Raw genomic sequence first — 57,671 nt, forward strand, 5'->3', positions numbered from 1 at the left:
GGAGACGTATAGACTTTCAGATGCCATTAAAAATTGGCAGCCCCCTGTAGTATTAAAGCCTGGTGATGATTCGCCAACCTCGGGAGGATATGGCGTTACCATTTGTCATAATAAAGATGAATTGACGGAAGGTTTACGACAATTTCGCATGACAGGAACTGAAAGTATAATTATTGAGGAGCTTTTACAGACAAAGGACAACTATAGCTGTCAATTTGTTTACTCAGAGGAGCTAGGGATTCAATACTTAGGAGCTTCCCAGCAAATTACGGATGATAACGGCATTTACGAAGGGAATATCATTGTAGATAAAGTACCCGAAAAAGTAATTGAAGTAGGAAAGCATATTATGGAACGTGGCGTTGAGGAAGGCTTTGTAGGTGTGGCAGGCTTTGATTTAATTGTCACGGAAGCTGGTGATGTTCAAGCAATAGACTTAAATTTCCGCCAAAATGGTTCAACCTCAATGCTGATGTTTCATGATGCTTTAGGAAAGCCCATCAATAAATTTAGCTCCTATTCAGCACAAAGCCCACAACAGAATGATCATTTCTATCAAACAATTAAGAAATATATAGAAAAGGGTATGTTATTTCCTTTATCTTTCTATGATGGTGATTATTTTGAGGAGTCCGTCCCTTCAAGATTTGTCGGTGTATGGTATGCAGATACGTTAGAGGAAATTGAAAAACGGGAGAAGGAATTATTACCTGAAGAAAAGAATGGTCTTTAATCGACCATTCTTTTTTTATAGATAATTGCTGCGAAAATCCAAGAAAGAAGAGACCATACAATTATCGTAATCATAGGAATAAGAACATCTGCCATAGAATACTTACCTTCTAACGCCTCTGCTAAAAGTAATAACTGTGAGCTTGGTAGCCATTCAGCTAATTTTAAGATTGGGTATGCCGAAGATAGAGCTAAGGCCAGAGGACCAAATGAGAAGATAACCATTACAGGCAACACAATAATAGATGCTTCCATAATAGATTTAGCAAATAAACCACATATTGTACCTAGAGCAATATAAAACACAGCAGAAAGCAATAATGCAATTGCTAAGATAAAAAGGTTTGCAGGTTCGTAGCCAACTAGAAAAATAGCCATTGTTACAGATACAATTGTAACAATTAGAACAAACAGGCTTTTACCAATTAAAATATCTCCAAGTGAGGCAGGGGAGAGCATAAGACTGCGAAGAGTGTTTTTTTCCTTTTCTTCTGCAATTAAACTACATTGTACGTAAGTAGTCACTATGGAAAATGTCATGTTAATTGGTAGAAAATACATGCTAATAGTATTTGCACCTAATTGATTATATAAAAACGCCATTATAAGTGGTAGTAATACCATAGTTGATACGGCATAGTTACGTGAGAATTCCTTATAATCCTTCATCAATATAGCTTGAATACGTGTCATTGAAATATTCATACTAAATCACTCCCTGTTATTTGCATAAAAATGTCACCTAGTGTTGGCTCGTTTGTATAGATACGTGTAACTTGATCGGATTGCATCCATTGAAATAACTTCTCTGCATCTTGAGAACCATTTTCTATAATTTCCTGTTCACCATTTTTAAGCTCTACTGTAATAGTGTCAGAGCCAAATTCTTTTTTTAGATCTTTTGGAGCGCCGATTGCTCGGATTTTCCCTTTATGCAGGAAAGCAACACGATCACAAAGTATTTCTGCTTCGCTCATATTGTGTGTTGTTAAAAAAATTGTTGTACCCATAGCATTTAATTTTCGTAAGCCATTATATATATGTTGTGTATTTACTGGGTCCAAAGCAGAAGTAGGCTCATCTAAAAATAATAATTCGGGCTTGTGCATAATTGCACGAGCAAGTGTAACACGTTGAATCATTCCTTTGGAAAGCTGACTGATCTTTTTCTTACGTTCTGCATATAAATTGACAAAGTCCAAAGCTTCTTTTACAGCAGATTGAGATAGCTGATATAAATTACTATAAAGTATTAAATTTTCTTCAATTGATAGTCTCGTATACAAGCCACTATTATCTGTTAAAATACCAAAACGTTTACGATTTTGACTTTGCTTCATTTCAGATGCATGTTGCCCAAATAATAGAACATTACCTGCCGATTTATCTGTTTGTGCGGTTAATATTTTAATTGTAGTAGTTTTACCAGAACCACTTGGGCCAAGAAAGCCGAATATTTCCCCTTTTTTAATGGTAAAGGAAACATCCTGTAATGCTGTTTCATTATTAAAAATTTTTTTCAAATGTTGCACATCAATCACTGCGTTCATGTGTAACCTCCTGTTTGTTGTTGATGTCTACACTATAAACAACAAGGGTAAGGCTCACAGTAAAAATCATGTGAAAGGCAGAAAAAGAACCTTCAATGGAATTTTATTAAAGGTGACAGGAGTCGATTATTTCCTGGGAAATCTACTAAATTCCGAGTATTTCCTTTAAAGTTGCCAATTTATTTTTCGACAGTGGAACAACTGTCTTTTCTGTACTGTTGAGTGCTAAGCTATAGCTATTGCGTGTCCAAGTAATAATCTCTCGAACCTTTTGTAGGTTCACAATATAAGAACGATGGCTTCTAAAAAAGCCGAATGGTGTCAATTTTTGCTCTAACTCATTTAGCGATAGAGTACATGGATAAGCTTCACCTGCTACATAAATAGATACTTCTCCTTCAACACTTTCAATATAATCAATTTCGGGTGGATTAAATAAAATAATCTTTTCATTTTTCTTTGTTGGGATTTTATCTAGTCGAATTGGTGCATCTTCAAGAGGCTTTGGAGCTTGCTCAAGACTACCCTCTTTTACGTCTAAAGTATGTAAGTCTGCCCCATCTAATCGATGTATAGTTGTACTTGCAATCATTAAGTCTTCTAGATTATTTGATAACAAAATGATAATTTTATGCTCTTTTGCAAGATTTTTTAATAACTGTTGGATAGTTTGCTTTGAAAATTCATCTATATTTTGAAAGGGTTCTTCTAAAATTTGAATAGATGCCGGATGTAGGTACATATTCAATAGTTTTAATCGCTGTTTTTCACTATTAGAAAGCTTACTAATTCTATTGTTTTTTTGTTCAGTAAGTTTAAAAAGCTTCAATATGTTCTCTGTTTCATTAGTTGGGCGGTTAAAAAGCTTTAAAATGAACTGGATATACTCGCGCGCTGTGAGTCGCTCATATAACGAGCTTTCACGAAAAGAAGTATACGTATCATCTCGTTTCATAAACCATTGCATTAATGTATGTATTTTGGAAACATCTGTATAGATGCCTATAATCGTGCCAGGTTGTAGAGAAAGATGGAAGCTTGGATAAATAACATTGCCTGCTTCAATATATGGATCAACCTGAATATCAATATTTTGTTCCACGTTTATTCCTCCTATAGCTTGCTAGCTTGTAAAAAGTATTGAATGTCGTTGAGTGCTTGCGAGTTGCTCAACTGACAGTAGTTTGAGTTAGAGGCATCCATAAAGCCATGTAAGCCTTGAAATTGTTTGATTTGAACATTCGGTATGCTTACAAGAGTATCCTTCAATGATTGAATATCAAAACTATCTTCATGGCTAGGTAAAACAACCAAAGTTGGACAAGATGGAATGTTATCAAGGTATTGGCGGATCCGTGAGCCATATACACAAATGACACGGTGTAGGGGGAGTGTAGTTAATCTCCAGGCTAAAGTTGCACCTACACTATATCCAATTAATATTACCTCGTTGTAGTTTTCACAAGCCTCCAATATTTTTGGTGAAAGCAACTCAAGAGGAGCATCAAAGCCAACTGTCTGTAAGAAAAAGTCATAGGCTTGTTTTTCCTGGTCATATGGAAATGAAAGCCCTCTTGGATAAAGTGAAATAAGGGAAACGGCAGTGTCCTCATCACTGTATATTTGTATTTGTTCTTCAATAAAAGGATTAACTCCATAGATTTCATGTAATATAAAAATTTTTCTTTTCATTGTGCCCTCGATCTTTTTTCCAATAGTGTATCAAAAAGTAAGTAAAACGTATAATCTGCTTTTAGAATGAATAGTGCAAAAGCATAATGATGAAAATTTTTATGGACAAATACATAAATTTAATATCATGATTTGTTATAATTTTATTTGATAATGATTATCATTATCGTATAATGGGATTAAGGAGGATTTTCCAAAGCAATATTTACATTTAGACATTTACGATTGAGCTGTATGCAGTTGAGCTAGTCCAATTGTTGAGATAGTAATGACCAAATGAAAGGTGTGTTAGGAATTGTTAGAACAAGAATTGTATGATGTAACCATTATTGGTGGTGGGCCAGCGGGTTTATATTCAAGCTTTTATTGTGGTTTACGTGAAATGAAAACCAAGCTAATTGAATCACAACCACAGCTAGGCGGTAAAATTCATGTTTATCCAGAGAAAATGATTTGGGATGTGGGAGGTGTAACGCCTATATCAGGGGGGCTACTTATTAAACAATTAGTTGAGCAAGCCTTAACCTTTAATCCTTCTATTTATACAAATGAAAAAGTGCTGACCATTGCTAAAAATGAAGATGGTATATTTGTCATCGCAGCAGAGTCAGGGAACATTCATTATTCCAAAACAGTTATCGTTGCTATTGGTGGTGGCATCCTAAATCCTCAAAAAATTGAAATTGAGGGGGCTGAACGCTTTGAAGTATCTAATTTAAATTACACAATTAAATCCTATGAAAAATTTAAAGATAAGGCAGTTATTATTTCTGGTGGTGGTAACACAGCGGTAGACTGGGCATTAGAATTAACGGAGGTAGCATCCAAGGTCTATTTAACTTATCGAAAAGATACATTGTCTGCACATGAGGCTCAAATTACAGAGCTTGCAAATAGTTCGATCGAATGCCATTTCAATTCTGAAATTACTAGGCTGATTGCAGACGATCAAGCAGGAATGATTAAAGCTATTGCTTTAACAAATCATGAAACTGGGACTGTAACAGAAATTCCTATTGATGAAGTTGTTATTAGTCATGGGTATGTGCGTGATAAAGAATTGTTAGATAATAGTCCATTAGCCATTGAGCGCAAAAATGATTATTTTATCGCTGGTACGATTAATAGTGAATCATCGATCCCAGGCCTTTATGCTGCGGGTGATATTTTGAGCCATGATGGTAAAATTCATTTAATTGCAGCAGCCTTTCATGATGCACTTCATGCAGTGAATAGTGCGAAGAAGTATATTCAACCTGATGCTTCTGAGGGAGGTATTGTTTCCTCACATAATGACATTTTCAAACATCGTAATCGTAAGCTATTACAGGAAAGTTTAAAATAATCGACTTTAGGAGCACTAATATATCGTTGGTGTTCCTTTCTTTTTGTCTTGATGTATATTTTAGAGGAAATACTTCTGATGGACTATCAATATAACGCTGATTATAGAGTATATTTAAGAAAACTATACAAAGAATATGATTGTCATGGATATCGCGAAACATTTTAATAAAGAACCTATCTATTTGAGAAAAAAATGAGTGTTCGACAAATACTTATCTCGCGGATGTGTTGTATTTAAAAATCTAAAATGTACCTGACAAACTTTCATTTATCATTAAAGAATTTGCTGAAAAATCTCCAAGACAATTCTGTAAATAGATGAATTAACAAATACCTAATGAAAAAATAACTTTCATTAGGTGTTTTTCATCTAGAAAGAACATAGCTTTTCCTTTTTGGGACACCCTAAACTAGAAAAAATGACATGGGGTGATGATCATGAAAATAGAAAGGTCGTCCGAGTGGGAAGAGGGCTTTATCGATCGATTAAATCATCTTGAAAAATGGGATAGCTGGACATTGTACAAGATGAACTATGATATTGTGAAAATGAAACTAATTCCTGATTTTACAGGATTGCAGGCTACAAAGTATTTACCTAATTTACAACCTTTGAAACACCAATTAGAAGCAGCCGAAACAGTGATTGAACGTATGAATGGGAAAGCTATTTTAGCTGATGAGGTGGGGCTAGGTAAAACAATTGAAGCGGGCTTAATCTTAAAGGAATACCTTATTCGAGGGCTTGTGAAAAGAGCTTTAATTTTAGCACCTGCTTCTTTAATTAATCAGTGGATTGAAGAGTTAAATATAAAATTTCATATTCCTGCCTTCGCATATAAAAAAAATTGCCCGATAGAGCGCTATGATGTCCTCATTATGAGTATGGATACGGCAAAAAAGAGTCCACATAGAGAGCGCATTTATGAGCAGGATTATGACATGATAATTATTGATGAGGCACATAAATTAAAAAATAATAAAACACAAATTTACGAGTTTGTACAAGGCTTAAAGAAAAAATTCTGCTTATTATTAACTGCCACACCTATTCAAAATGATATCTTTGAATTGTATTATTTAATCTCCTTATTAAAGCCTGGGCATCTTGGTAACTATGATGCCTTCCAATCGGCTTTCTCTGCTAGCAAGCATGATTTAGAACATGATGATTATTTAAAAGAGTTGGTTAATCAGGTAATGGTAAGAAATCGTAGGGAAGATACGGGGATTGATTGGACAAATCGTCGTGTTCAAATTGTACCGATTACATTTACGGACGAAGAAAGAGAAGTTTACGAAATGCTTGGCAACCTTCAAAACACAGGGTCATTTTCATTAATTACCTTGCAAAAAGAAATGTGTAGTAGCAAGGAAGCTACGGCATTAACATTAACGAATATGCTAGATGATCATGTACAACCACAAGAAATTGAAGCGATTATTACTAAATTAATGACCTTGGAAGTGAATTCAAAGGCGGAAAAGACATTGGAAATTGTTAAACAAGCAAATGACAAGGTTATTATTTTTACAGAATATCGTGCTACGCAAATTTATTTGCAATGGTACTTACATTCTAATGGCATATCAAGTGTGTTGTTTAATGGTAAATTTAATAAAAGTAAACGAGATTATATGAAGCACCTATTTAAAGAAAGAGCCCAGGTGCTCATCGCTACTGAGGCAGGAGGAGAGGGGATAAACCTTCAATTTTGTCATCATGTGATCAACTATGATCTACCTTGGAATCCAATGAAGCTAGAGCAACGTATTGGTCGTGTCCATCGTTTGGGGCAGGAGCATGATGTCCATATTTATAATCTCGCCATTGAACATACAATTGAAGAGAAAATCTTGGAATTGCTTCATACAAAAATTGATGTGTTTGAGAAGGTGGTTGGCGATTTAGATGCCATATTAACAAACTTTAAAGAATCTGTATAAGGTAGGGAGGTGCAGCTATGTATCCACAGCAAGTTCACCACTATTTAAAGGAATTTTTTATGGAGAATAACTGTGCAATTATAGGAGAAGAGAATCATTATCTAACCGTTCAATTAACGATAGACATCGATAAAAGAATTATGAATAGGCCATTTTATTGGCAATATGTTGAAGCAACGAATAGTGAACCAAACCCAGCGCAAGTAACCTTTATTACAAATCAAACAGCAATGGCTGGTAATTTATTTGGAGAAGCTATTCATTACGGCTCTCCACGTTTAAATCAGATATTTTTAGCTACAAGGGAACTAGGAGCTTATGTTCAGTTGTTTGAAAAAGTGGATCGTGAGATGGGGCAGGTTATTTTAACGCCCTGGTTAGGTGTTAACTTTAAAGTTTCGTATTGCTGTGATCGTACAAAAGAAATGCTTTACTCATTTGGCATTAATTTATTGACGGGCGTCATCAAGGAGGGTTTTCATGAAAGGATTTGTTCTTCGGACTTTAACATAGAACCTGAAGAAAATGTATTTCATGTGCAATATATTATTAAGCCTGCCAGAGCACTGGAAAGATTGAAAGCTACAATTGAGTCAATTATTGAGCAGGATGACCATTCCTGGGCAACGGAAGCACAAAAACGATGGCAACGTGATCAACGTGTATTAGATTATTTTTATGAGGATATAGATGATAAACCAGAGTGTTATGAAATTGAAAGAAAAGCATTAGAGGAGCAATATGAAGCAAAAATTAAAATAGAAGTCATTAATGGGGGATTATTTTATCTCTTTTAAATGAGGAGCTGTCTGACAAAAAGACAGCTCTTTTTCTGCTTTAATGATCTTCAACCATGCTTTGAAGCTGAGCCAATTTATTATCCCAAAATAAATGAAAGTATTGGAGCCAATCTTCAATCTCCTTTAAACGCTCACTATGCAAGGTATAGATTTTTTCACGACCTTTTTTTTGAGCAGAGATTAGCTCCGCCTGTTCCAATATTTTTAAATGCTTTACGACAGCCGTTCGACTAATCGTAAAATGCTCAGTAATATTGGAAATAGGTCTGTCGCTTGCTGCAAGGAGCTGTAAAACACTTCTTCTTGTGGGATCAGCGATTGCTTGAAAAATATCATACTTTACGGCTGCTTCAGTCATTAGAATTCAGCAGCCTCTTTTAATTTATGATTAATAATCATTGTCCATCCGTTATCCATATTAGTACGTACGGCTTCAGTAGCAGTGTTTGCTTTCGGAATAATATGTGAAGCTTCCTTCCAGCCACCATGTGTTAAAGTAAATTCAGTATGCTCGCCTACTTCTTTTAACTCAAAAGTTACGAACCAGCCATCTTGATCCCAAGCAAATCGTAGAAAGTGCGGTGCATCTACACGTTCTACTTTACAGGGTGATGGGCCGAACGGTGATTGAATAGTGAATTCGTATCCTTCGATAGGTTGAAAATCATTTGGCATAAACCAAGAAGCTATTTTGTCAGCTGTTGCCACAGTCTCCCAAACTTTTTCGATAGGGGCATTTAATGTAATTGTTTTGACAATATCCTGTAATTTTTCAGTCATGTTCTATTACTCCTTTTTCAACGTTATTAAGTCCACTAGCAGAGGAATCTGTATAAAATATAACCATAAGGTGTTATGAATATATAACACCCTACGGTTATATGTCAACGGAAAAATTTTGTATCTTTCTGTTGGTCTTGGCGTATGTTACAATTACTTTTATAATTTTCTGACAGAAAGGGTGGGCGTAATATGGTCAATATATCTGTATTCTTAGTTATGTGCATTTTACTTATTATTTTACCTGGCCCTGATACAGCGATTGCAACAAAAAACACACTGACTGTAAGTAGAAAGGGTGGTTTACAAACAATCATAGGTTCTTGTTGCGGTTTATTAATTCATACTTGTGCGGCTGTTATAGGACTTTCGGCGATTATTGTAAAATCTGCCTATATATTTGCTGTTTTAAAATATGTTGGTGCGGTTTATTTATGTTATTTAGGAATCAAGACCTTGTGGACACTTCGAACAATTCGAACACAATCTCCAGTTGTAGACGATGAAGGAAGTATAGAACACAAATATTCTCACCAATCTTGCTTTAAACAAGGGTTTCTCACGAATGTGACAAATCCAAAGGTCGCCGTATTTTTCCTAACATTTCTCCCTCAATTTGTAGATGGAAATAGTGGAACATTTTTTCCTTTTTTAATAATGGGTCTAATTTACACAGCATTAACAATGCTATGGTTTATCTTCTACGTGTACCTTTTAGATCGAATTAGTGCATTTATGAAAAAGCCATCAACTAAGGCAGTAATTGAAGGATTAACAGGTGCAATATTAATTGCATTTGGTATTAAATTAGCATTAGAAAAAGCACACTAAAAAATACACCACCTTATTAGATTATTTTTTACTATAGGGTGGTGTATTTTTTGTTGGCACTTATTAAGATAGAGTCATTCCTCACAGTTCTTTAATTCATAAACATGTTGCTTAATGTAAGACCTAAATAATGCCTATTAACTATTCGATTTTCAAGCAATTGCTTCAACATCTGTTACATCTCCAATCTTTGATAAATTATGACAATATTTATAAATGATTGTAGGTCATATCACTCTTAAAAAACTCTCCAAAAGTCGAAAAGACACGTATAATGGCAGGGGTGAAAATATCTAAAATTTATAGTTCAACACATTGCAAAGGATTAAAAAGAAAGGATGGAGAATTTATTGCTAAAGGGCAGTAATTGAAGATGCTTTTATAATAAATACGAATAAATGGAGAAGATAGTGATGGAATTAAGAGATTTAAAAGCCTTTATGGCTGTTGTTGAGCATAGGAGTTTTACTAAGGCTGCACATGATTCCTTTGTATCTCAGCCTTCATTAAGCAAAAGTATCAAAAAATTAGAAGCATCATTACAAGTTGAATTGTTGAACAGATCAACGCGTAATGTAGAACTTACTGATGCAGGTAGTATTGTTTATCATCAAGGACAAAAAATAATGCAGGCTGTCCAAGAACTACATATTTTGCTAGACGATTTATTAAATATTAAGACAGGTGCTATCAAATTAGGGATTCCACCTTTAATTGGAACTTTATTTTTCCCTGAAATCGCTAGGAGATTTCATCAACTATATCCTGAAGTGCATTTAGCGCTTATCGAACGTGGTGCAAAAATGGTAGAAATGCTAGTTGAAAATGGTGATGTTGATATGGGCATCGTTGTATTACCAGTAGACGAAAGGAAGTTTGCTGTTCAACCCTTTATAGAAGACCAGTTTTATGTCTTTATGAATGAATCTCACCCCTATGCACACCAGGAATCCATAGCTTTAAAAGATTTAGAAAATGAAACGTTCATTATCTTTGCAGAGGAGTTCACGCTTCACGACTATATAATTAAATCCTGTGAAAGTGTTGGTTTTACACCTACAATCGGCTATAAAAGTTCACAGTGGGACTTGATTGTAGAGTTAGTATCCTCCAATTTAGGGGTTACATTGTTACCCCATTCCATTGCAGCTAAGCAAACAAATACCAATGTGAAAATAATTCCATTAGATGATTTTGAAATGCCGTGGCGTTTAGGGATTATTACGAAGAAAAATGCCTACCAATCTTATGCATTAAAACAGTTACTTGAAATGATAGGTAAGAATGGGGAAAATAGATTTATTCCATATAGGAATAAATAGTATTCTAATTAATTCCTTTACTTGTAAAATAGCAATGATGTAGAATTTTTCTTAATAAACGAGCAATTCAGGGAGGTTTCGAGATGGGTAATGGGAAGGTATGGAGTTCGTTTGAAGAGGTGATTGCGGATATTAAGGATGGAGATACATTAGCTGTAGGTGGCTTTGGGCTATGTGGTATACCCGAAAAATCAATCGCAGCATTAGTGCAAAAGGGAACAAAGGATTTAACGGTTGTCAGTAATAACTGTGGTGTAGATGACTGGGGATTGGGTTTACTATTAGCAAACAAGCAAATAAAAAAAATGGTTGCTTCATATGTAGGAGAAAATAAGATTTTTGAACAACAATTTTTAAGTGGTGAGCTAGAAGTAGAGTTGACACCGCAAGGAACTCTTGCAGAACGTTTGCGTGCAGGTGGAGCGGGTATTCCTGGTTTTTACACAGCTACAGGGGTTGGAACGCCAATTGCTGAAGGAAAAGAAGTGAAGGTTTTTGATGGCAAAGAATATATTTTGGAAGAAGGTATTGTTGCTGACTTTGCGCTGGTCAAAGCATGGAAAGCCGATAAGCTAGGAAATTTAGTTTACAGAAAAACATCACGCAATTTTAATCCATTAGCTGCTATGTCAGGGAAAATTACAATAGCTGAAGTGGAGGAAATTGTAGAAGTAGGTGAGCTAGATCCTGATCATATTCATACACCAGGGGTTTTTGTACAACGTGTAGTATTAGGTGAAAATTATGAGAAGCGTATTGAGCGTTTAACGGTGAAGAAGGGGGAAGCATAATGGATACAAGACAAAAAATTGTTAACCGAGCAGTAAAAGAAATAGCCAACGGTATGAATGTCAATTTAGGCATAGGTATTCCAACACTTGTTGCGAACGCAATCCCAATCGATTATGACGTACTCTTACAATCCGAAAACGGACTTCTCGGTATTGGTCCTTATCCAGTAGAAGATGCAGTAGATCCGGATTTAATCAATGCAGGTAAAGAAACAGTTACGGCAGTTCCGGGGGCATCCTTCTTTGACAGTGCAGAATCATTTGCGATGATTCGAGGTGGACATATTGACCTTGCCATCTTAGGAGGGATGGAGGTATCTGAAACAGGAGACCTTGCTAACTGGATGATTCCGGGGAAAATGGTAAAGGGCATGGGTGGCGCAATGGACCTCGTCGTTGGTGCAAAGAGAGTGATTGTCGTCATGGAGCATGTGAATAAAAATGGTGAATCTAAAATTAAAAAACAATGTGAACTGCCACTAACGGGTAAAGGTGTCGTACATCGATTAATTACAGATTTGGCTGTATTTGATTTTACAAAAGATGGTATGCAACTAATAGAATTAGCAGATGGTGTTTCTTTAGAGGAAGTAAAAGAGAAAACAGCTGCTTCTTTTAGCGTTGCTCTTATACAATAACTTCAGACCTAGGACTGTTTCCAGCGTTATGGTCTCATTTTACAATAGTCTAAAAGGGGATTTCATAACAATGGAACAGCAATGGACAAATGAATTAGCAGTCGCACAGGTGCGTGTGGCAAGACCAACCGATCAGCTAAAGGAAGTAGAACGATTTTACTGTGAAGGTGTCGGATTAAAGAAAATTGGTTCGTTTACAGAACATCGTGGCTACAATGGTTTAATGATTGGTCTTCCAGATGTAGGTTATCACTTAGAATTTACTGAGCATAGTGACGGTAGCCCTTGTCCAGCACCAAGTAAGGACAATCTTCTCGTACTTTATATCCCAAACAGAGATACGATTCGTCATATTGCCGAACGTCTTGCGCTCATGGGATATCCCGAAGTTGAGCCTGAAAATCCATATTGGGCTGAGAAAGGGGTAACCATTGCAGACCCTGATGGCTGGCGTCTAGTATTCATGAATACGGAAGGCATTTAAATAGAAAATTTTAAGCACGAGCACGTAAGTAGTCTCGTGTTTTTTTGTAACCTAAAATACCCCTTGTAGTATATAATCTATTTAGGGGGTTACTAAATGCAACGAATAAAGACATTAAACAAATGGTGCGAGGTTTTAGAGCAATCGAAGTTCAAACCTTGTCTTGTGTTAAAAATTAGCATGACATGTATAAGTAGTATTTCAGCATTAAAGGAATATAAAGAATTACAAACGGAATTGCCTAAATATCTTGTCATTGTACAAATGGATCGGGTAATTTCAAATGCTATTGCCTGTGATCTTCAAGTGAAACACGAATCTCCTCAACTAATAATCCTGCAGGGTGGGAAAGGAATTTGGCAAGCAACTCACTACAAAATAAAGCACGCTCTTTTAGAAAACGCTATAGAACAATATGTAAAAAAAGATACGCCACAATAGGCTGTGGGGTATCTTTATGTGATTAATCTTCTAAAGCCTCATCTTCATGATAATTTGTAGCGCTAGACTCAATATCGACCTGTAGATAATTGGCCCAGTCTATTTTGTGAAAATCCTCTTCACTAAAATAAATATTCAAAACCTCGGTCATTGTTTTGTCCCCATCAGGTTCAGTGAGAGGAGCATACCAAGTAATAGCTGGTGTCTTCACATTTTTTAATTTGGACAAATCAGCGAAAATTTTAGTAGAATCCTTTAGCATCTGGCTTTTCGATCCTTCTGTTACATCTGTATCTTGAATGGAAATTGTGACAACACCGTCTTTTGATTCATCCACAGAGAATTCATTTTTCACAATCGCGCCTACAATATCTTCAACATTCGTATTTTGATCGACTGCTACTTCCTTTGGCTCGGCGTTCTTTCCACAAGCTACTAATAGTAGTGAAGTAAAAACCAATAGATAAATTAATTTCTTCAATGTCATAACCTCCCTTGTTACTCCATCTATGTGCAAAATGGGAGGAAATTATACAAAATACAAGAAGGTTGTCCTTACTTTTTATGAATGGTTAGGAAGTGATTGAATAAGGAGAAGAGGAGAATAAGTTGAATATAAAAAGCACCTTAACCTAAATAGCTAAGGTGCTGTATCAATCATGTATAAAAAGCCGCGTATGCCGTAGTTATTATAGAAAGTTTTAAACCACCACTCCTCAAAGTGGGTGTTCGCAGAAGTTTTCCTGCTTATCCTCATGCACCGTAGTGTGAGGCCCGTCATTCCAACTCCAATAATAAAACTCCCTTTTACAGCTTAAAGGTTAAAACTTAATATTATACGAACAATGCAGCCTTTATGGATATAATAAAGCATGATCGATAAACATGCAAGTAAGATGATAATGGCAAATTAGTCAATGGGCAAGTGTTCCAAATAGCGTTATAAACATCTTGCACTACCTTCAAAAAGATGCTGATGTTTCATATTTTTTTCACAAATGCGAACGAAAAATACGAACAACCTTTGCTAATTAAGGTTGACTATGTAAAGATAGGAGCATAAAGAGGATTTTCCTAGTAAAAATGTAAAAGGAGGAAGCAGAAATGGCAGCTTATCCAAATTGTCCAAAATGTCATTCAGAATATACATACGAGGATGGAGCAAACTATGTATGTCCAGAATGTGCGCATGAATGGAGCATGGACGCAACTGAACAGGAATCAGATGCACTTATTGTAAAAGATGCAAATGGTAATCTGTTAGCTGACGGCGATTCAGTTACTGTTATTAAGGATTTAAAGGTGAAGGGCAGTTCTTCCACTTTAAAAATTGGTACAAAGGTTAAAAGTATAAGACTAGTGGAAGGCGATCATAACATCGACTGTAAAATTGATGGCTTTGGTGCCATGAAATTAAAATCAGAATTTGTCAAAAAGGCCTAACAAACAAAAAAAGCACCTCAACTTTGGTAAAAAAGTTCAAGGTGCTTTTTTGTTTATTGAAAAATCCTACGTAATAGAATGGCAAAAGCTGCGCCAATTAAGGCGAAAATGGTATGTAAAAGTGCGATGTAGCCAGCTCCAATCGCAAGCGTTCCTATTTCTGTTAAAGAAAAGGTTGTAATATAGAGCTCATTATTAAGATTATTAATGATAGCCCAAACGAATACAGGCACAGAGCTTATGATAAAAACAATCCAGATGTTTTTATAGAAAAGGTAAGAAAGACAGCCGAAAAGAGCATATGAGATGACAAAGCCCTTTTGATTGCCGAGTAAGGACGAGTTAATAGCAAACATAAAGGATAATACAATAAATATGATATGAAAAAAGGATACTGTTCTTTTCATGGGTAAGTATGCGTTCTGAGTCGATGAATAGGCTACAAGCTGCTGACATTGCTGACAAGTTGTTAGATGCCGTTCGACAAATTCTATTGTTGATGGTTGAAGCAGTTGTTTTTTAAAAAGAGGTATTAAATCTTCTATAATAGAGCATTCCTGTGACAATACTTTCCCTCCATTCAATCTCTCCTTATTATACGACTTTTTGTGGAAAATAAAAAAAGCCTTCCGTGAATTTTTCAATCGGAAAACTTGTACATGCACCCTATTAGTTTGATGTTAATACTTCATTTGTTAATGCTTGAATATCGATATGTGTTTTTTCCTTTACTGCATCCTTTAAAATTTCTGTGCGGAAATATTGGACGGTCGCTTCAAGCGGAATAGCCAAGAGTTTTGAAAGGGCTGATTGGTACATATAGACAAATTCTTTGTCAGTATTACCACGCTTTAATTCTGCGAAAGCCTCATAAAACTGATCGAGTTTATCCGCAAATTCAAGTAGCCGACCCTCTAAAGTATGATCCTTACCTTCTTTCATCCGTTCAAAGAAAGTAGCCTGAAATTCTTGTGGAATTTCATTGATAATAAATTTTTCCATCATCTTTTCTTCCACGTGTGCTAGCATTTGCTTTAACTCTGGGCTAGCATGTTTTACTGGTGTCTTAATGTCACCAATAAACACTTCCGCAAAGTCATGATTGATTGTCTTTTCATATAAAGACTTCCAATCAACTGTCGCACCGTGCATTTCTTCTAACGTTGCGAAAAACATGGCATATTGTGACACTTTCCAAGAATGGGCTGCCACATTGTGCTCTTCAAATTTGAAGCGACCAGGGCAACGAATAATACGCTCTAAATCATTAAGGCTTGTGAAAAATTGATGAATTCCTATAAAAATCACTCCTTTTTGTTCTATAAGTGCATGTTACTATAAACAATACCCTCTTTATACGGTTTTCAAACAATTTAACAATGATTCAAGCTATGTTTACAAAGGATTCACAATTGCTGATAAAGTCAATTCAGCTTGAATGCTATAATGAAGGGGACTGATGAAAAGGGGAGTACAGAGCATGTTTTCCATTTATACACTTCTTCTTTATATACATATTTTAAGTGCTATTCTTTCGATTGGGCCTTTGTTCGTTGTGCTAACCATTGTAAAAAAAATGCACACAGCTTCAATGGATGACATGCCACCATATATAGAAGCCTTTAAGGGGGCCATTACGCTCGTCAAACATTCAGGGCATGTACTAGTAGCTTCGGGTATTTTGTTAATGTGGCATGCGGGCTATCAATGGAATACCTCATGGATTGTATTAACTTTCCTCGTGATGTTTGCATCAATCGTATTTCTCGCAAGAGCGTTTAAACCGACGTTGCGTACTTTTAATACACCAGCATTTAATCAGCAACAATTTGTTTCACTTTTGCATCGTAAAACATGGATGTATATAGTATTATTGCTTATTATGCTATGGCTGATGGTAGCAAAGCCCGTTCTTTGGTAAAAAAGATAATGTCATCCGCAGAAAAAGGCTTTTTCACAAGGCGAGAGATTGGTTCCGCCAGTGTCCTTTCCAGAGGGCGTCCAATAAGCCGCTAAATCCCCTAGGAGTGACGCTGGCTCCTCTCAAAATCAACCATTCTGCAGAAGTGTCTTTTCCTTATCAGCAGTAACGATCAAATAATCCATTATTTGAATTGGGCGTTTATTTTCAATGTGGAGAAGTGATGGTTGATGACACTCCTCACTAAAATGAGTAGTTAACACCTTCACTTTATTTGGGAAACTTTGCTAAAAGGAAACATTTTCACCTTTCATATGTTTCAACACTATGAAAAAATCGCACCCCTTAAGGAGTGCGATTTTTTTAGCTTACTAAGCGTTTAAAATAACTTTTTCGAATTAATACATAGCTAATGAGGAAAAGCACAAAGAAACAACAAGAGCTAGCTATGGAAACTTGTAAAAATGCTGTAGAAACCATTGTTCGCATAGCTAAAAGTGTAATTAGCAAGAGTGTAATAGCTATGGTGAACGGTACAAAAATAAGAATTGCCAATTCTTTAGTGATAATGGTAGCTAATTCATTTCTAGAAAGTCCTAGCTTACGGATACCAATATACTTTTCCTTCTCTTGTTGTAAAGTTGTTTGTAAATAGAAGTACAATATACTCATGGCTGCACTTAAGAAAATGAGACTTAGCATGGAGCCGATAAAGAACATCACGCTCTTAACAAACATCTCTGTGTTATATAAATCAATTTTGGATGTTACATAACGTTCTCCAGGTAAAGAGGGTAAGTTACTTGTAATAGCTTTTGCCAAATCTGTATGGGCTGTCCAATCTTCCAGTTCATAAATATATGTTTTATAAACAGGGTAGTTAATAGTTTTGTAAATGTCATCAGGTACAATGAAATAACTTTGCTGGAAGCCAGTAGATAGCAGATTTTGCTCATGGGTGCTGGCTAGTTTGAAAGACTTTATATACAAATCGCTGGCATTATTTGTTGTAGGTGCTACATCACGACTGCCAGCGACGGCAATAAATTCATCTTTACTTAGCTTGTTGTCCTGATGCTGGATCAGGTTATAATCCGATAAAGACATATAGCCAATGCGTTGATCTTCATTTGATTTAAATTCAATAAAATACTTGTGAGCTTGAACCGTTGATAAAGTATTTTCAAGATAATCAAGATCAGTCTTTACCATATTGTCATCAGCTTTTGGATCAGCAATATATTGAAAGCTATATGGATAATTTTCTTCACTAGCCTTTTTTACATTGTAATAAGAGCTAAATAAAATACTTGTACATAGAAAGACACCGCTTAATAGGATAGTAATTAGAAACAGCATATTTGCATGTGATTTCATTTTTACATTTAAATTGGATGCCAAAAGCATATTGGTTTTTTGAAGATAGGCAGGAGACTTTTCATATATTTTCAAAAACAAACGAAATCCTTGTGTAATAACTAAATAAATCGTACTAAGAATGCTAATAAAAAATAACAGATAATAAAGAACACTTAAAGTGTCTACAATGGAATGCTCGATTTTTAGTAAGTAAGATAAAGTGGCTGATATCAAAATACTTAGTATTAATAAGACATAATGAGGCTTAATAGATTTCTCGATAACTGTATCACTTTTTAAGAGTTGGATAGACGCTTCTTTATTAATGAACCTCGTAACGACTGTAGATATCACAACAAATAAAATCAGAAATAATCCTATGGTTATGCTGATTGCTTGAAGAGGTAGGTACATGCCAAATGTTTCTGCCTCTAAAATAACTCTTGCACCCATTAAGAAAAGAGGTGTAATAACAAGTCCGAGAACGATAGCTGCCAGAATAGCTAAAACGCCAATCAACAGATTTTCTCGGAAGACCAGCTTACGAATTTGCTTCATGGAAGCCCCAGTAATCATAAATATTCCTAAGGTCTTGGTCTTTTTACGTAAAAATGCTGTGATTGAATAGGTAATGTAGATAAAAGAGAATAAATAAACGAGCATACTAGCTAACATTAAAGAAATTCCAAGTGTAGAGTCTGGATCTAGGCTTTTCAGATTTGGATGAAAGACGATAACAGAAAAGAGAAAGAAAATTATAATAGAAAACATACTACTCAAGAAGTAAGAAACATACGTCCATTTGTCACGTAAGATATTTTGGATCACAATATGATTAAAGCTCATGCTGTCCACCACCTAGAAAAGCAAGCGTGTCCATAATTTCCTGATAAAATTGCTTGCGGTTGTTGCCTCGATGTATTTCGTTATATAATTTCCCATCTTTAATAAAAATAATGCGATTGGCAAAGCTTGCTACATAAGGATCATGTGTCACCATGAGAATAGCTGTATTAAGCTTTTGATTAATCGAGGAAAATAAGTTCATGACATCATTGACAGCCTTGGAATCCAAGTTTCCTGTAGGCTCGTCTGCTAACAATAAACTTGGCGCATGAATAACGGCACGAGCGATGGCTACTCGTTGTTTTTGTCCTCCTGAAATTTCATAAATACGTTTAGGCAACAGTTCCTCGATACCAAGAAATTGAGCGACATCCTTTAAACGCTGAAGCATTTTTGAAGCAGGTATGCTATCTAATGTTAATGGCAATAAAATATTTTCTTTCACTGTTAATGTATGCACAAGATTAAAATCCTGAAATACAAAGCCTAGTTCAGAGCGTCTAAATTTGGCGAGCTCCTCATCATTTAATGCGTAAGGATTATGATTGTTTATGAGGATATCGCCAGCGGTAGGACGATCAATCGTGGATACACTATTTAAAAATGTTGTTTTCCCACTACCTGAAGGTCCCATGACAGCTACAAATTCCTGTTGCTGTAGCTGAAAATCGATACCGTTTAACGCTTTATAGGTGATCTCACCGATGTATTCCTTGTGCAAATTGGTTACTTGTAGTATTGCGTTACCCAAATTAAAACAACTCCTTTATGCTCATTAGATAACTTTAGTATAGAAAAGGAGCGGCACATAACCTATTTCTCTTGATGACGTGAAGATGACAACTTTGTCATCTTCATTTTTTAAGACTGTTTGAAAAATTAATGGAAAAAGTAGTGACATGCTCAGAAGATTGTAAAGTGAAGGGGTGCTCTAGTGTAGTTAAAATCTTTTTCACTAAATATAAGCCTATACCTGTTGCTTCACCACTCGTTCGCCCCTTCAAACCTGTATAAAATAAATCAAAGACTCGTGCTATTTCATTAGAAGGGATCGTCTCACCAAGATTTTTTATGTGCAAAGCCGTGTTGTCATAATGGATATGAATGGTGCTTGCCATTTCACTATATTTAATGGCGTTATTTAATACTTGATAAAGTACAATTTTTAACCACTTTCGATCTGAATAAATGATTTGGTCTTCAGCGAACGTCAGCTTTGGAAAAACTTCTCTTATGATAAAGAAATCCTTCAAATCATTGATGACTTCTTGCACGAGTCCTTTTAAAATAATAGGTTCAATTTTTAAATCAGCTACTAAATGAGATGTGCGCTCATACGTTAATAACTGATTGAGGGTAAATGTCAATTTATTGCACTCTTTATTGATGGTATACCATTGCTGCAATTCATCAGTGGTCTTGTTGGGTGTAGCTTGAACGATTAATTGAATAACAGATAAAGGTGTCTTCATTTGATGTGCAAAATGTGATAGAACTAGTTGCTTCTCATGTGCTTGTTCTTCCAATCTTTGCTGTTGGGTTAAAAATAAATACTGTATTTGCCTTAGTTTTTCACTATAGTATTGCTCAATAGCTGCATGTGGTTCAAATAAATGAAGATCATCCTGCGTTTTGATATTTTTTTGTAAATGATGATAAAACTTTCTTCTTCGATAATAACGACCAAGTAGCCACAGAATAAATAGAAAGCTGACAAGAAAAATAAAGTAGGCATAGTGTGAGGATAGGTCATCTAATACATGAATTATCCAAGGTAATAGGAGGAAGCTTATGCTATAGAGAATAATGATACTAAGATGATCTCGAAAAAATAGCTTCATTCACTTTCCTCCACCAATTGATATCCAAGACCACGGATCGTTTTAATCTCAAGTTTAGAGTGTACGGCTTCCAATTTTCTACGTAATCGACCAATATTCACAGACAAAGTATTTTCCTCAACAAAGGTTTCATCATCCCAAATAGCACTTAAAAGCTTTTGACGCGGCACTACATTAGGGTAAGCTTCGAATAATAACTTACTAAGCTGCATTTCTTTTAGCGTTAACAGGCTCTCTTTGGCTTTTGTTTGAAGACGAACTGTATCTGGATTTAATGTAGTATTGGCTATAGTTATGGTTGTTGTCTCGGCTAAAGCATATTCACCATAGGTACGCCGAAGTAGTCCATTTACTTTTGCCATGAGGACATCCAATGAAAAGGGCTTTGTGATAAAATCATCGGCACCATTTTCAATTCCATATACTTGATCAATATCATTTACTCTGGCAGAGACAATGATGATGGGACATGTTGAGAGTTGACGGATTTTCCGTGACCAAAAATAGCCATCGTAAGTCGGGAGATTGATATCCATAATGACCAGGTGTGGTTGTATAGTATTAAATTCTTCAATAATGTGTGGAAATTGTTGTACAGTAAAGCATTCAAACTGATATTTAGCTAAATGCTCGACAATCAGTGAAGCTATATTTGCATCGTCTTCTATTATGTATATTTTGTACATACCTATCGATCCTTCCTTTATTCTATATGTATACTGTACCCTCATTTCGAAAAATCTATATGTAATTGGAAACTTGAGAAAAGAGTCACTACAAAAATGGCGTTGTAATGACTCCGGTTTTTAATCTTTAGGTATATGGAAAGTAACATTTGTACCTTGGTTTATAGTACTTTGAATTTGTAATTGTTGGCCATAAATTCTTTTAAGTCGTAGATTTGTATTTCTTATCCCTATACCAGAGCTTGTCCCTTTGTAATCTTCTTGCAATTCCTTTAATAGAGTGGGGCTAATTCCCACACCATCATCTATTACGCTAATGGATACATAAGTTGTGAAATCTTTAATACGAATACAAACAGTACCGCCTTCTTCTTTCTTTAATATACCGTGCCGAATGGCATTTTCAACTAACGTTTGTAAAGAAATTGGAGGAATTTCAATTTGTATCGTTTCATCAATATCCCATTCAATCTGAATTAATTCTCCAAATCGCTGCTGTTTAATGTAAAGATACGAACGAACTAAATCGAGCTCATGCTGTAGTGGTACTACTCTTTGAAGATTTCTGACATCGAAGCTGGCATGTAAATATTCACCAAAGTAATGCATTAAATCGATCATTCTATCTGTATCAATAGTACTAAGTGAGGCAATGGTATTAAGTGTATTAAATAAGAAGTGTGGTTGGATTTGAGATTGCAGCCAAGCACTTTCTAAATGTAGACGTTGTTGAATACTATATTTTAAATCAATTAAAGCTCGACTTCTTACTTTTAGCTCTAATGCATTAATAGGTTTTGTTACATAATCATTAGCACCATAGGCAAAGCCTGTATAAACATCTTCAGGGTGCTTTCTTATCGTCAATAATAAGATAGGTAATTCCAGCAATGAGTATTGTTTTCGTATTTTTTGAATTACAGCATAGCCTGAAATATACGGAAGCATTGCATCAACAATTACTAAATCCCATGATTCTTGCTGAATCAGAGCTAGAGCTTTCTCACTGGTTGTAACAGTAGTAATTTCGTATTCAGAGATCGAAAATATACTTTTCATCGTTGCTAAATTCATAGGGTCATCATCAATCATTAAGATCCTGAAATGCTTATCTGACACCATGGATAACTCTTGTTCATTTGTGGATAGCTGAGTTTTAGCTTGTGCATTAAAGGTTGCGTATTCCTTATTTTGTCTACCTTCATCTGCAAGAGGTAATGTAAAATAAACATTCGATCCTTTGTTAGGAATAGATTGTATATTTAATGTACCTCCATGTAATTCAATCAGTTTTTTTGAAATAAGTAGGCCAATACCAATGCCTTCATCATATTCTTGGCCCTGTTCATAGGGCGAATACAAAAGACTTTGTACAAAATTGTCCATGCCTTGTCCAGTATCACGAATGTGGATAATAGCCATATGCTGTTCTTCACGAGCAATAATTTCTATAGAGCCTTCACCTGTATACTTTAGGGCATTATGCAAAATGTTAAATAGGATTTGAATAAGGCGATTTTCGTCGGCTAATACATTTGGGAAACTTGGAGGTACTAAAGATACCATATGTATTTGTTTACCATTTGCAATAAAGCGGAGGATATCGAAAACTCCATAAACAGCACCTTGAAGATTTACACTTTGTGTATGGAGATGTAAATCTCCTTCTTTTAAACGAGTAAAATCCAGTATGTTGTTTAACGTAAAGGACATACTTCTACCTATATCGATAAGGTGTTTAAGATTTTTTTCATCTTCAGTAACAAGTTTGTTATGTGGGTTGTCATAAATGGATTGACCTAGGGTAATCATCCTATTCATTGGACTCCAAAGTTTTTCTGCATTACTTGTAAGGAATTCATCTTTTAAAGCATCCTCGTGTTGTAGTTTAGTCACTAATTTTTGAATTTGCTGAGAGTTCTCATGAAAACGTTTGAACCAATAGCTAGAAAAACCAAGCATGATAAATAAATAATCGAATGGATAAACGGGAATATCGAATACGTAAACAGATTTAATGAAACCCCATATAATACCATTTGTGGTGCCGATAGCTGTTAGTGCAATAAAAGCAGAGCTCCTTTTTTGGTTTTCTAAATACTCTCTAAGAGCCAGTACCACTACGTAAAGAAAGGATACTAGATAAAGTACGAAGAAAATATTCTTCGTAGGTATCAGCCATGTCATTGGTAAAACAATCGTGAGTATTGCATTTAAAACATAGCAAGCAAAAATCCATTGAAAGGTTTTAGTGTTGTGATATTTGACTAAGAGGACTCTCATAAACTGAACAAAGAAAAAGGAGGCTCCTAGAAAAATAATAGAAGAAAGCTTATAGGACCATACATAATTCAGATGCAACCAATCTAGTAGGGAGCGATCAAACGTAATTAATTCATCTGCTAAAGGCAAAAGAAAGCCAAATGTGAAAAGTAAAACAATAGATTTTCGATAGATGAACAAATATACAAGTATGCTAAAAAGAGAGAATATGATTAGCATAACTACAATAGTTGAAAGAGATAGCCCTACAATTAATTGATGATGCGTCATCGCTGACGCAGTGCCAAATAAAATCCTTTTATTAATAATAGGACTTGTGAGTGTATCAAAATTAGATACATGAAGTATGAGATTAATTTCAGACTGTGTATTAGTAAAATAAACAGTATAAGGTGCAGCTTGACCTTCATGGTCTTCTGCATTATCTGCTACTTTGCCTGATTTTCCTACTAGCTTTCCATTTATATATAAGGTTGATGCAGTTGAAATAGCAGGTATACGAATGGCATATCGATCATTATCTAAAGTGTTTGGTAGCAGAATTTTTAACTGATAAGTGCCATAGGGTTGAGTCGTTGGCTCATTTTCTAACGCAGGAATATTTTGGGTATTATAGGTATTGCTATGACTCTCTTTGTTACCCCCCTTATTTTCAAAATTCACAAATTGTCCAGGATAATAGATCCATCCTCCATCCAAGGAAATAACTTCTTTTTCCGATGTAGCCAAATTGTTTATGTGGACCACACCATCTTTGGCACTAGGTTGATGTGTAGAGGGGAGGAAATAGTTTAACCATAATAACCTTAGAAAAGTAAGGACTATAAAAATGGCAATTATAATAAGTAGATGTTGGGTAGAAGCTTTTCTCAACACAGCAATTTTTCCCTCCTAATGAATCTCTATCTACCATGCCACGAAATTGGAAAAAAGGAAATATAATGGATAATAAAAGAATGATTTAAGCCTATAAGAATAGACCAATTTGGAGTTAGTAGTACTATCGATTTTTTCCTTTTAAATTGAAGGAGGAAAAAATCATTAGTGTTTAAGTTTTCTTTAAGAGGTTTGACGTATGATGATTGAATAAGTATATCAAAATTTAAACATAGATAAGATTAACGAAAAAACATCTCAATGGGAGAAATGATCTATTGTGGGTAAATTCAAGTTAAAGTTATCGTTTCTTATTATTAGTATGACAACTATTGTTGTCCTCATGACATCTAGTATTAGTATTTGGAGTAGCTATCGTAATTTCAATGAAATTTTGAAGGAACATAAAACAAATATACAAGAAACTTATGTAATGGAAGTCTCGACAATTACGGAAAGCTATTTACAAGATGCTAAGACAGATGACCATTCATTAAAGCTGTATACGCAACAAATGGTTGATACTTTACTTGATGAAAGAATAGTGTCCTTCAATTTGTTTTTTAAAAAAGTCCTAGGCCCGATCATAATAGTTATAGCGACTATAATGGGATTTGCTATTTGGTTTGCTATTAAAATTACACAGCCTCTCAAAGAGCTATCGAAAAGAATTGAAGTAGATGAAGGAGCACAAGGGATTGAGGAAATTGCTGATTGGTATGATGAGGTGAAATTATTAAAAAAGAATATTCAAAATATGATGATCTGTTCGGAAAGTAAAATCCATGACTTAACAGAGCAGTTGAACTTAGATTCATTAACAGGGATTCTTAATCGCAGAAGAATGGATCAAATTTTACACAAATTAATTATTGATAAGGTTCCTCATGCCATTATCTTAATAGATCTAGATGATTTTAAAAGTATAAATGATACATATGGTCATACTGTAGGAGATGAAGTTTTAAAAGCCTTTGCGATTACTATGCAGAGCAGTGTTGGGGAACAGGGGTTATGCTTTAGATTTGGCGGCGAAGAATTTATGGTCATCTTACCTTCGATGAATATAGAGGATGCAGTCCAATTAGCGGAAAGTCTCCGAATTAAACAAGCTTTACAAGAAACTGTGTGTGGAAGACCTGTGACAATGTCTGCTGGAATTACGGCTTTTACACCAAATGTCCAAAGTCCCAATCAACTGATAGAAATTGCAGATCATGCTTTGTATAAGGCTAAAAAATCTGGAAGAAACTGTTTATGCGTTGTAAGTAATATGAGACAAATGATTGTTAAATAATTAAACTATATAAGCATGCTAGCACTGGACGCTAGCATGTTTTTTCATGTCCTTAGGGGTAAACGCTTGTTTCATGCTCTTTTTCATGTGCATGTAAGACGTTTTGAAAAAGTTCTGTGGTTTCCTGAGATGGTGACACATTTAATTCTGTTAATAGAAGGCTATTAAAAGAATGGTATATTTTTATAGCTTCTGCATGATTTCCAATTTCAGTATAATGTTGGATTAATTGTTGCACGATTTTGTCGGAATACGGATTAAACTCTAAAGCAAATAACAATGAACGCTCTCTGTTTTTAAGGTTCTTATTTTTAGAGTAATAAAGTATCAATTCATCAAGTAGTTGACTAAATTGTTTATTCATCAAATTTGCTTTACTAGTAGTCCATGCATAGTCCATTGTTGCCATAAATTCATCATGGTAATTTTGGATGAGTTCCTCAGCTTTTTCAATATTTAATCGTCCTGTTTCAGCTTTGGTATTTAAGATATCCTCCAAATCAAAGGCATCACATTGAAAATCGTTTAGTTTCAAAATATAGCAGCCATTTGCATATTCAATGACATCCGTGTAGCCATAAAATGAAAGTGTTGTACGTAAGTAGGAGACAGTAGTATGCAATTGTACTCTGGCTTTTTTTACATCCGTATCACTCCAAAGTGAATCTAAAATGTTATCACGAGGTACGGGCATATGAAGCTGTAAAAATAGAAAGGCAAACAATTCTTTGCTTTTAATTGTTCTCCAATGAATTACTTTATCATCAAAAGAAACGACAAACTCTCCAAAGCATCTGATTTGAAGCATAGGCTTTTGATGCGTTCGAGTTTTCTCCGATGATAGATTTTTTTGGAATAGCTTTTGTATTCTGTTAATGGTTATCTCTAAACGAGATTTTGAAACTGGCTTTAATAAATAATCAAGTGATTGTACATCAAATGCCTGAACAGCATAGTCTCGATAGGCAGTTACAAAAATATACAGATATTTTTATCCCATGTTTTTAACAGTTGTGCTACTTCTAATCCGCTCATACCTGGCATTTCAACGTCTAAAAATGCTACTTGAAAGTCTAAGGTAGGTCCTTCTTTCAATACATCCTTTGCAGTAGTAAAAGTTCGAATGACCTCTATGTTATCAAATTCATTTAAATGTTTTTTCATACTAACCAGAGCTAATGGCTCATCGTCCACAATAATTACCCGAATCATATAAGGAACCTCCTTTCGATAAATATGGCTGTATGATCAGATTGAGATATCTATTATGGATCCTTTATATGGGTGAGTAGGAGCTGTTTGTTGCTGAGGTAGTTCATTCAGTAATTCAATTGCAGTAGTTGTGTTTAAATTAAGAGCATTTTGCATGACACTCATCTGTACTGTTTGTTGGAGTTCCATCAGCTGGGATGACATAAGTGAATTAACTTCCATTTTTATTCCCTCCTTTTCTTTTTTTTATCGGCTAAATATAGCAAATATCTAATATAAAAAAGTCCTAAACAGACCTACTAAATTATAGTTTATAAGCAATAAATTGATTAAATTACTAAAAAATTAATTGAAATTGTATATTTTTCCGTTTTTATAGTAATAATTCCTAATATCAGGCAGCTAGTCCTGAGTTATTAATTTGCAAACTTATGGTTGCTTACATAATAGAGCTTTTAACTCTAGTGTGCTAGCAACAGATTTGCAACAAATAATAAAATGATGGAGGTATTACTAAACATGAAGAAAAGAGCATTAGCTTTAGCGGTAGTATTGACATTTGGTGTGAGTCTCTATGCTAGTCCTTCCTTTGCTAAGGACAAATCGCCAGGCAATATACTATGGGCACTCCCACAAATTTATAATTTAACAGTAGGTGAGTTCCAGCAATTAAATGAAAAGGATTCATTATGGTTTTACCCAGAGCAAGACTTAGTGAAAGACACGTCAAAAGCAGAAGAACCATTGGGGGATGAATATGTCATCAAAGGTGGGGATACTTTATTTTCAATAGCTCGTATTAATAATGTAACTGTAGATGATTTGAAGAAATGGAATCACCTTGCGTCAGATTTGATTTTAGCTGGTGAATCGATAGCTATTAAAGCTTCAGCTGCAAAACCAAAACCAAAAACTTCCGAGGGGATTGCAACAGCTACTAAGCCTGCTGCACCAGCCAAAACAAAACCAGCAAGTGCTCCAGCAACTGTCTCTGGTAAAACATTAACAATGCGTGCTACTGCCTATACAGCCTATTGTGAAGGCTGTTCAGGAATTACAGCAAATGGCACAGATATAAGGTCTAATCCTAATTTAAAGGTAATCGCTGTAGATCCACGGGTTATTCCACTCGGTACGAAGGTTTGGGTGGAAGGTTATGGCGAAGCAATTGCTGCTGATACAGGGGGAGCTATTAAAGGAAATAAAATCGATGTATTTATTCCTACTGAAGGACAAGCACTTCAGTGGGGTGTCAAAACAGTAACGGTAAAAATCTTAAATTAATTATGGAAGGGGTTTCTCGAACTTTGAGAAATCCCTTTTATTTTGGTTGAGTTTCCTATTCAAGCTCAAATGAAATAGGAGCCATTATAGAATTGTAAATGATTAATTGTGCATAAGTACTGAAGAAATTGGAAATCATCAGAAAGAGAGGAGGTATTTTTATGAAAAAAATAAGCTTAATGAGTCTTTCTTTACTAATTTTTGTTGCGGGTTGCAGTTTTTTTGATAAGAAAGAGGAGAAAGTAGCTGTCAATGCATCTACCCCTTTAACAGCTACTGCAAAAGTAATTGGTGCAAATAATGAAAGCTATGGCAATGCATATCTTCAAGAGGAAGATAATGGGGTTATGATGACGCTCGCATTAACAGGCTTACCACCAGGCACACATGGTATCCATATTCATGAAGTAGGCAAGTGTGAACCACCTAAATTTGAATCAGCTGGTGCCCACTTTAATCCAACAAACAAGGAACATGGTAAATTAAATCCTAATGGTTATCATTTAGGGGACTTACCAAATTTGGAAATTGGTGAAGATGGCAATGTGGATCTTAATTTTTTAGCTGAGGGGTTAACTTTACAAAAAGATCAACCAAATTCGCTATTAGATAGTGATGGAAGTGCTATTGTCATTCATGAATCAGCGGATGATTATAAAACAGATCCTGCTGGTAATTCAGGAGCTAGAATAGCCTGTGGAGCCATTCAATAGAATAAAATGCATGACTGTATCTGTTTATTTCAGATGCAGTTTTTTTATATTCTATTCATTATTTATACAGTTAGAATGTTTAGTTTATTTTTTTTAGAAAAGTAAATTAGGAGTTTATTTCAAATATAAAAGGGGTAATTAAATAAAGCTATAGTAATGTAAATTAATGGATTTAAAGTGGTTTTGTATAATTATAAAAGTCTGAATTTACTATAAACTAATTGACATTATTATACTAAGTTTGATAATTTTAAATAGATTCTTAAAAATAACCAAAGGGGGAAGGTTACTATGAGGAAGAAACAATTTAATTTATTAATGCTATTAAGTATCCTTGCGCTTATGATTTTAGCTGCATGTGGATCAGATAGTGGAAGTGGTTCGAAGGACACTGGAGATGACTCCGAATCAACTGAAAAACCTAAGTTTTTAAGTTTACTAACAGGTGGCACACAAGGTACTTACTATGCTCTTGGAGGTACATTCGCTGATTTAATAACTACTGATACAGGCATTAAAACAACTGCTGAAGTATCTCAGGCATCTGCTGCCAATATGACTGCTTTACAAGAAGGAAAAGGTGAAATTGCATTTGTTCAAACAGATATTGCTTATTATGCTACTGAAGGTAAGCTGATGTTTGATGGCAATAAAATTGATACAATTTCAGCTTTAGGTGCGCTTTATCCAGAAACAGTTCAACTCGTTACAACTGAAGCTTCGGGTATTAAAACGTATGCAGATTTAAAAGGTAAAAAAGTATCAGTGGGTGCTCCAGGCTCGGGTACTTACGCAAATGCTGAACAATTACTTGAAATCAATGGCTTAACGATGGATGATATCAAGGCACAAAACCTTGATTTTGGTGAATCAACAGATGGTCTTCAATCAGGTCAAATTGATGCAGCATTTATTACAGCAGGTACGCCAACAGCTGCTGTTGAAGCATTAAATGCTACAACGAAAGTGAATATTATCGGTTTAGATGCGGGTAAAGCAGATGAAATAATTGCTAAATACCCTTACTATGCAAAAGACACAGTAAAAGCTGGTACTTATGGTATTGCAAACGATGTGGAGACAATTTCAGTTCTAGCTATGCTAGCGGTGAAAAAGGATCTTCCGGAAGATGTTGTTTATTCAATGACAAAAGCTATTTATGATAACACGGGTAAAATTTCCCATCCAAAAGGGGAATTCATAAAAGCAGAAACAGGTTTAGATGGTATTAGTATTGACGTTCATCCAGGTGCACAAAAATACTTTAATGAAAAGAAATAGTGTGAATAGTGCTTGAAACTTTCTAAAAAATACGAAGGGGCTCGTTGCATAAAGCTTCGAGTCTCTTTCTTACTGTAGGATATAGGTTTAGGCGAATAGCTTTTAAAGTGGGGGAATAGGTCGAATGCAACAGAGAAAATTCATCATAACAGTTCTTTTAAGTATCTGTATATGTATTGTCATATTTCTTCCTCTTCAAAAGGTGTTCACCTTTACAGAGACGCGTATAGCCCATCCTAAAGTGCACTACATACCCATTTCAGTTGAGCAAACCTTTCAAATAAGATACACCCACTCCATACATAAGTCAGATGTATTGGAATCCTATCAATATATAAAAGGTAATCGTATTGAAATGCTTGAAATGGAATATGAAGATTTAGCTATTGGCATGCCAAGCTATGCAGAGGAACATCAAACACTTATTCAACGGAACGGTAAATATGTTCTCCAATTTAACAATAGTGCCATACTTGATAATTTTACGATCTATATAGGTGATTTAGATTTAGATTTGGTATTCAATTATGCAGATGAAGAATATGATTTAAAAAAAGATTTACAGAGGGGTAAATCCTATTTATTTGAAATTAAGCGATTGTCACTTTACGAACAGTGGAAAGGAGTAAGGATGAAATGACAACACAGGAAAAATCAAGGAAAGAAGAAAAAGTAGAAGAATTTGAGCAAATCTCTGCTGAAGAGCAACAAGCCATACTTGAAAAATATGATATAGAATCCAATGTAAGAACAATCTCAGGTGTAATGAAGCATGTTATTTTCTTTGGCCTTTTAGCATTTTCGCTATTCCAACTTTACACAGCTATTTTTGGGCAATTTCCTGCTCAAATTCAACGTACCATCCACTTAGGCTTTGGTTTAACATTAATTTTCTTATTATTCCCAGCAAGAAAAAAAGCACCCAAGCATAAAATAGCCTGGTTCGATTATATTTTAGCATTACTAGCTATTGCAGTAGGTTCATATTGGTCTATGAACTATACAGAACTTGTGAATCGCAATGGCTCCATTACGCAGGTAGACTTTATTGTTGGGCTAATAGCTGTTGTACTAGTACTTGAGGCTGCTCGACGTGCTGTAGGGTTGCCTATTACAATTATTGCAATCGCTTTCTTGATTTACGCTTACTATGGCCCGTATTTCCCGGCATTTATGGCACATAGAGGACAGGATTTGGAGAGTATCGTCAACCTCATGTACTTTACAACTGATGGGATATTCGGCACACCAATTAGTGTATCAGCCACATTTATTTTTGTATTTTTACTATTCGGGGCATTTCTTGTGAAAACAGGGGTTGGCCAGTATTTTAACGATCTAGCAGTTGCACTAGCTGGAAAATTAATTGGCGGTCCTGCGAAGGTAGCTGTATTCTCAAGTGCACTTCAAGGTACAATTTCTGGAAGCTCTGTAGCTAACGTAGTAACGTCCGGCTCTTATACAATTCCAATGATGAAAAAACTAGGCTATCGAAAAGAGTTTGCTGGTGCAGTGGAAGCAGCTGCATCGACAGGTGGTCAACTTATGCCACCGATTATGGGTGCTGCTGCCTTCCTAATGGTTGAATTTATTGGTCGAGGGATTACGTATTGGGATATAGCAAAAGCGGCAGCTATCCCTGCTCTTTTATATTTTACAGGTATTTGGATTATGACACATTTCGAAGCAAAAAGAGTTGGTCTAAAAGGTCTGCGAGACGATCAAATGCCAAATCGTCAAGAGGTATTTAAGAAGATTTACCTTCTCTTACCGATTGTGGCGATTATCATATTAATGCTAACAGGTACACCAGTTATGCATGCGGCATTATATGGAATTATTATATCAATTGGTGTGGCTATGTTTAATAAAGAAACGCGTCTTAAACCAAAAGATGTGATTGATGCATTGGTGGAAGGTGCTCGAACTGCATTAGGTGTAGTTGCAGCTACTGCTTGTGCTGGGATTATTGTGGGTGTCGTTGTAAAAACAGGATTAGGTTTAAGTTTAGCAAATAGCTTAGTAGCTTTAGCTGGTGGTAGTATTATTTTGACACTTATTTTTGTTATGATAGCTTCGCTTATTCTTGGAATGGGTGCACCAACAACAGCAAACTATGTGATAACATCGACAATTGCTGCACCAGCAATTGTGGCTTTATTATCTCCAAATACACCACAAGAATTAGTGCCAGTAGTTGTATTACTATCTGCTCATTTCTTTGTGTTCTATTTCGGTATTATTGCTGATATTACACCACCTGTAGCACTGGCGGCGTTTGCGGCATCAGGTATTTCTGGTGGTGACCCTATCAAAACGGGTGTGAATTCAGCAAAACTTGCGATTGCGGCATTTATTATACCTTATATGATTGTTTTCTCTCCAGCATTATTAATGATTGATACAACCATTCCGCAAATTATTTGGGTAGTATTCACTGCTATCACTGGAATGGTGGCAATTGGTGCTGGTGTGATCGGCTACTGGTATCGTAAACTTTTCTGGTATGAAAGAATTATTATGATTGCTGCGGGGCTATTACTTATCTATCCTGAAAAATTCTCGGATTGGACTGGTTTAGGAATATTTATTGTGATGTTTGTGATCCAATTTTTGTCCCATAAAAAAGGAAATCATCACGATAATACGAAGGACAAAATGGGAGCTTCAGTATCTTAAATACTTGACTTGCATATAAATCTGCTCAATTAATAACTGGCTAAATATTAGTACAGATGTTAATGAGCAGCTTTTTGTTTTTTAAAGGTAAAATTTTTAGTAATCATAAGAATCAATGGTATTTTTAATCTGATTTTGAGATAGGTTTTATAGTTATAATGCATAATGTATATAATTTATTGCAATTTACTAAAAATCTATTGTATAATCCTTTTATCAGAAAATTCAATTAATAAGGAGTGGTACAATGGGGAAGTTGTTAAATTCAAAGTTTGAAACGTATTTAATGGATCAAGAATTCGATTTACGTGAAGAAGAAGAGAAAAATGAGGAGCAAATGGTGAATATTCAGTATGAAGAGTATCCTGAAGGGTTTTTTACAAGTTTATAATGAAAATTTGATGGGCTATGTTGAAAGTATACTAACTTTTAGCATAGCCCATTGTATATTATACCTCTATTGATAAATGGCTTTTCCAGTGCATATGAATGTAATATAGGATTAAAATAAGTGTATTAGGTCTGAAGACATATGTACTTTTGTGAAAAAGATTCATGTATAATGGGAAACAAAAATGCGTATAGAGGTGTAGTTATGTCGAAAGCTTTAACAGTAGAAGAAACGATTTATCAATGGTTTGATCATTTTCATCAATATCCCGAAGTAAGTTGGAAAGAGTTTGAGACTACTAAAAAAATTGCTTCCATACTGGATGAATTGCATGTTAGTTATCGTTTATTAGGTGATATACCAGGACTAATAGCTGAAATTGGGACTGGTAATGAAATTGTTGCAGTACGTGCTGATATTGATGCCTTATGGCAGGAAGTTGATGGGAAGTGGCAAGCAAATCATTCGTGTGGACATGATGCGAATATCTCCATGGTTCTTGGTGCATTATTACTACTGAAAGATCGCACCTTACAACATCGTATTCGTTTCATCTTCCAACCTGCTGAAGAACTAGGAAATGGCGCATGTGCAACGTTTGATAGAGGCGCGGTTGATGGAGTATCACATTTATTTGGTGTTCATTTAAGACCAATAGAAGAATTACCACTTGGCAAAGTTTCGCCTGCGATTCATCATGGCGCTGCTTATTTTTTAGAGGGATCTATTCAAGGAATAGATGCACATGGTGCTAGACCACATCAAGGTAAAAATGCCATTGATGTTATTATGGCCGTGCAACAAATGCTACACAGCATTCATTTATCACCATTTGAACCACATTCGGCTAAGTTAACAAAAATCATTGCGGATGGTGGTAGTACCAATATTATTCCAGGTAATGCTAGTTTCTCAATGGATGTTCGCGCACAGCATAATCAACAACTTGAATTGCTGCGCAGTAAAATTGAATCTGGCCTGAAATCAATACAGCAACAATTTGAAATTGATATGAGTTGGAAGTGGATAGATTTCACACCAGGTGCTGAAGTTTCCCCAACTGCTGCGAACATGGCAAAGAATGCCATCATTGAGGCTTTGGGAGAAGGGCATTTAGCAGATGAAATAACTACACCAGGTAGTGATGATTTCCATTTCTATACAGTTAAAAAGCCGGAATTAAAAGCGGCAATGATTGGAATTGGTGCGAATTTAACACCAGGATTACACCACCCTAAAATGACATTTGATCGCAGTGCCTTAATGGATGCTGCGAAAGTACTTGCATGTGTATTAGAAAAAAAGCCTGAATAAAAAAATATTAAAAGCTATATGAAAAAATGTAACTTTTTTTTCATATAGCTTTTTTGCATGAACATTTTTAATGATGCATGGATATTCAAGGGTTTGCATTGTTTTTTATTGCTACTTGAAAGCGTTTTATTACGCTAAAATAAAGGGATTTGCTAGGGAAGCATAAATTTTTTGCGTTGACTTTTAATTTTTTGAATATTAAGCTAAAAAACGTAAAAAATTATTTGCGTCTTGAAAAAACCGAAAAGGGATTTGGTGCAAAAAAAGGGGATGGAAAAATGAAAAAGGATATTAATGCGGGCTGGGCACTACTAACTTTTGCAATTATGATTATTACTATGTTGATTACAGTAGTTGTTTTAGAGCAAAGTCCTCACGTACCTCTTCTTGTTGGCACAACTGTAGCAGCAATTGTTGCCAAAATGCATGGATATAAATGGGCAGAAATTGAAGAGATGATGTATAAAGGGATACGTCTGGCATTACCTGCCATTGTTATAATTATTTTAGTAGGTTTGACAATTGGGGCATGGATTGGCGGCGGTGTCGTAGCAACAATGATTTTCTACGGTCTAAAGTTAATTTCTCCAGCGTGGTTCCTTGTGACAATCATGTTGTTATGTTCAATTGTGTCATTAGCTATTGGTAGTTCATGGTCTACAATGGCTACAATTGGTGTCGCAGGTATGGGTATTGGTTTAAGTATGGGTATTCCAGCGGCTATGATTGCTGGTGCTGTTATTTCGGGTTCATACTTTGGAGATAAGATGTCACCATTATCAGATACAACAAATCTAGCAGCAGGATTAACAGGGACTAATTTATTTGATCATATAAAGCATATGCTTTATACAACAATTCCAGCTTTGATTATTTCTCTTGTTGTTTTTGGATTTTTGGGTAGAAAATTTGCAGAAGTTTCAATGCAATCTGAGGAAATTTTAACAACTTTAAAAGTGATGGAAGAAAGCTTTGTTATTTCTCCTTTACTATTACTAGTTCCAGTGGGAGTTATTGTATTAGTAGCTAAGAAAGTACCAGCAATTCCAGCTTTAATTATAGGAATTGTTTCAGGTTTCTTACTACAGATTTTTGTACAAGGTGGTTCAGCTGCAAGTGCTGTACAAGCATTACAGGCAGGCTTTGAAATCTCAACAGGTAATCACATGGTGGATGATTTATTTAACCGTGGTGGTCTAGACTCGATGATGAATACGGTTTCAATGACGATTGTAGCGATGACATTTGGTGGTATTTTAGAGTATTCAGGAATGTTAAAGGCATTGATGAATGTAATTGTGAAGTTTGCTAAATCTACAGGAAGTCTTATTGCTTCAACGATTGCAGCTTGTGTAACAACCAACGCAACATGTTCTGAGCAATATATCTCAATTGTTGTTCCTTCACGTATGTTCGCGGGTGTCTATCAACAACGTGGTTTACATTCTAAAAACCTCTCTCGTGCATTAGAGGATGGGGGAACCTTAACATCTGTTTTCTTCCCTTGGAATACTTGTGGTGTGTTTATTTTAGCAACTTTAGGTGTAAGTGCAATGGAGTATGCACCATATGCAATTCTTAACTTCGCTGTACCAATTATTTCTATTATTTATGGATATATTGGATTTGCTATTGTTAAATTAACGCCAGAAGAAATAGCAGAAGCTGAGAAGCGTAAAAAGGCGATAGAAGCAGAAAATGCGGATAATATGGTAATGGTTGACTAAAATAAAAATTCTCGTAGATCCACGTGTATCTACGAGAATTCTTTTATAGAGCAGTTTAGTAAGTTGCAAAATTCAATTGGTAAATTTTGCGAGGACGTCCTTGCTGATGGGTCATTTCTTCACCAACAATATTTACATAACCATTATCAACTAATTTTTTGATAATACGCTCTGTAGTACGTCGTGTTACTTGGAGGTATTCAGAAAGATTTTGAGATGTAAATTGAGCTGACTGTCGTTCGTTACTGAAATTGATTATTTTAGAAATATTTAATGGACTTAAACTTGTAAGCTTAGCCATTTGCAAAACATAGGGATCATCGGTTTTTAAAGAAATTTTACCTTCTGTATTAGGGAAAGGCCCTAATAAGTTTTTATGTTCATCAAGAATATAAATCTCAAAAGGTTTAGTAAATGTTAAAGCATGCTGAGCATTTTGTGTGGCCTCCAAAATGGAATAGCCATAGCCAAATGCTAGCTTAAATGGTTGTTCAACTTGCTGTATGAGCTGCTCTAAGTTTTCCTTTTCTAGAGCATTTTGAAGATGTCCAGCAGTTGTGTATAGCTCAAAGGAATGCGTTGAAATTTGCTTAAAAGTTGAAAAGGTAGCTTTCGCAATTTGACTTAAAACAGTTGATTCAATGGCAGAATTTTTAGGGATTTCTAAGAGACCCACTACAGCCTTGAAAGCTTCTGACTTGGTTAATAGTGATTTTGATTTTGTTTCTTCAAGGCATTGAATAATAGATTTGGTAGCATCTAACATACGCATTGACGGTATTTGTAGTGCTTGTAATTCATCAAATACACTATGAATACTGGTAATGACAAAATCAATACTTTTTGAATTCCACAGGGCGATATGGCGTTTTAAAATATTCTCAGTTGGTTCAGTAATCGAAATATGCTGAACATGTGGCTTTTGACCATGAAATTCTATTTCTGCTAAAACATTATCAACGAATGCAGGGTTCATTACATCAATGGATATCCTGTCGATAGCTACAGCATGTTTGGCTACTAATGATAATAATGTTGTAGAAATGGTTGTTTCATCTTGCTTAATATAATTCCAAGGTATTGGAACTTCTGAAAGTAATGATTGAGTGTGTAGATAAGGTAACGTTCCTCCGAATAATATTGCATCACACGGTTTTATTTGCTTCATTAAGGTAGGTGCTTCAGAAGGGTGGCTGTAAAGATAAAATTCTAATTGAATATCGGTTATGTTTTGTGCGATACTAATAATACGTTTCATAAATGCTTTTGAACATATAATCGCTATTTTGGTAGACATGGACATCACTCCTTTTCTATTTTTTTAAACATTTAGCGACGTATTAGCGACAACTTTAACGACAGAGGAGACTGATTACGATGAAAATTAAACAAGTAGAAATTTTTGCTATACATTTACCGCTAATTGATCCATTCATTATTAGTTATGCTACATATGATACAATGCCTTCCATTATTTTAAAAGTAACTACCGATACAGGTGTGGTAGGGTATGGTGAAGCTGTTCCTGATGAACATGTAACAGGTGAATCATGGGAAAGTACATATGCTGTGCTAAAACATCAGCTTGTCCCAGCAATTATTGGGGAAAGTCCAATGGCCTTTGAAAAGCTTCACGATAAAATGAATAAAGTTGTGAAAGATGTACCAGCAGCAAAAGCAGCGATCGATATTGCTTGCTTCGATATTGCTGGGAAAGCCTTAGGGGTGCCAGTATACCAACTTTTAGGTGGACGTTATCATGAAAAATTCCCAATCACACATGTACTAAGTATTGGAACACCTGAAGCAATGGCAGAAGAGGCAGCTAATCGAGTAGAAATGGGCTATCGCTCTTTTAAAATGAAGGTAGGTACAGAGGTACTTCGTGATGTAGCCCGTATTAAAGCGGTACGAGAACGAGTAGGCGAAGACATTGCTATTCGAGTGGATGTAAATCAAGGTTGGGGTAATGCAGCCACTACATTACAGGGTTTACGTGCTATGAAAGATTTAAATATCGATTGGCTAGAGCAACCTGTCGATAGCGAAGACATTGATGGAATGGTAGAAATCAAATCAAAATCTGATGTGACATTAATGATTGATGAAGGACTACGAGGCGTACGTGAAATGCGTGAAATTATAGCCAAGCGTGCAGCAGATAAAGTAAATATTAAATTAATGAAGTGTGGAGGCATCTATCCTGCTATGAAGCTTGCTGTTATGGCGGAAATGGCAGGAATTGAATGTCAAGTTGGTTCCATGGTAGAGTCGTCAGTTGGTTCTGCTGCAGGCTTCCATGTAGCATTTTCTAAGAAGATTATGACGAGTGTAGAACTAACGGGTCCATTAAAATTCTCAAAGGATGTTGGGAACTTACATTATGATGTACCATTTATTTGCTTAAATGAAAAACCAGGATTAGGTGTAGATGTAGATGAAGCTGTCATCCAGGAATTATGTAAGTTTTCAACTGTTGTCACAGCCTAAGGAGGCGTAATATGGAAATTATCTATGATGGTATGCTTGGTGAGACACCATTTTTTGTTATAAAATTAACGCTCCAACATTTACACCAAATTGAAGAGCTACAAGTTGAGGTTTATGAAGCCTTAGCAGATCAAAGTATCCTCCAACCCTTAAGCACAGAGGAATTTGAGTATATTTTAAATGGTCATGGAATGATGATAGGTGCTTATGTAGGGGAAGCGTTGATTGCCTTTCGTGCACTGTTAAATCCTCCTATTGATGATGAGCATCTTGGGTATGATTGTGGAATTGCAGAAAACGAATTTCAACGTGTTTTATATCAGGAAATATCGAATGTTTCACCAAAATATCGAGGTTACGGATTACAGAGAACATTAGCTACAGTAGTGATGGAAAATATCGATTTAGAAAAATACGATTATGTTTGCTCCACTGTAAAGCCATATAATATTCCGAGCTTAAAGGATAAATTCTCGCAAGACCTCGTTATTAAAGGATTGAAAATTAAATATGTAGATAAGCTTCGTTATATTTTTTATAAAGACCTACGACAAGCAATGTCACCGAACTTTACTGAAAAGCAAGTGATATCGATGGGAGACACAACTGGGCAACAGCAACTTTTAAAACAAGGTTTCCTTGGCACGTCTATGTTTGAAGAAAACAACGATTGGTTTGTAGTATACGAAAAATAAAGCACAAAGCCTTACCTTACACATAAGATTGTGGAGGGTAAGGCTTTTTTATTTTTTAAACGGCTCTATTATTTTTTCATTGGGCAAAAACCACAAGCCATTAAACCTGGGATATCTTTTGAAAAACAGCATGATTTTCTTACAGGAACGTTGACTAAATTAGTCGGGCTCAGACCACCTGTATATTGTGCCCACCAAGATTTATTGGAGAAGCGAGCCCATGTTTTTGGGTTCTCTAAAGCCTCAATATCCTCCATGGCTTGATCGGCTAGGCCAGGGTTCGATAATAATATATGATAATGCCATAGCAAATAGCCAAAGAAATTTTCCCAAATGGTAAGAGGGGAGATGGAGGTTACTTTACGAAGCTGCTGGACAATGACGTGTCCATCGTAAAGAATTTTCTCAATAACAGCTTGGCGTTCATCTTCATCAACGTAGCGCCAATCATTTGGATTGGCAAACATGGCAACAGTAAAGCTATTAAATTCTTTTGCAGCATCAAAACGCAATTCAAGTGGCTTACCATCCCATACTTCGTCATAAGCGGCAAGCATATATAATTGCATAGCAAAAAACATACCATAGCGGCGTGCAAAGTGAGAAATAGCTGCTGTTTCTGTTGCTGCATCTGTTATACCCATCATAAGGTTTAAAAAATCAGGATGATAAAAGTCTTTATGTATATCAGCTAAAGTAAATAAAGTCCGCTTAGGTTCAGTTGTATAAATACTGTACGAATTTAATTGTTGAACTTGATCCATTGTTAAAGCTGGCATAGTTATCCTCTTTTCCTTTGAACATCTGTTAACTTCATTATAAAGTAATCATTTTTGCTTCACAAATGGAATATCATGTAGTAAAATACATTAAACATATAAGAAAGGTGGGTTTTTTGATGTCGCACCTTCATACAATTCCAAGACCTCTAGTTAGACTGAACCAGTGGACTATTCTTTTGAGTGTCATTTTATCATGGGTAACAGGAATTACCTGGATATTAGTAATTCCACTAGCTGCAAATTTACTAGGTATTTTATGCAACTATAACCCGATACTTCGTGTAGGGAAGCTCTTTTTAACAAAGGCTCCATCTACATATATACCAGAGGATGCTCAGCAGCAAAAATTTAATTCAAGTATTGCTAGCCTTTGTTTAGCAGCTGGTTTATTAGGTTATCTGTTACATTGGCAGGTTGTTGGTCATATCTTTACTGGCCTGGTTGCAATTGCATCATCCATTGCAATAGCAGGCTTTTGTATAGGCTGTTTTTTACATTTTCAGTTGAAGCAATGGCAGTACCGACGCTCATTAAAAAAATCTTTTTGAAAAGGTAAAAAAATTATAAGATTATGATTGACATTTTAATTGATAATGATTATCATTATCGTATAAAGATTATTCCTCGTCTACAATACAGTGTAGAGAGGATGAACTTTAGCTACTTTTCTCCAGAAGTTTGCTAGTTCATGATTACGCTCCTAAAACCCCCCTCATTTTTTGGGAACGTGAAAATCTCAGACGACTTATTCTAAATTTAGAATAGAGTCGTCTTTTTTTGTAAAAAACAGCCCATAAAATGGACTGCTAGGAAGTTGTGTTTTGTTGCACAGCATTCTTTTTCCCGATAATCATTGTATAGTAACTATGTAATAGCATACCAACAATGATGACTCCGAGACCTGCAAGTGCAAGCGGGCTAGGGAAGGCAATTCCTAATAGTAATACCTCACCTATAATAACAAAAAGAATTTCTGTTGACTGAGTTGCTTCCACAGCGGCTAGCTTGCCTTGATGGTCTCTTACGCGATCCGTTGCTATGAAAAATAAAACTGTTGCTATAACGCCTGAGCTAATTCCCACAAGCAATGATTGAAACATTTGACTTGCTGAGGGAAGTCCTACTGTAAGAATGGCATAAATAGCCATGATAATCCATGCTGGCATCGAAGCAATGGTCATTCCTAACACCCGCTGAAAAGTATCGATTCGGCCCCCGCAAACTTCCATCATTTTACGATTGCCGAGGGGGTAAGCAAAAGCTGCAACGATGACAGGTAAAATACCAAGCATTAAACTTCTAAGCGATACTGATTGTGCATGAGGTATTTGTATAAGCAAAATACCTACTAAAATGACACATGAAATAAGCAAGGATATGAAAGGTATTTTTTGTCGCACTGTTTTACCAGCAATGATCGATACAAAAAGAGGAGCTAATAATACACCAGCAACGATTGTAAACTGCCATGTACCTGAAACCAACCAACCTGGACCAAAAGCAGCAGCAAATGTTAATGGCGCGTAAAATAAAACAAATCCAACAAAGCTCCAAAGTAGCCATGCTATAGGCTGTGCTTTTATTTCACCAGAAAGCTGTGAAAAGCCCTTACGATAAAAGACAATGATAAGCAAGAAAGGGAGCATAAAAAAATAGCGTAATGATGCACTCCATAGCCAACTACCACCTTGCATTTCCATGGCGTGATTTAAAATAAATGTCACGGCAAAGAAAAGGGAAGCTAAAATACCTAATGCAATTTCTTTCATAAACATCACCTCAATTTGAGTTTATAACCTCAAACCCTTTATGTAATTTGAAAATTCAGTAATTATGGCTGAAAAAATTACGAAGAGAGGAAAAACCCCTCTTCGTAGCTATGAAAATTTTTCATGATTTCTTAGGTAAATGCGTATAGAAATAAGTTCATTCAAAATTAAAACTATTATTTTGCTTGCTGTTCAAAAAGCTGAACGATTTCTATGATAACTTGAGTTGCTTTTTCCATTGTTTCAGCGGATACATATTCGAATTTACCATGCATGTTTTCGCCACCAGCGAAAATATTTGGTGTTGGTAGGCCCATATAGGATAATTGTGAGCCATCTGTACCACCACGAATTGGCAGGGTATTCGGTGTAATATCTAATTTTTCCATTGCAGTACGTGCAATGTCAACAATTTCTTTTACAGGCTCAATTTTTTCACCCATATTGTAGTATTGATCTTCAATGGTAATGCTCAGTGCATGCTCACCAAATTGTGCTTGAATTTTAGCTGCAGCATCACGCATTAATTGTTTTTTCTCTTCAAACTTTTGGCGATCATGGTCGCGCACGATATAAGATAGCTCAGTATGCTCAAGAGCCCCTTTAAAGCTCATTAAATGAATGAAACCTTCATAACCTTCTGTCTTTTCAGGAACTGCGTCAGCAGGCATTTCATTTTGGAAGGCAATGGCCATTGTAATAGCATTCACCATTTTATTTTTTGCTGAACCAGGATGGACGCTAGTGCCTTTTGTAATTACTTTAACGCCAGCGGCATTGAAGCTCTCGAATTGTAGTTCGCCAAGTGGTCCGCCATCCATCGTATAGGCATAGTCTGCGCCGAAAGTAGCTACATCAAATTTATGTGGCCCACGACCAATTTCTTCATCTGGCGTGAAGGCTACACGAATTTTACCATGCTTGATAGTAGGATTTTTAATGAGGTACTCCATTGCCGTCATAATTTCAGCAATCCCTGCCTTATCGTCAGCGCCTAATAATGTAGTACCATCTGTTGTGATAAGTGTTTGGCCTACATAGTTTTTAAGCTCTGGGAAGTCAGTCGGAGACATAACCAAGTTTTCGTTTAGCTGAATATCTCCACCATCATAATTATCTACACGCTGTGGCTTCACATTTGTACCTGTATAGTCAGTAGCGGTATCAACATGGGCTAAAAAGCCGATAGTTGGTACTTCTTTATCTGTATTAGCTTCTAATGAGGCAAATAAATAGCCATTTTCATCTAATGTAATGTCTGTTAAACCAATTTCGGCAAGTTCGTCTTTTAAAACATGTAATAGGTCAAATTGTTTTTGTGTAGAAGGAGTTGTTTCGCTTGTGAAGTCTGATTGTGTATCAATTTTTGCATAGCGTATTAATCGCTCAATTACTTGTTCTTTCATAAGTATGGCCTCCTAATGTGTATATGTTAAAATTCTTTGTGCATTCACAAAGCCGATTCCAGACGTAATTATGCCTTGACATAATTGATATTATTGTAACACTTTACTTCGGATTTCGGAATATTGAAGGATACTTAAAGCAATAAGTAATTGGGCGCTATAATAAGTCAGCATGATAATTTCATGAGAAAATGCTAGTGGCATGACAAATTTGTTAATAGCTAAATAAGAATCAGATGCAATAAATAATATTGCACCAATTGTTGCCAGAGTAGATCCAGTTTTAATAGCTGTCCATCCCATTGTGAGTATCACAGAAATGTAGGCGATTACGGCAATACCAAGTATGGTTTCACCTGTTTTAAAGACAGATCCCGCAATCCATATAGCCATACTTGTTCCATAGAGTAATAAAAGTATCTTTGCCCAAGTTGGTACATGCCGCTCATTTGCAGTAGAGAAAGCAAAAATATAAAAGATATGCCCGATAAGAAAGCTAGTTAGACCGATTAAAAACCACTGCAATGTATAGTCTCCAATCATGCAGAATACAAGCCCAGCAATAATCAAAAGTTGGTATTTTTTAATATGTAATGGCTTCTGAATCGCAGCTAAAATAATGATGAGCAACATAGGAATCACTTTAAAGATGAGTTTTAAACTTTCAGCAATATGGGAAAAGAGAAAAATATAATAAAGACCCAATAAAATAATGACACTGATTAATAATTTTTTTAACAAATTTTTCAGCTCCTTTCCTTTTGAAATTCAATATTTATGGTAGAATTCCTTTCTGTACAACGTATGTATGAAACTTTTTTAGTATGTAACCGTAAAGTAAGTAGTGAGAAAGAAGAAGAGAGGATGAACCAAATGACTAAGCTACTGATAGCTTCTGCAGTCATTGCATTGATCGCAAGTGTGTTAGTGACACCGCTTATTACGAAGAAGCGAGAAGATGGACAATCGAAAAAAGTAATAGGATATTTTTTTATAGGAGTCTTTATACTAGGGTTTTTAGCCACAGGGATTACGTTATATGTAACAAAAATTGATGTAAATTGGCTTGTTTTTTGGCCGGCTATTATTTTATTAACGTTAGCGGGTGCTCTGCTAGCAAGTGGTATCGAACGGAAAATAAAAGGTGTTTTATTTTTAGCAAGTTTAGGGGTAGCTGTGTATGTTTTATCAGCACCCTTATGGAATGCTAATGAAAAATTTAAGTCATCCGAAATGAAGGAAGAAGTTGAAATAAAACCATTCGATGAGACACAAACACCTGCAAGTGTACCACCGAAATTTGCTCGTAATAAAATGAAAAAGGCTTTCGGACAAGTGCCAAATACGAGCTACTATGAATTAGGACGCTTACAAATTCAAAAGGTGAGGGGCGAATATGTTTATATTGCACCAGTTGAATTTTCTGGATTCTTTAAATGGATGAACGGTGGTACAACACCTGGTTACTTCATAATGAGTGCTACAGATTCTGCGGATAATCCTAAATTTATTAAAGAGGAAATGAAATATGTGCCTTCTGCATATTTAAATGCTAATTTAGAACGTCATATTCGTTTACAACATCCATTCCTAATTTTTTACGGTGACGTACAGCTGGAAGTAGATGATGAAGGAAAGCCATACTATATTCGCTCATATGGGGAATTTATTTCTGCGCGTAATGGCTTTGATGTAAAAGGAATTGTCTTGGTTGATGCGCTGACGGGGAAATCAGAGGTCATTAAACTGGATCAAATACCTGAATTTATTGATGGTGCTGTATCACCAGAGACAGTAAGTTTACAAAACAGTTATTTCGGTAATTATGTACATGGTTTTTGGAATAGTATGTTTGGTAAAAAGGATGTAAAGATTCCTTCTGATGAAGGAACAGAATCGAATGTTAGCCCGATTTTCGATGAGAAGGGTGATATGTATTACTTTACAGATTTTACAAGTCCTAAAGAAGGTGTAGATTCAATGTTAGGCTATTCACTAACTAACGCACGAACAGGGGATGCAACATACTATACAGGGAATCAAGACTCAAGTTATATGGATTCACAAGGTAATTTACAAATAATAGAGAAGAAATTTATTGAGAAAAAGTGGAGTGGCGAAATGCCAGTGTTGTATAACTTTTATGGAGAAGCGAGCTGGCTGACAGCGGTGCTAGATTCCAATGGTTTCTTACAAAACTATTTTATTGTTTCTGCAGCCAATCCTGAAATTTCCGTTTACGCTACTACTCCTAAGGAGGCATTGAAATTATATAAAACAGCCTTAAGTCGAGGAGGAAATACTGTAGATGGTAGCTCAAGTGCTGAGGAAAAACAAATAAGTGGTAAGGTATTACGTGTATATAAAGAACGTCTAGGCGATTTTACAACTGTATCTTTCTTATTAAACAATGGTGAAAATTATTTAGTGAGTGCCGAAACAGAACCTTTAGCAATTTATTTACAGGAGGGTGATGAGGTAATACTCACTTATGGAGATACAGGAGAGCAGTTCCTACCAGTTCGCTCTCTTATAATTAGAGGACTACAATAAAAGAACAAAAGACGATCTTGTTATTACGAAGATCGTCTTTTTTATGTAGCTTGCCCTTGAACATAGGTAAGCATCTTTTCTCTATGGTTCATAAATAGTCTTTTTGCATGATCATTTAGTGTAAAGATTTCTTGTATATACCCCTGTAACAATTTATCTTCATATTCAAAAGCATGGCTTTGAGTGTTTTCTAAAATATAGGATAATAAAAGAGCATGCAAGACAACTACTTCTAAATTCTGTGTATTCGTAACGAATTTTAAATTGAGTATAGTAGTGTGAGAAACGAACTGATTGACATAATCAATGGGTTTTTTATATACATTCAAATCAATATGTGGCTCCAGTCTTTTTCTTAATTGGGTGCATTCATTATTTAAGTCTTCAATTTTTAAGAATAAACCTCTTACACTTCTCTTATGCTGTTGTTCTAAGGTGCGAGCAAGATGTTTATTGATATTGGACATTGTTTCTATAACTCCTTTCTTTAATAGGTATCATTTATTAATATGAATGGAATAGCTGGAAAAGGAAAGAGTCTTTTCGTTTAATTTAAGGTTAGATTTATAGAAGTAATTGTGGCAATATCCCTAGATTGAATATATATAGGTAATATTTTTATGTAAAAAATGGAATTATTATCATACGATAGTAACTCCATTTTCGTTCGTTTATTTCCAATTAAACCCTTTAGTTGCTAAAAACTCTTTGATATGCGGACGTCGTTGTTCAATTAAAAAGTCAGCCATCTGTTTTGTCCAGTTATCAATTTTTCTGTTAGACGAGCGGCTGTTATAATATATTTCCATTTCCTCGTTGTAGGCTGGTAAGAGTTCTTCATATTTTTCAACATTGTATTCATTTTCATGTAATACAGCAGATACAGGTAAACGAGGTTTTACCTCATTGCGACGTACAGGAACGCCGATTGTTAGCCCGAATAATGGGAAAACGTGATCAGGCAGATTAAATAATTCACTGATTTCAGAAGGTTTATTGCGTACACCTCCAATATAGCAAATGCCATAACCCATTGATTCAGCCGCAATAACAAAATTCTGTGCAAACAATGATACATCTGCTACCCCAACAAGGACATTTTCAGCAGAATCAGCTACAATATCCACTCCCTCTAGTTTCCCGGCCATTTGAAGTCGCTTGAAATCTACGCAAAAAACAAATGCCCCACCTGAAGTTTCATATTGACGTGGATTACCAGAGAGTAAGCCTAATTTTTCCTTTTTATCTGCATCTGTTACCCATATTACACTATAGGCTTGCACAAAATGTGATGTTGCAGCCATTTGTGCTGTTCCAATTAAATCTTCAATGATTTCTTTTGAAATCGGTTCTCCATCATAGATGCGTACCGAGGAATGGCTACGTAATAGTTCTTTAACCATTAAAAACTCTCTCCTTTGTGTCTGTTCTATACCTTGAGCATAGCATGCTTTTCTAGCAAAATCGAATAATGAGGAACAAAAAGTTATTTATAAATAATTTATAAATGTCGAAATTATCTCGTAAAGTAAAATATTTCATTTGATATAGATTAAATATTCTAAATAGTATAAAATTATAGAAGCGACTGTTTATTTGGTTGTGCTACCAAAAATTACATGATCTTTATTCACAAATGTTTAGACAGCATTAGCTATTAGGTGATGAGATCCTTCTGGAATAAAGATACACTCTCTGACGGATGTCACAGATTTACTGGAACCAAATATGCAAGTTGAACAAAAATAAAGTGGAATGGAGGAATAGGGAATGGAAGAAAAGTTAGCGAAAAAGCTTCGTCATGAACAATTACGAAGCAAGGTTGTAACAGCAGAAGAAGCAGCTTCTTGGATTAAGGATGGCATGGTATTAGGGATGAGCGGATTCACACGTGCTGGCGATGTTAAGGTTGTACCTCTTGCACTTGTAGAAAAAGCAAAAAAAGAGGATTTTCAAGTAGATGTCTTTACAGGTGCATCACTTGGACCTGAGGTAGACCAATATTTAGCGGAAGCAGGGGTCATTCGTAAGCGCGGTCCTTTCCAAGCAGATTCTGGTATTCGTAATAAAATCAATAGTGGTGATATCACATTTGTCGATGCCCATCTTTCCCATAATGCTGAGCTTGTTCGTCAAGGTATTATTGGACCAATTGATTTTGCGATCATTGAAGCTGCTGCTATTACAGAAGAAGGCTTATTAATTCCTACAACATCAGTTGGTAACTCTCCTATTTTTGTGCAAGAAGCAGACCAAGTCATCATTGAATTAAACGTAGCACAGCTTGATGCATTAGAGGGTATACATGATATTTATGTACCTGCACAACAAGGAAAACGTGATCCAATTCCTTTACAGAATGTTTCTGATCGTCTTGGTATAATTGGAATTCCACTAGATTTAGATAAAGTAAAAGGCATCGTCATTTCGGATATATTAGATGCGCCATCAACAATTGTCCCTGCGGATGAAGAGACAGATGTTATGGCTAATCACTTATTAAATTTCCTACGTGAAGAGATTAAAGTAGGTCGCTTAACTACAAGTTTGCGACCAATTCAATCTGGTGTAGGTTCAGTAGCAAATGCTGTATTGCTAGGCTTTAAAGACTCTGAGTTTGAGAACTTAGAAGTTTATTCTGAAGTTCTCCAGGATGCAGTATTTGAATTAATGGATGCAGGGAAAGTGAATTTTGCATCTGCAACTTCTATTACCCTTTCTGAGCAAGTAGGAAACCGTGTTTATGGGAATTTTGAAAAATATGCTGATAAATTAGTGCTGCGCCCTCAAGAAATTTCAAATCAGCCTGAAATTATTCGTCGACTCGGATTAATTTCAGTGAATACGGCATTGGAATTAGATATTTACGGCAATGTGAATTCCACACACGTTTCTGGTACAAAGATGATGAATGGTATCGGAGGGTCTGGTGACTTTGCTCGTAATGCACGTTTAGGAATTTTCGTGACAAAGTCTTATGCTAAGGGTGGAGATATTTCGAGTATTGTCCCAATGGTCTCACATGTGGATCATACGGAGCATGATGTTGATGTCATTGTAACTGAACAGGGCGTAGCAGATTTACGAGGACTTGCTCCAAAAGAACGAGTGGGACTTATCATTGATAATTGTGCACATCCTGATTACAGGGAGCAACTGTGGCAGTACTTTAATGATGCCAATGAGGCAACGGGTGGACATCACACTCCACATGACCTAGAAAAAGCACTATCATGGCACGTTAATTATGCGAAAAACGGTACGATGAAGGACCCTGCTTTTACGAAACAATAGTATTAAATTAAAAGCCTTGAAGGACAGATAGTCTGTTTCTTCAAGGCTTTTACGTTTTAATTTAATGAAAGTCTTATAATAATCCAATCCATTTCCAATAAGTTGCAGAGAACAAAAGTATGAGAAGGAAACCGATAATGGTTAATGGAATCCCAGATTTCAAGAAATCCTTTGTTGTAAAGGAACCTGTACCATAGGCAAGCATGTTTTGTGGTGCACTAATTGGTAATAGGAAGCCAAAGCTTATGACGAATTGTTGCACAATAACAAAACCAACTTGATCAACATTAGCTGTTAATGTGGAGGCTAAAACGATAAACACAGGTATAAGTGCTGAGGCTAAGCTAGTTGCGCTTGCAAAGCCTAAATGAATCAAAATGTTAAATAAAGTTACGAGTGCAATGGTTGCTAGTAAAGGCATAGTATCTAGCCCAAGTGAACCGAAAACTTTATCTGATAACCATGCAGCACCTTGCGTATTCAGTAAAATGGTTCCTAACATAATACCTACCGCAAAGACGATAATTGTCCCCCATGGAATATGGGGCTCAACTTCCTTCCATGAATACACACCGATTTTGGGCATTAATAGAATAGCGATAGCAATAATTGTGACTGTTGTCGTATCGAATGGATGTAGCTTTCCTTCAGTTGCCCAGAAAAATAGTAAAACTACGGATGTAATGATTAAACGAATTTCAGGAGCCTTTAATGGGCCCAGCTCTGCAAGCTGTTTTTTGATGACCTCTTTACCACCTTCGATATTGCTAGTCTCAGGTTTAATTAAAGCAATCATAATGAAAAATAAAAAGATAGACATAATAATTGAGAAGGGGGCGGCATAAAGTAGCCAAGCACCCCATGAAATATCCACGTTAAATTGCTCTTGGATAAAGTTTAAGGCCACCATATTTTGAGCTGCTGCAGTCTTAATACCGATATTCCAAATGGAAACGGCTTGTACTGAAGTAATAACTAACAAGGCAGCAAGCCGACTATCACGTGGTAAACCAAACGCTGCAACCATTCCAAGCAATATCGGTACTACCGCGCCAGCTCGTGCTGTAGCAGAGGGTACAAAAAATGCGAGGACGATAGAGACTAAAATAGCGCCAAATACGATAGCTTTTGTTTTCGTTCCCACCAGTGAAAGAATCCAAAGAGCAAGTCGTTTATGTAGATTAGTAATTTGCATTGCTGCCGCTAGAAAAAGAGCTGCTGCTACTAAAGCAACGGCAGAATTACTAAAGCCACTTAAAGATAATTTTAATGCGCTAGCTGTTCCTAGCTCTGTAGTTGGATCATCCATTGACGGAGCGAGTCCTAGTAATACAGTTACTAGTGCAATGATCATGGCCGAGCTTACAGGATATGAAACGGCCTCTGTAACCCAAAGGATGACTGCAAAAGCTAAAATGGCTAGAGCTCGTTGTCCAGCTATAGGTAAATCACCATTATTAGGTAAAAAGGTAATAATGATAAGTAACGCGAATGCCAAGCCAATCCATAGTGGCTTTAAATTAAGTTTTGTAGCTGCTTGCTTTGGTGAAGACATATTTCCTCATCCTTTCTACGATAAAAATGACGATTATTATCCATAACATCGGCCTGTATAATGTTTTATTAAGATAAGAATATATGTATTTTATTGTAGATAAAAATCTATGTGAAAATGGTGTTTTTTACAGCAATATGAGTAGATAAAGAGAAAATACATGGTCACAAAAAATACAAAAATATCCATAAAATATTATTTCTTTTTCTTAAAGGCAGAAGTTACTTTAGGCTCTGTGCCATTGACTAATCGTTTAATATTTTCAAGATGCAGGATGATGGCTATGCCAAAAAGAAAAAGAGCTATAATGGTTGGACCAATGCCAGGAATCCATAAATAAGTTGCTGTACAAAACACGAGATAAAATTCTAGCACACCAACAATTAAATAATTTGTTGCAAAGGATAAAATAACAAATAAAATAAGTGCAAATAAACCAATCTTCCAATCAACAGCAAGTAAAATACCAATGATGGAGGCCGTTCCTTTCCCGCCGTTGAAGCCCATGTAGAATGGGAAATTATGACCTAAAATAACCCCAGCAGCCATAATATAAGTAAGCAGCCAAATCTGTTCTTCTGTTAAATGAATGGCGTCCGCTAGATAAAAATGTGCACCTATAATAGCCACAACGCCTTTCCCTATATCGATGAGGGCTACTAAAACGCCATATTTCCAGCCGAGGGAAAGAGTAGCATTAGAGGCACCAGCATTACCGTGGCCAGCCTTTTTTAAATCAACCCCCGATAAAAATTGGGCTACTTTAGAGCCGTGAATACAGCCTATTAAATAGCCAATCATAAGAAAAATGATCACGGCTTTTACCATAAAAATACTCCTCTCAAAATTTTTTCTAAAATAGTGTATGCGTTCATATTACGTATAAGAGCAGACAGAAGTTTCGGAAAAAATAAAATTTACATGTTGACAGAAAAAAACTCTATGTTTATACTGTGTAACAACGATGGAAATTGAATCTCATACTCTTATCAAGAGCGGCGGAGGGATAGGCCCTATGATGCCCGGCAACCAGTAAGCAATGAGCTTACTAAGGTGCTAATTCCTACAGATTCTTACTTGGATCTGGCAGATAAGGGGAGGAAAACTTGCAACCGCAACCCTCTTCTTAGCTGAAGAGGGTTTTTGTTTTCTACAGAAAAATCCTCCTCATCTCCGGTACCATCGTAAAAAAATAACCATTTGGAGGTACACAATGACAAATTTTAAACCAGAAACATTGCTGTTGCATGGTGGTCAAGAGCCAGACCCAGTGACGGGTTCTCGCACAGTTCCAGTCTATCGCTCAACTGCTTTCGTATTTAAAGACACTGCTCATGCGCAACGTCTTTTTGCCTTAGAGGAAGCAGGGAACATTTACACACGAATTACCAACCCAACAGTTGATGTGTTTGAAAAACGTGTGGCTTTATTGGAAGGTGGAACAGCAGCAGTAGCACTTTCATCTGGTGCAGCAGCTATCGCATTTTCCATTTTAAATCTAGCTGGAGCTGGTGATGAGATAGTAGCAGCTAGTTCTTTATATGGTGGTACGTATAATTTATTTGCTAACACATTGCCAAACTATGGTATTAAAACAATTTTTGTAGATGAAACAAACCCAGAGAATTTCAAAGCAGCGATTACTGATAAAACAAAAGCTGTCTTTGCAGAGGTTTATGGTAATCCAAGTTTAAAGGTTTTAGATATTGAGGCAGTAGCTAAAATTGCACATGATAATGGTCTACCATTAATTATTGACAGCACGTTCGCTTCTCCTTACGGTTCTACACCTATTGAATACGGCGCAGATGTTGTAGTTCATTCAGCAACTAAATGGATAGGAGGTCATGGTACAACTTTAGGGGGCGTTGTTGTAGACGCTGGTAAGTTTGATTGGACTAGCGGTCGATTCCCTGGTTTTACTGAACCAGATGCCTCTTACCATGGTCTACGTTATGGAATTGATACAGCTTCTGCTGCCTTTGCTACAAAGCTACGTGTACAATTATTACGTGATTTTGGTCCAACATTAAGTGCTGATGCTGCTTTTAATTTATTGCAAGGGTTAGAAACGCTTCATCTGCGTATCCCTAAACACAATGAAAATGCATTGGCAGTGGCTGAGTATTTACAAAACCACCCATCTGTGGAGTATGTAAATTATAATGGCCTAGAAGATTTTCCGACACATGAGTTAGCAAAAAAATATTTAAGAAATGGCTTCGGTTCAGTGCTTACATTTGGCATAAAGGGTGGACGAGAAGCTGGGCGAAAGCTTATTGATAGCGTGAAATTATTTTCACATGTAGCAAATGTAGGTGATGCAAAGTCATTAATTATTCATCCAGCTTCCACTACTCATCAGCAACTATCAGCAGACGAATTAGTTCAAGCTGGTGTAACCGAGTCGCTCATTCGCTTATCCATCGGTTTAGAGGCAGTAGAGGATATTATTGCTGATTTAGATCAAGCCATTACACAGGCTACAACAACTGAACAAACAGTAGAAGCTTAAAGTTTAAAGTTTAAAGCAAATGGTAAGATGTTGTGACGTTAACGTATTTTCTCATTCGATTAGCCTCATTTGGTAATGCGTTAAACGTTGCTACATCAATCTATTACTGCACCCGTTAATTATCAGAACCTTATAAAAAATAATACCAAGTAATTTTATATGTATTATTGACTTTTTTAAATCCATGTTATATACTAGGAAATAAGTTAACAGTACGAAAATTTTTTTAAAAAAGGTAAATGTTTCATAAGTGCTCCCCCACTTTTGAATATATAGAAGAGTAGTTGCCTAGCCAGTGACTACTCTTCCCAAAAACTGATGATAAAGGAGTGTTTAAAATGGGTAACATCTATAGTGCGCAAAACATTGTATCCTATCTAATATATGAGCTAAATGAAGGGCATGTATTTGTCAACAATAAATCCATTCAACACCTTCTTACATCAGTCGAAAGAAAATGGCAGGAAGTATTTGGTCATACAGCATTTCAAGAACATGTTTTTACTGAAAAGGACTTTACTGTAAAGGAAGTATTTGAGGCATATGAACAGTACGGTGTGAGCCATATCTCACTTCCTGCGACAGAGTTTTACTTGAAGTATGGTACATTTCAATTAGTGGAACGTACGTATGCAATACCAAATTTTACAGAAGAAGAGATTAGTCTTGTTCAACAAGCTTTAGCACAATATCGTTATCAATTGCTTTCAAAAGCAAGTTAAAACCCCCTCATATTTTTAAGCTCATTCTCTGCTGCTACAGGGAATGAGTTTTTTCTTTAAAGGGATTGTTATGAGTGTCTGAGCATACATATATATAATAGAAGAAAGACATTCATATATTGAAATGTAAATAGTCAATATTTGTTCAAATCTTATAGATTGATTAATAAAACGTATAATAAAGGGAATGAAACCGATTTCTTTTGCACATCTAGAGAAAACAAATGTCCTTCCTAGAAAGATTTTTCTTGTGCAAAGCGTGTATTTGCGTTACAATTTTCTTTAAGTTAAATTTTGAATTATTTGAATTTGTATGTATCCTAACACATATAGAAATAGCGAAACTCATACAAAGAGAGTTGTTGGCTAAAGACTGCGGTGGGTGTCAAATTGTCATGACACAACCCCATGGAAAATTAGCTTTAATGAAACTGCGGAATGTAAGTTGGAGGGAATAACAAGAATGGCAACTATAAAGGCAGCGATTTTAGGATTTGGAACGGTAGGTCAGGGGATTTACCATATTTTAAATGAAAAACGAGAAGAGCTAAAAAATAAATTAGGTATTGAATTAGAGGTAGCGAAGATTTTAGTGACAGATGCTAGTCGTGAACGTGTACCAGGTACAGCACATTTAATGACAACAAGTATGGATGAAGTCTTAGCAGAGCCAGGTATGCAGGTAGTGTTTGAAGCAATTGTGAACGAAGAACCTGCATACAGTTATTTAAAGCGAGCGGTGGAACATAAATGTCATGTTATTACTGCCAATAAAGTGATGTTTGCCAAACGAGGCTTGGAGTTGCAGGATCTTGCAAAAGCTAATGGCGTTTTTGTAGGCTATGAGGCTACTACCGCTGGTGGCGTACCTGTTATAAAAACAATGAAAAATATCTTACTTGTAAATGATGTAAGTCGTATACAAGGTGTCTTAAATGGCACATGTAATTATATTTTAACAAAAATGCGTGCACAGGGCTGGTCGTTCGAAACAGCTTTAAAAGAGGCACAAGGCTTAGGTTATGCCGAAGCAGATCCATATAATGATATATCTGGGCAGGATGCATTTAAAAAATTAATGATATTAAGTGCCTTAGCTTTTGGTGAGCAGCCTGACTGGTCAGATGTAGAGGTAATTGGGATCGATAGTATCTCTGCTGAACAAGTTCATGAAGCATGTGAAAAGGGTCTTCGTTACCGCCATGTTGCTGAAGTGGAAAAACTAGCTGACGGTAAGATTATTGCAAAAGTAGGTCCTCAACTAGTTGATAAAGAGCATCCACTTTATCCAGTCGATGATGTGTTCAATGCGGTGGCATTAGAGACTAACTATATTGGTACATTAACATTAATCGGTCCTGGAGCAGGGATGTATCCAACAGCGAGTGTCATGGTAGAAGATTATGCTGAAATCATTGGGAAAAGAGCAGGATTTGTTGTGACAATCTAATAAAAGCTTTAAAAAAGGCCCGCCATTCAACAATGTTCAATTGTATGAATGGTGGGCTTTTAGTCTTCATCTTTGACGTCTATGTCCTCTGGAATAGGAGTAGCACGCCAAATTTCAATTTCCTCTTTTATACGTTCCAATTGTTTAAAATAAGTGCTGAATTGTCCACTATTGATTAAAATTTGTTGGCCATCGTAAACAGAACGGATGCGTCCTTCGTAAATTAGACGCATTAGTTGATCCTCAGGCATACCAAGATCAATAGCTGTCTCTTCAATTGATTTGTACATACGATTCGCTCCTTTTACTGTTTTTATTATAACGTCCATTCATGAGAAAACATACTATTGGAATTAAAAGAAAAGTAAAAATGATAATTGTTTGATTTTGGATAAATATGTATGATTAGTATGGAGAAAGATGTGAAGCGGGGATGAGCTGAAAAATGTTAAATTCATTGTTTGTATTACTAGCAGCTATTCTATGGGGAATGACAGGTACTGCCCAGACATATTTGGATGAAGAGGTATCTCCAATAGCTGTAGCCACGATTCGTTCTGCAATTGGTGGCAGTTTATTATTAGCTATTACGATTATAATGAGGAAAATTAATTTTTTAAGGTGGTCATGGAAATGGACAATTTTAGCTGCGGCTAGTATTGCGTTTTTCCAAGGTCTTTTCTTCTCATCAATTCGTCTAACAGGTATAGCCATTGGAACTGTTGCTACTATTGGTAGTGCACCAGTGTTTTCTGGTGTATTAGAGTGGCTAGTATGGAAAACACGTCCCACAGCAGTATGGGGACTTGCTACATTGATGGCCATTATCGGATGTCTTTTATTGTTTATGAATAATGGAGAGGAGTCTGTTCACGTTGGCGGATTCACATTAGCGCTTTGTGCAGGTTTATCCTTTGCATTTTACACAAACATAAGTAAAAAATTAATGGCACAAGAAGAAGCGTTACCCGCAGTTGCTATGACATTCTCCATTTGCGCTTTGTTTTTACTGCCGTTTTCTATACAAGGTGGATTTTCCTGGTTAGTAAATGCGCACAACTTATGGACAATGTTATTTATGGGGATTATGTGTACAAGCGTAGCGTATTTCCTGTTTTTAAGAGGACTACAAAAAATTAGTTCATCCACAGCTGTAACACTTTCATTAGCTGAACCATTGACTGCTGCAATTCTTGGTGTGTTTTTAATTGGAGAACACTTAAGTATAGTTTCCTGGCTTGGAGTAGCGATGCTTTTAGGTGGCATTGTTGTTTTAACATTGGGTGGGAGAAAAAAGCTAAAACCTTAAGAAATTCTTCATTTTTATAATAGCTGGTTTTTAAGATTTAAAAGATACACTTATATTTGAGAGCGAGGTGTATATCATGACGAAATTAACAGTTCTTGTTACAGATGACGATCAAGATATTCGTGATGGTATTGAAATCTATTTAAAAAATGAAGGCTATCATGTCATTAAAGCAGCAGATGGCTTAGATGCATTAAAAAAGCTAGAGAACAATGAAGTACATTTAATAATTTTAGATATCATGATGCCAAATATGGATGGAATTACAGCAACCTTTAAAATTAGGGAAGAGCGCAATATTCCCATTATCATGCTGAGTGCAAAGGCGGAGGATGGCGATAAGATTCATGGATTATCGGTTGGAGCAGATGATTATGTAACAAAGCCATTTCATCCATTAGAGCTGTTGGCACGTGTAAAATCTCAGCTGCGCCGTTATGTTCAGCTAGGAACGTATAGTGAGGGAGCTACAAAAGTGGAAATAGACGGACTTATTCTTGATGAAGAGGCAAAAGAGGTTGTACTAGAAGGAGAACCAGTTCGACTAACCCCGATAGAATATAAAATTACAGAACTATTAATGAAAAATGCAGGGCGTGTGTTTTCGATTCGTGAAATTTATG

Annotated in this window: 58 protein-coding genes, 1 other RNA gene and 1 riboswitch (2 of these 60 cut by a window edge); of the genes, 31 read left to right on the plus strand and 28 right to left on the minus strand. The window is 35.8% G+C overall.

All coding sequences use genetic code 11. The features are described 5' to 3' along the window. Positions 1 to 733, plus strand: the 3' portion of a protein-coding gene (gene ldmS, locus NY607_RS11415; protein ID WP_066038405.1) for an L-aspartate--L-methionine ligase LdmS. The gene continues 440 nt to the left of window position 1, outside the view; 733 of the gene's 1,173 nt are visible here — the last part of the coding sequence; the start codon falls outside the window, past its left edge; its stop codon occupies positions 731 to 733. Here ldmS and NY607_RS11420 read toward each other — a convergent pair. From NY607_RS11420 to NY607_RS11435, 4 genes are all read right to left on the minus strand, one after another. Further along, positions 730 to 1,437: an ABC transporter permease gene (locus NY607_RS11420; protein WP_048393188.1), complete on the minus strand. Its 708-nt coding sequence runs from the start codon at positions 1,435 to 1,437 to the stop codon at positions 730 to 732. The genes ldmS and NY607_RS11420 overlap by 4 nt on opposite strands. Continuing rightward, on the minus strand, positions 1,434 to 2,282 hold the full coding sequence (locus NY607_RS11425; protein WP_066038406.1) for an ABC transporter ATP-binding protein: 849 nt from the start codon (positions 2,280 to 2,282) through the stop codon (positions 1,434 to 1,436). The genes NY607_RS11420 and NY607_RS11425 overlap by 4 nt, the downstream gene beginning before the upstream one ends. A gap of 145 nt (positions 2,283 to 2,427) precedes the next feature. Further along, positions 2,428 to 3,384, minus strand: coding sequence for a LytTR family transcriptional regulator DNA-binding domain-containing protein (locus tag NY607_RS11430; RefSeq protein WP_259419711.1), 957 nt, complete (start codon positions 3,382 to 3,384; stop codon positions 2,428 to 2,430). Positions 3,385 to 3,395: 11 nt separating this feature from the next. Next, positions 3,396 to 3,974 carry a dienelactone hydrolase family protein gene (locus NY607_RS11435; RefSeq protein ID WP_259419712.1) on the minus strand — a complete coding sequence of 193 codons (579 nt, stop codon included), beginning with the start codon at positions 3,972 to 3,974 and terminating at the stop codon, positions 3,396 to 3,398. A gap of 295 nt (positions 3,975 to 4,269) precedes the next feature. Here NY607_RS11435 and NY607_RS11440 point away from each other — a divergent pair, with 295 nt between their 5' ends. From NY607_RS11440 to NY607_RS11450, 3 genes are all read left to right on the plus strand, one after another. Then, a complete protein-coding gene (locus NY607_RS11440; protein ID WP_131522479.1) occupies positions 4,270 to 5,319 on the plus strand; it encodes an NAD(P)/FAD-dependent oxidoreductase in 1,050 nt (349 codons plus the stop codon). A gap of 434 nt (positions 5,320 to 5,753) precedes the next feature. Beyond that, positions 5,754 to 7,268 (plus strand): DEAD/DEAH box helicase, encoded by a 1,515-nt coding sequence (locus NY607_RS11445; RefSeq protein ID WP_259419713.1) that lies wholly within the window; start codon positions 5,754 to 5,756, stop codon positions 7,266 to 7,268. Between the two features lie 17 nt (positions 7,269 to 7,285). Further along, the gene (locus NY607_RS11450; protein ID WP_131522480.1) at positions 7,286 to 8,065 is read left to right on the plus strand and encodes a YqhG family protein; all 780 of its coding nucleotides are present in this window, start codon (positions 7,286 to 7,288) and stop codon (positions 8,063 to 8,065) included. 40 nt (positions 8,066 to 8,105) lie between these two features. Here NY607_RS11450 and NY607_RS11455 read toward each other — a convergent pair whose 3' ends face one another. Together NY607_RS11455 and NY607_RS11460 are read right to left on the minus strand one after the other, a co-directional pair. After that, complete coding sequence (locus tag NY607_RS11455) at positions 8,106 to 8,426, minus strand: ArsR/SmtB family transcription factor (protein ID WP_131522481.1); 321 nt, start codon at positions 8,424 to 8,426, stop codon at positions 8,106 to 8,108. Then, entirely contained in the window at positions 8,426 to 8,848 is a 423-nt protein-coding gene (locus NY607_RS11460) for an SRPBCC family protein (protein WP_131522482.1), read from the minus strand. The genes NY607_RS11455 and NY607_RS11460 overlap by 1 nt, the downstream gene beginning before the upstream one ends. Before the next feature lie 192 nt (positions 8,849 to 9,040). On the opposite strand from NY607_RS11460, the gene NY607_RS11465 reads away from it, so the two are divergent. The 6 genes from NY607_RS11465 to ytxJ all read left to right on the plus strand — a co-directional run bounded on the left by NY607_RS11465 (position 9,041) and on the right by ytxJ (position 13,355). Next, positions 9,041 to 9,679, plus strand: a complete 639-nt coding sequence (locus tag NY607_RS11465) for a LysE family translocator (protein WP_131522483.1) — start codon at positions 9,041 to 9,043, stop codon at positions 9,677 to 9,679. Positions 9,680 to 10,092: 413 nt separating this feature from the next. After that, positions 10,093 to 11,001, plus strand: a complete 909-nt coding sequence (locus NY607_RS11470; protein ID WP_131522484.1) for a LysR family transcriptional regulator — start codon at positions 10,093 to 10,095, stop codon at positions 10,999 to 11,001. An 83-nt stretch (positions 11,002 to 11,084) separates the two neighbouring features. Then, a complete protein-coding gene (locus tag NY607_RS11475) occupies positions 11,085 to 11,792 on the plus strand; it encodes a CoA transferase subunit A (protein ID WP_131522485.1) in 708 nt (235 codons plus the stop codon). Continuing rightward, on the plus strand, positions 11,792 to 12,430 hold the full coding sequence (locus NY607_RS11480) for a 3-oxoacid CoA-transferase subunit B (RefSeq protein ID WP_131522486.1): 639 nt from the start codon (positions 11,792 to 11,794) through the stop codon (positions 12,428 to 12,430). Before NY607_RS11475 ends, NY607_RS11480 begins: the two co-directional genes overlap by 1 nt. A gap of 70 nt (positions 12,431 to 12,500) precedes the next feature. Next, complete coding sequence (locus NY607_RS11485; protein WP_131522487.1) at positions 12,501 to 12,914, plus strand: VOC family protein; 414 nt, start codon at positions 12,501 to 12,503, stop codon at positions 12,912 to 12,914. A gap of 96 nt (positions 12,915 to 13,010) precedes the next feature. Beyond that, positions 13,011 to 13,355 (plus strand): bacillithiol system redox-active protein YtxJ, encoded by a 345-nt coding sequence (gene ytxJ, locus NY607_RS11490; RefSeq protein WP_131522488.1) that lies wholly within the window; start codon positions 13,011 to 13,013, stop codon positions 13,353 to 13,355. 22 nt (positions 13,356 to 13,377) lie between these two features. Here ytxJ and NY607_RS11495 read toward each other — a convergent pair whose 3' ends face one another. Both NY607_RS11495 and ssrS read right to left on the minus strand, forming a co-directional pair. Next, a complete protein-coding gene (locus tag NY607_RS11495) occupies positions 13,378 to 13,842 on the minus strand; it encodes a hypothetical protein (protein ID WP_227745007.1) in 465 nt (154 codons plus the stop codon). A 177-nt stretch (positions 13,843 to 14,019) separates the two neighbouring features. Then, a non-coding RNA gene (gene ssrS / locus NY607_RS11500) (6S RNA) lies at positions 14,020 to 14,212 on the minus strand. 247 nt (positions 14,213 to 14,459) lie between these two features. On the opposite strand from ssrS, the gene NY607_RS11505 reads away from it, so the two are divergent. After that, entirely contained in the window at positions 14,460 to 14,798 is a 339-nt protein-coding gene (locus NY607_RS11505) for a zinc ribbon domain-containing protein YjdM (RefSeq protein WP_048393229.1), read from the plus strand. A 53-nt stretch (positions 14,799 to 14,851) separates the two neighbouring features. Here NY607_RS11505 and NY607_RS11510 read toward each other — a convergent pair whose 3' ends face one another. Continuing rightward, the gene (locus NY607_RS11510) at positions 14,852 to 15,364 is read right to left on the minus strand and encodes a zf-HC2 domain-containing protein (protein WP_259419714.1); all 513 of its coding nucleotides are present in this window, start codon (positions 15,362 to 15,364) and stop codon (positions 14,852 to 14,854) included. Between the two features lie 103 nt (positions 15,365 to 15,467). Beyond that, a complete protein-coding gene (locus NY607_RS11515; RefSeq protein ID WP_131520664.1) occupies positions 15,468 to 16,106 on the minus strand; it encodes a YfbR-like 5'-deoxynucleotidase in 639 nt (212 codons plus the stop codon). 172 nt (positions 16,107 to 16,278) lie between these two features. Between NY607_RS11515 and NY607_RS11520 the strand changes: the two genes are divergently transcribed. Beyond that, on the plus strand, positions 16,279 to 16,719 hold the full coding sequence (locus NY607_RS11520) for a hypothetical protein (RefSeq protein WP_131520665.1): 441 nt from the start codon (positions 16,279 to 16,281) through the stop codon (positions 16,717 to 16,719). Positions 16,720 to 17,082: 363 nt separating this feature from the next. Here NY607_RS11520 and NY607_RS11525 read toward each other — a convergent pair whose 3' ends face one another. The 5 genes from NY607_RS11525 to NY607_RS11545 all read right to left on the minus strand — a co-directional run bounded on the left by NY607_RS11525 (position 17,083) and on the right by NY607_RS11545 (position 24,433). After that, positions 17,083 to 18,924, minus strand: coding sequence for an FtsX-like permease family protein (locus tag NY607_RS11525; RefSeq protein ID WP_259419715.1), 1,842 nt, complete (start codon positions 18,922 to 18,924; stop codon positions 17,083 to 17,085). Beyond that, complete coding sequence (locus NY607_RS11530; protein WP_131520667.1) at positions 18,914 to 19,675, minus strand: ABC transporter ATP-binding protein; 762 nt, start codon at positions 19,673 to 19,675, stop codon at positions 18,914 to 18,916. The genes NY607_RS11525 and NY607_RS11530 overlap by 11 nt, the downstream gene beginning before the upstream one ends. Before the next feature lie 103 nt (positions 19,676 to 19,778). Then, on the minus strand, positions 19,779 to 20,765 hold the full coding sequence (locus NY607_RS11535) for a sensor histidine kinase (protein WP_259419716.1): 987 nt from the start codon (positions 20,763 to 20,765) through the stop codon (positions 19,779 to 19,781). Further along, positions 20,762 to 21,451 carry a response regulator transcription factor gene (locus NY607_RS11540; RefSeq protein WP_131520669.1) on the minus strand — a complete coding sequence of 230 codons (690 nt, stop codon included), beginning with the start codon at positions 21,449 to 21,451 and terminating at the stop codon, positions 20,762 to 20,764. Before NY607_RS11540 ends, NY607_RS11535 begins: the two co-directional genes overlap by 4 nt. 120 nt (positions 21,452 to 21,571) lie before the next feature. Beyond that, complete coding sequence (locus NY607_RS11545) at positions 21,572 to 24,433, minus strand: hybrid sensor histidine kinase/response regulator (protein ID WP_259419717.1); 2,862 nt, start codon at positions 24,431 to 24,433, stop codon at positions 21,572 to 21,574. Positions 24,434 to 24,890: 457 nt separating this feature from the next. On the opposite strand from NY607_RS11545, the gene NY607_RS11550 reads away from it, so the two are divergent. Then, a complete protein-coding gene (locus NY607_RS11550) occupies positions 24,891 to 25,907 on the plus strand; it encodes a GGDEF domain-containing protein (RefSeq protein ID WP_259419718.1) in 1,017 nt (338 codons plus the stop codon). 52 nt (positions 25,908 to 25,959) lie between these two features. On the opposite strand, the gene NY607_RS11555 is transcribed toward NY607_RS11550, so the two are convergent. The 3 genes from NY607_RS11555 to NY607_RS11565 form a co-directional block, all read right to left on the minus strand. After that, positions 25,960 to 26,715, minus strand: coding sequence for an AfsR/SARP family transcriptional regulator (locus NY607_RS11555; RefSeq protein ID WP_259419719.1), 756 nt, complete (start codon positions 26,713 to 26,715; stop codon positions 25,960 to 25,962). A gap of 161 nt (positions 26,716 to 26,876) precedes the next feature. Then, complete coding sequence (locus NY607_RS11560) at positions 26,877 to 27,119, minus strand: LytR/AlgR family response regulator transcription factor (protein ID WP_259419720.1); 243 nt, start codon at positions 27,117 to 27,119, stop codon at positions 26,877 to 26,879. 36 nt (positions 27,120 to 27,155) lie between these two features. Next, complete coding sequence (locus tag NY607_RS11565; RefSeq protein ID WP_237899171.1) at positions 27,156 to 27,341, minus strand: putative motility protein; 186 nt, start codon at positions 27,339 to 27,341, stop codon at positions 27,156 to 27,158. A gap of 297 nt (positions 27,342 to 27,638) precedes the next feature. Between NY607_RS11565 and NY607_RS11570 the strand changes: the two genes are divergently transcribed. The 8 genes from NY607_RS11570 to nhaC all read left to right on the plus strand — a co-directional run bounded on the left by NY607_RS11570 (position 27,639) and on the right by nhaC (position 36,508). Next, entirely contained in the window at positions 27,639 to 28,403 is a 765-nt protein-coding gene (locus tag NY607_RS11570) for a 3D domain-containing protein (RefSeq protein ID WP_048393249.1), read from the plus strand. 161 nt (positions 28,404 to 28,564) lie between these two features. Continuing rightward, on the plus strand, positions 28,565 to 29,116 hold the full coding sequence (locus NY607_RS11575) for a superoxide dismutase family protein (protein WP_054549059.1): 552 nt from the start codon (positions 28,565 to 28,567) through the stop codon (positions 29,114 to 29,116). A gap of 291 nt (positions 29,117 to 29,407) precedes the next feature. Then, complete coding sequence (locus tag NY607_RS11580; RefSeq protein ID WP_131520674.1) at positions 29,408 to 30,397, plus strand: TAXI family TRAP transporter solute-binding subunit; 990 nt, start codon at positions 29,408 to 29,410, stop codon at positions 30,395 to 30,397. A gap of 124 nt (positions 30,398 to 30,521) precedes the next feature. Continuing rightward, the gene (locus tag NY607_RS11585) at positions 30,522 to 31,037 is read left to right on the plus strand and encodes a DUF1850 domain-containing protein (RefSeq protein ID WP_131520675.1); all 516 of its coding nucleotides are present in this window, start codon (positions 30,522 to 30,524) and stop codon (positions 31,035 to 31,037) included. Further along, complete coding sequence (locus NY607_RS11590) at positions 31,034 to 33,076, plus strand: TRAP transporter permease (protein ID WP_115674293.1); 2,043 nt, start codon at positions 31,034 to 31,036, stop codon at positions 33,074 to 33,076. Before NY607_RS11585 ends, NY607_RS11590 begins: the two co-directional genes overlap by 4 nt. A gap of 247 nt (positions 33,077 to 33,323) precedes the next feature. Then, a complete protein-coding gene (locus tag NY607_RS11595; protein WP_167444843.1) occupies positions 33,324 to 33,467 on the plus strand; it encodes a hypothetical protein in 144 nt (47 codons plus the stop codon). A 204-nt stretch (positions 33,468 to 33,671) separates the two neighbouring features. Next, positions 33,672 to 34,781 (plus strand): amidohydrolase, encoded by a 1,110-nt coding sequence (locus tag NY607_RS11600; RefSeq protein WP_259419721.1) that lies wholly within the window; start codon positions 33,672 to 33,674, stop codon positions 34,779 to 34,781. 278 nt (positions 34,782 to 35,059) lie between these two features. Continuing rightward, positions 35,060 to 36,508, plus strand: coding sequence for a Na+/H+ antiporter NhaC (gene nhaC, locus NY607_RS11605; RefSeq protein WP_259419722.1), 1,449 nt, complete (start codon positions 35,060 to 35,062; stop codon positions 36,506 to 36,508). A gap of 55 nt (positions 36,509 to 36,563) precedes the next feature. On the opposite strand, the gene NY607_RS11610 is transcribed toward nhaC, so the two are convergent. Further along, entirely contained in the window at positions 36,564 to 37,805 is a 1,242-nt protein-coding gene (locus NY607_RS11610) for a helix-turn-helix domain-containing protein (RefSeq protein ID WP_131520677.1), read from the minus strand. An 80-nt stretch (positions 37,806 to 37,885) separates the two neighbouring features. Here NY607_RS11610 and NY607_RS11615 point away from each other — a divergent pair, with 80 nt between their 5' ends. Together NY607_RS11615 and NY607_RS11620 are read left to right on the plus strand one after the other, a co-directional pair. Further along, complete coding sequence (locus tag NY607_RS11615) at positions 37,886 to 38,998, plus strand: mandelate racemase/muconate lactonizing enzyme family protein (RefSeq protein ID WP_004229770.1); 1,113 nt, start codon at positions 37,886 to 37,888, stop codon at positions 38,996 to 38,998. Between the two features lie 11 nt (positions 38,999 to 39,009). Continuing rightward, positions 39,010 to 39,693, plus strand: coding sequence for a GNAT family N-acetyltransferase (locus NY607_RS11620; protein WP_259419723.1), 684 nt, complete (start codon positions 39,010 to 39,012; stop codon positions 39,691 to 39,693). A 68-nt stretch (positions 39,694 to 39,761) separates the two neighbouring features. Here the strand turns inward: NY607_RS11620 and NY607_RS11625 are convergent, their stop codons facing one another. Beyond that, entirely contained in the window at positions 39,762 to 40,472 is a 711-nt protein-coding gene (locus NY607_RS11625; protein WP_131520679.1) for a Fe-S oxidoreductase, read from the minus strand. 119 nt (positions 40,473 to 40,591) lie between these two features. Between NY607_RS11625 and NY607_RS11630 the strand changes: the two genes are divergently transcribed. Continuing rightward, positions 40,592 to 41,023: a DUF4395 domain-containing protein gene (locus NY607_RS11630; RefSeq protein WP_259419724.1), complete on the plus strand. Its 432-nt coding sequence runs from the start codon at positions 40,592 to 40,594 to the stop codon at positions 41,021 to 41,023. A gap of 258 nt (positions 41,024 to 41,281) precedes the next feature. Here NY607_RS11630 and NY607_RS11635 read toward each other — a convergent pair whose 3' ends face one another. From NY607_RS11635 to NY607_RS11645, 3 genes are all read right to left on the minus strand, one after another. Beyond that, positions 41,282 to 42,244, minus strand: a complete 963-nt coding sequence (locus NY607_RS11635; RefSeq protein WP_131520681.1) for a DMT family transporter — start codon at positions 42,242 to 42,244, stop codon at positions 41,282 to 41,284. Positions 42,245 to 42,420: 176 nt separating this feature from the next. Further along, positions 42,421 to 43,650 (minus strand): peptidase T, encoded by a 1,230-nt coding sequence (pepT, locus tag NY607_RS11640; protein WP_131520682.1) that lies wholly within the window; start codon positions 43,648 to 43,650, stop codon positions 42,421 to 42,423. 90 nt (positions 43,651 to 43,740) lie between these two features. Continuing rightward, positions 43,741 to 44,391, minus strand: a complete 651-nt coding sequence (locus NY607_RS11645) for a lysoplasmalogenase (RefSeq protein WP_131520683.1) — start codon at positions 44,389 to 44,391, stop codon at positions 43,741 to 43,743. A gap of 132 nt (positions 44,392 to 44,523) precedes the next feature. Here NY607_RS11645 and NY607_RS11650 point away from each other — a divergent pair, with 132 nt between their 5' ends. Further along, positions 44,524 to 46,203, plus strand: a complete 1,680-nt coding sequence (locus NY607_RS11650) for a hypothetical protein (RefSeq protein ID WP_259419725.1) — start codon at positions 44,524 to 44,526, stop codon at positions 46,201 to 46,203. A 41-nt stretch (positions 46,204 to 46,244) separates the two neighbouring features. Here NY607_RS11650 and NY607_RS11655 read toward each other — a convergent pair whose 3' ends face one another. Together NY607_RS11655 and chrR are read right to left on the minus strand one after the other, a co-directional pair. Further along, on the minus strand, positions 46,245 to 46,670 hold the full coding sequence (locus tag NY607_RS11655; RefSeq protein ID WP_054549068.1) for a hypothetical protein: 426 nt from the start codon (positions 46,668 to 46,670) through the stop codon (positions 46,245 to 46,247). 204 nt (positions 46,671 to 46,874) lie between these two features. Next, positions 46,875 to 47,606 (minus strand): class II chromate reductase ChrR, encoded by a 732-nt coding sequence (gene chrR / locus NY607_RS11660; RefSeq protein ID WP_259419726.1) that lies wholly within the window; start codon positions 47,604 to 47,606, stop codon positions 46,875 to 46,877. 367 nt (positions 47,607 to 47,973) lie between these two features. Between chrR and scpC the strand changes: the two genes are divergently transcribed. Next, positions 47,974 to 49,497, plus strand: a complete 1,524-nt coding sequence (gene scpC / locus NY607_RS11665) for a succinyl-CoA:acetate CoA-transferase ScpC (protein WP_259419727.1) — start codon at positions 47,974 to 47,976, stop codon at positions 49,495 to 49,497. 73 nt (positions 49,498 to 49,570) lie between these two features. On the opposite strand, the gene NY607_RS11670 is transcribed toward scpC, so the two are convergent. Next, entirely contained in the window at positions 49,571 to 51,052 is a 1,482-nt protein-coding gene (locus tag NY607_RS11670) for a DASS family sodium-coupled anion symporter (protein ID WP_131520685.1), read from the minus strand. Positions 51,053 to 51,247: 195 nt separating this feature from the next. Beyond that, complete coding sequence (locus NY607_RS11675; protein ID WP_131520686.1) at positions 51,248 to 51,880, minus strand: glycerol-3-phosphate acyltransferase; 633 nt, start codon at positions 51,878 to 51,880, stop codon at positions 51,248 to 51,250. A gap of 155 nt (positions 51,881 to 52,035) precedes the next feature. Further along, positions 52,036 to 52,149, plus strand: a riboswitch (SAM riboswitch). A gap of 116 nt (positions 52,150 to 52,265) precedes the next feature. Between NY607_RS11675 and NY607_RS11680 the strand changes: the two genes are divergently transcribed. From NY607_RS11680 to NY607_RS11690, 3 genes are all read left to right on the plus strand, one after another. Further along, positions 52,266 to 53,567: an O-acetylhomoserine aminocarboxypropyltransferase/cysteine synthase family protein gene (locus NY607_RS11680; RefSeq protein ID WP_054549070.1), complete on the plus strand. Its 1,302-nt coding sequence runs from the start codon at positions 52,266 to 52,268 to the stop codon at positions 53,565 to 53,567. Between the two features lie 338 nt (positions 53,568 to 53,905). Continuing rightward, the gene (locus tag NY607_RS11685) at positions 53,906 to 54,289 is read left to right on the plus strand and encodes a hypothetical protein (protein WP_048393282.1); all 384 of its coding nucleotides are present in this window, start codon (positions 53,906 to 53,908) and stop codon (positions 54,287 to 54,289) included. A gap of 463 nt (positions 54,290 to 54,752) precedes the next feature. Further along, positions 54,753 to 55,739, plus strand: a complete 987-nt coding sequence (locus NY607_RS11690) for a homoserine dehydrogenase (protein WP_066038433.1) — start codon at positions 54,753 to 54,755, stop codon at positions 55,737 to 55,739. 59 nt (positions 55,740 to 55,798) lie between these two features. Here the strand turns inward: NY607_RS11690 and NY607_RS11695 are convergent, their stop codons facing one another. Beyond that, positions 55,799 to 56,029: a MerR family transcriptional regulator gene (locus NY607_RS11695; protein ID WP_259419728.1), complete on the minus strand. Its 231-nt coding sequence runs from the start codon at positions 56,027 to 56,029 to the stop codon at positions 55,799 to 55,801. Between the two features lie 155 nt (positions 56,030 to 56,184). Here NY607_RS11695 and NY607_RS11700 point away from each other — a divergent pair, with 155 nt between their 5' ends. Beyond that, positions 56,185 to 57,048, plus strand: a complete 864-nt coding sequence (locus NY607_RS11700; RefSeq protein ID WP_054549072.1) for a DMT family transporter — start codon at positions 56,185 to 56,187, stop codon at positions 57,046 to 57,048. 76 nt (positions 57,049 to 57,124) lie between these two features. Further along, positions 57,125 to 57,671, plus strand: partial view of a response regulator transcription factor gene (locus tag NY607_RS11705; protein WP_048393287.1) — the 5' portion only. Its footprint extends 146 nt past the window's final position; 547 of the gene's 693 nt are visible here — the first part of the coding sequence; the start codon lies at positions 57,125 to 57,127; its stop codon lies beyond the right edge, outside the window.

Origin of the sequence: Lysinibacillus sp. A4, assembly GCF_024919535.1 — a bacterium.
Taxonomy (GTDB): Bacteria; Bacillota; Bacilli; order Bacillales_A; family Planococcaceae; genus Lysinibacillus; species Lysinibacillus capsici.

Excerpts from the sequence above, each read along its gene's own strand:
- NY607_RS11420 (WP_048393188.1), bottom strand. The coding sequence starts at position 1,437 with ATGAATATTTCAATGACACGTATTCAAGCTATATTGATGAAGGATTAT.
- NY607_RS11425 (WP_066038406.1), bottom strand. The coding sequence starts at position 2,282 with ATGAACGCAGTGATTGATGTGCAACATTTGAAAAAAATTTTTAATAAT.
- NY607_RS11435 (WP_259419712.1), bottom strand. The coding sequence starts at position 3,974 with ATGAAAAGAAAAATTTTTATATTACATGAAATCTATGGAGTTAATCCT.
- NY607_RS11445 (WP_259419713.1), top strand. The coding sequence starts at position 5,754 with ATGATCATGAAAATAGAAAGGTCGTCCGAGTGGGAAGAGGGCTTTATC.
- NY607_RS11450 (WP_131522480.1), top strand. The coding sequence starts at position 7,286 with ATGTATCCACAGCAAGTTCACCACTATTTAAAGGAATTTTTTATGGAG.
- NY607_RS11455 (WP_131522481.1), bottom strand. The coding sequence starts at position 8,426 with ATGACTGAAGCAGCCGTAAAGTATGATATTTTTCAAGCAATCGCTGAT.
- NY607_RS11460 (WP_131522482.1), bottom strand. The coding sequence starts at position 8,848 with ATGACTGAAAAATTACAGGATATTGTCAAAACAATTACATTAAATGCC.
- NY607_RS11465 (WP_131522483.1), top strand. The coding sequence starts at position 9,041 with ATGGTCAATATATCTGTATTCTTAGTTATGTGCATTTTACTTATTATT.
- NY607_RS11470 (WP_131522484.1), top strand. The coding sequence starts at position 10,093 with ATGGAATTAAGAGATTTAAAAGCCTTTATGGCTGTTGTTGAGCATAGG.
- NY607_RS11475 (WP_131522485.1), top strand. The coding sequence starts at position 11,085 with ATGGGTAATGGGAAGGTATGGAGTTCGTTTGAAGAGGTGATTGCGGAT.
- NY607_RS11480 (WP_131522486.1), top strand. The coding sequence starts at position 11,792 with ATGGATACAAGACAAAAAATTGTTAACCGAGCAGTAAAAGAAATAGCC.
- NY607_RS11485 (WP_131522487.1), top strand. The coding sequence starts at position 12,501 with ATGGAACAGCAATGGACAAATGAATTAGCAGTCGCACAGGTGCGTGTG.
- ytxJ (WP_131522488.1), top strand. The coding sequence starts at position 13,011 with ATGCAACGAATAAAGACATTAAACAAATGGTGCGAGGTTTTAGAGCAA.
- NY607_RS11495 (WP_227745007.1), bottom strand. The coding sequence starts at position 13,842 with ATGACATTGAAGAAATTAATTTATCTATTGGTTTTTACTTCACTACTA.
- NY607_RS11505 (WP_048393229.1), top strand. The coding sequence starts at position 14,460 with ATGGCAGCTTATCCAAATTGTCCAAAATGTCATTCAGAATATACATAC.
- NY607_RS11520 (WP_131520665.1), top strand. The coding sequence starts at position 16,279 with ATGTTTTCCATTTATACACTTCTTCTTTATATACATATTTTAAGTGCT.
- NY607_RS11525 (WP_259419715.1), bottom strand. The coding sequence starts at position 18,924 with ATGAGCTTTAATCATATTGTGATCCAAAATATCTTACGTGACAAATGG.
- NY607_RS11535 (WP_259419716.1), bottom strand. The coding sequence starts at position 20,765 with ATGAAGCTATTTTTTCGAGATCATCTTAGTATCATTATTCTCTATAGC.
- NY607_RS11540 (WP_131520669.1), bottom strand. The coding sequence starts at position 21,451 with ATGTACAAAATATACATAATAGAAGACGATGCAAATATAGCTTCACTG.
- NY607_RS11555 (WP_259419719.1), bottom strand. The coding sequence starts at position 26,715 with ATGCTTCAAATCAGATGCTTTGGAGAGTTTGTCGTTTCTTTTGATGAT.
- NY607_RS11560 (WP_259419720.1), bottom strand. The coding sequence starts at position 27,119 with ATGATTCGGGTAATTATTGTGGACGATGAGCCATTAGCTCTGGTTAGT.
- NY607_RS11565 (WP_237899171.1), bottom strand. The coding sequence starts at position 27,341 with ATGGAAGTTAATTCACTTATGTCATCCCAGCTGATGGAACTCCAACAA.
- NY607_RS11570 (WP_048393249.1), top strand. The coding sequence starts at position 27,639 with ATGAAGAAAAGAGCATTAGCTTTAGCGGTAGTATTGACATTTGGTGTG.
- NY607_RS11575 (WP_054549059.1), top strand. The coding sequence starts at position 28,565 with ATGAAAAAAATAAGCTTAATGAGTCTTTCTTTACTAATTTTTGTTGCG.
- NY607_RS11580 (WP_131520674.1), top strand. The coding sequence starts at position 29,408 with ATGAGGAAGAAACAATTTAATTTATTAATGCTATTAAGTATCCTTGCG.
- NY607_RS11585 (WP_131520675.1), top strand. The coding sequence starts at position 30,522 with ATGCAACAGAGAAAATTCATCATAACAGTTCTTTTAAGTATCTGTATA.
- NY607_RS11590 (WP_115674293.1), top strand. The coding sequence starts at position 31,034 with ATGACAACACAGGAAAAATCAAGGAAAGAAGAAAAAGTAGAAGAATTT.
- NY607_RS11595 (WP_167444843.1), top strand. The coding sequence starts at position 33,324 with ATGGGGAAGTTGTTAAATTCAAAGTTTGAAACGTATTTAATGGATCAA.
- NY607_RS11600 (WP_259419721.1), top strand. The coding sequence starts at position 33,672 with ATGTCGAAAGCTTTAACAGTAGAAGAAACGATTTATCAATGGTTTGAT.
- nhaC (WP_259419722.1), top strand. The coding sequence starts at position 35,060 with ATGAAAAAGGATATTAATGCGGGCTGGGCACTACTAACTTTTGCAATT.
- NY607_RS11610 (WP_131520677.1), bottom strand. The coding sequence starts at position 37,805 with ATGTCTACCAAAATAGCGATTATATGTTCAAAAGCATTTATGAAACGT.
- NY607_RS11615 (WP_004229770.1), top strand. The coding sequence starts at position 37,886 with ATGAAAATTAAACAAGTAGAAATTTTTGCTATACATTTACCGCTAATT.
- NY607_RS11620 (WP_259419723.1), top strand. The coding sequence starts at position 39,010 with ATGGAAATTATCTATGATGGTATGCTTGGTGAGACACCATTTTTTGTT.
- NY607_RS11625 (WP_131520679.1), bottom strand. The coding sequence starts at position 40,472 with ATGCCAGCTTTAACAATGGATCAAGTTCAACAATTAAATTCGTACAGT.
- NY607_RS11630 (WP_259419724.1), top strand. The coding sequence starts at position 40,592 with ATGTCGCACCTTCATACAATTCCAAGACCTCTAGTTAGACTGAACCAG.
- NY607_RS11635 (WP_131520681.1), bottom strand. The coding sequence starts at position 42,244 with ATGAAAGAAATTGCATTAGGTATTTTAGCTTCCCTTTTCTTTGCCGTG.
- pepT (WP_131520682.1), bottom strand. The coding sequence starts at position 43,650 with ATGAAAGAACAAGTAATTGAGCGATTAATACGCTATGCAAAAATTGAT.
- NY607_RS11650 (WP_259419725.1), top strand. The coding sequence starts at position 44,524 with ATGACTAAGCTACTGATAGCTTCTGCAGTCATTGCATTGATCGCAAGT.
- NY607_RS11655 (WP_054549068.1), bottom strand. The coding sequence starts at position 46,670 with ATGTCCAATATCAATAAACATCTTGCTCGCACCTTAGAACAACAGCAT.
- chrR (WP_259419726.1), bottom strand. The coding sequence starts at position 47,606 with ATGGTTAAAGAACTATTACGTAGCCATTCCTCGGTACGCATCTATGAT.
- scpC (WP_259419727.1), top strand. The coding sequence starts at position 47,974 with ATGGAAGAAAAGTTAGCGAAAAAGCTTCGTCATGAACAATTACGAAGC.
- NY607_RS11670 (WP_131520685.1), bottom strand. The coding sequence starts at position 51,052 with ATGTCTTCACCAAAGCAAGCAGCTACAAAACTTAATTTAAAGCCACTA.
- NY607_RS11675 (WP_131520686.1), bottom strand. The coding sequence starts at position 51,880 with ATGGTAAAAGCCGTGATCATTTTTCTTATGATTGGCTATTTAATAGGC.
- NY607_RS11680 (WP_054549070.1), top strand. The coding sequence starts at position 52,266 with ATGACAAATTTTAAACCAGAAACATTGCTGTTGCATGGTGGTCAAGAG.
- NY607_RS11685 (WP_048393282.1), top strand. The coding sequence starts at position 53,906 with ATGGGTAACATCTATAGTGCGCAAAACATTGTATCCTATCTAATATAT.
- NY607_RS11690 (WP_066038433.1), top strand. The coding sequence starts at position 54,753 with ATGGCAACTATAAAGGCAGCGATTTTAGGATTTGGAACGGTAGGTCAG.
- NY607_RS11695 (WP_259419728.1), bottom strand. The coding sequence starts at position 56,029 with ATGTACAAATCAATTGAAGAGACAGCTATTGATCTTGGTATGCCTGAG.
- NY607_RS11700 (WP_054549072.1), top strand. The coding sequence starts at position 56,185 with ATGTTAAATTCATTGTTTGTATTACTAGCAGCTATTCTATGGGGAATG.